Origin of the sequence: Paenibacillus hebaui, from assembly GCF_051934385.1 — a bacterium.
Lineage (GTDB): Bacteria > Bacillota > Bacilli > Paenibacillales > Paenibacillaceae > Paenibacillus.
In genome coordinates this window covers 5,304,515-5,362,185 of sequence record NZ_CP196836.1, presented here as the reverse complement: position 1 = coordinate 5,362,185, position 57,671 = coordinate 5,304,515, and the positions used below count along the sequence as shown (strand labels likewise).

52 protein-coding genes and 2 pseudogenes (2 of these 54 running past the window's edge) are annotated in these 57,671 nt (G+C 45.5%); 38 read left to right on the top strand and 16 right to left on the bottom strand.

Annotated elements, in window-relative coordinates:
• Together ACR32F_RS24295 and gdhA are read right to left on the bottom strand one after the other, a co-directional pair.
• Nucleotides 1–431: the 5' portion of a pentapeptide repeat-containing protein gene (locus ACR32F_RS24295; RefSeq protein ID WP_440111571.1), read on the bottom strand. It extends 421 nt beyond the left edge of the window; only the first 431 of its 852 coding nucleotides appear in the window; the start codon lies at nt 429–431; the stop codon falls past the left edge of the window.
• A gap of 280 nt (nt 432–711) precedes the next feature.
• On the bottom strand, nt 712–2,097 hold the full coding sequence (gdhA, locus tag ACR32F_RS24290; protein ID WP_440111569.1) for an NADP-specific glutamate dehydrogenase: 1,386 nt from the start codon (nt 2,095–2,097) through the stop codon (nt 712–714).
• Between the two features lie 337 nt (nt 2,098–2,434).
• Here gdhA and ACR32F_RS24285 point away from each other — a divergent pair, with 337 nt between their 5' ends.
• The 5 genes from ACR32F_RS24285 to ACR32F_RS24265 all read left to right on the top strand — a co-directional run bounded on the left by ACR32F_RS24285 (nt 2,435) and on the right by ACR32F_RS24265 (nt 6,946).
• Complete coding sequence (locus ACR32F_RS24285) at nt 2,435–2,908, top strand: GreA/GreB family elongation factor (RefSeq protein ID WP_440111567.1); 474 nt, start codon at nt 2,435–2,437, stop codon at nt 2,906–2,908.
• The gene (locus ACR32F_RS24280) at nt 2,898–3,404 is read left to right on the top strand and encodes a cation:proton antiporter regulatory subunit (protein ID WP_440111565.1); all 507 of its coding nucleotides are present in this window, start codon (nt 2,898–2,900) and stop codon (nt 3,402–3,404) included. Before ACR32F_RS24285 ends, ACR32F_RS24280 begins: the two co-directional genes overlap by 11 nt.
• A 3-nt stretch (nt 3,405–3,407) precedes the next feature.
• Nucleotides 3,408–4,613, top strand: coding sequence for a cation:proton antiporter (locus ACR32F_RS24275; protein ID WP_440111563.1), 1,206 nt, complete (start codon nt 3,408–3,410; stop codon nt 4,611–4,613).
• A 516-nt stretch (nt 4,614–5,129) separates the two neighbouring features.
• Nucleotides 5,130–5,846: an expansin EXLX1 family cellulose-binding protein gene (locus ACR32F_RS24270; RefSeq protein WP_440111561.1), complete on the top strand. Its 717-nt coding sequence runs from the start codon at nt 5,130–5,132 to the stop codon at nt 5,844–5,846.
• A 149-nt stretch (nt 5,847–5,995) separates the two neighbouring features.
• Nucleotides 5,996–6,946, top strand: coding sequence for an alpha/beta hydrolase (locus ACR32F_RS24265; RefSeq protein ID WP_440111559.1), 951 nt, complete (start codon nt 5,996–5,998; stop codon nt 6,944–6,946).
• 3 nt (nt 6,947–6,949) lie between these two features.
• Here ACR32F_RS24265 and ACR32F_RS24260 read toward each other — a convergent pair whose 3' ends face one another.
• A complete protein-coding gene (locus tag ACR32F_RS24260; protein WP_440111557.1) occupies nt 6,950–7,828 on the bottom strand; it encodes a PhzF family phenazine biosynthesis protein in 879 nt (292 codons plus the stop codon).
• A gap of 184 nt (nt 7,829–8,012) precedes the next feature.
• On the opposite strand from ACR32F_RS24260, the gene ACR32F_RS24255 reads away from it, so the two are divergent.
• The gene (locus ACR32F_RS24255) at nt 8,013–8,939 is read left to right on the top strand and encodes an NADP-dependent oxidoreductase (protein ID WP_440111555.1); all 927 of its coding nucleotides are present in this window, start codon (nt 8,013–8,015) and stop codon (nt 8,937–8,939) included.
• Here the strand turns inward: ACR32F_RS24255 and ACR32F_RS24250 are convergent.
• Nucleotides 8,923–9,180 (bottom strand): annotated as a pseudogene (locus ACR32F_RS24250) (glutamine amidotransferase); the annotation flags it as partial. The gene ACR32F_RS24255 and the pseudogene ACR32F_RS24250 overlap by 17 nt on opposite strands.
• 88 nt (nt 9,181–9,268) lie before the next feature.
• Here ACR32F_RS24250 and ACR32F_RS24245 point away from each other — a divergent pair.
• Nucleotides 9,269–10,006 carry a cyclase family protein gene (locus ACR32F_RS24245; RefSeq protein WP_440111553.1) on the top strand — a complete coding sequence of 246 codons (738 nt, stop codon included), beginning with the start codon at nt 9,269–9,271 and terminating at the stop codon, nt 10,004–10,006.
• Between the two features lie 108 nt (nt 10,007–10,114).
• On the opposite strand, the gene ACR32F_RS24240 is transcribed toward ACR32F_RS24245, so the two are convergent.
• The gene (locus tag ACR32F_RS24240; RefSeq protein WP_440111551.1) at nt 10,115–10,315 is read right to left on the bottom strand and encodes a hypothetical protein; all 201 of its coding nucleotides are present in this window, start codon (nt 10,313–10,315) and stop codon (nt 10,115–10,117) included.
• A 215-nt stretch (nt 10,316–10,530) separates the two neighbouring features.
• On the opposite strand from ACR32F_RS24240, the gene ACR32F_RS24235 reads away from it, so the two are divergent.
• The 4 genes and pseudogenes from ACR32F_RS24235 (at nt 10,531) to ACR32F_RS24220 (ending at nt 13,465) form a co-directional block, all read left to right on the top strand.
• Nucleotides 10,531–10,986, top strand: a complete 456-nt coding sequence (locus ACR32F_RS24235) for a hypothetical protein (protein ID WP_440111549.1) — start codon at nt 10,531–10,533, stop codon at nt 10,984–10,986.
• 518 nt (nt 10,987–11,504) lie between these two features.
• Nucleotides 11,505–12,512, top strand: coding sequence for an ROK family protein (locus ACR32F_RS24230; protein ID WP_440111547.1), 1,008 nt, complete (start codon nt 11,505–11,507; stop codon nt 12,510–12,512).
• Between the two features lie 184 nt (nt 12,513–12,696).
• Nucleotides 12,697–12,792: pseudogene (locus tag ACR32F_RS24225) on the top strand (hydrolase); the annotation flags it as partial.
• Between the two features lie 22 nt (nt 12,793–12,814).
• Nucleotides 12,815–13,465, top strand: coding sequence for a sugar O-acetyltransferase (locus tag ACR32F_RS24220; protein WP_440111545.1), 651 nt, complete (start codon nt 12,815–12,817; stop codon nt 13,463–13,465).
• A gap of 110 nt (nt 13,466–13,575) precedes the next feature.
• Here ACR32F_RS24220 and ACR32F_RS24215 read toward each other — a convergent pair whose 3' ends face one another.
• Entirely contained in the window at nt 13,576–14,364 is a 789-nt protein-coding gene (locus ACR32F_RS24215; RefSeq protein WP_440111543.1) for a hypothetical protein, read from the bottom strand.
• Nucleotides 14,365–14,818: 454 nt separating this feature from the next.
• Here ACR32F_RS24215 and ACR32F_RS24210 point away from each other — a divergent pair, with 454 nt between their 5' ends.
• The 5 genes from ACR32F_RS24210 to ACR32F_RS24190 all read left to right on the top strand — a co-directional run bounded on the left by ACR32F_RS24210 (nt 14,819) and on the right by ACR32F_RS24190 (nt 21,854).
• Nucleotides 14,819–16,276, top strand: coding sequence for a glycoside hydrolase family 1 protein (locus ACR32F_RS24210; RefSeq protein WP_440111541.1), 1,458 nt, complete (start codon nt 14,819–14,821; stop codon nt 16,274–16,276).
• A 197-nt stretch (nt 16,277–16,473) separates the two neighbouring features.
• The gene (locus ACR32F_RS24205) at nt 16,474–17,265 is read left to right on the top strand and encodes an S-layer homology domain-containing protein (RefSeq protein WP_440111539.1); all 792 of its coding nucleotides are present in this window, start codon (nt 16,474–16,476) and stop codon (nt 17,263–17,265) included.
• A 27-nt stretch (nt 17,266–17,292) separates the two neighbouring features.
• Nucleotides 17,293–18,717, top strand: coding sequence for a glycoside hydrolase family 1 protein (locus ACR32F_RS24200; RefSeq protein ID WP_440111537.1), 1,425 nt, complete (start codon nt 17,293–17,295; stop codon nt 18,715–18,717).
• Between the two features lie 231 nt (nt 18,718–18,948).
• On the top strand, nt 18,949–19,797 hold the full coding sequence (gene licT / locus ACR32F_RS24195; protein ID WP_440111535.1) for a BglG family transcription antiterminator LicT: 849 nt from the start codon (nt 18,949–18,951) through the stop codon (nt 19,795–19,797).
• A gap of 131 nt (nt 19,798–19,928) precedes the next feature.
• Nucleotides 19,929–21,854, top strand: a complete 1,926-nt coding sequence (locus tag ACR32F_RS24190) for a beta-glucoside-specific PTS transporter subunit IIABC (RefSeq protein WP_440111533.1) — start codon at nt 19,929–19,931, stop codon at nt 21,852–21,854.
• Nucleotides 21,855–22,010: 156 nt separating this feature from the next.
• Here the strand turns inward: ACR32F_RS24190 and ACR32F_RS24185 are convergent, their stop codons facing one another.
• Entirely contained in the window at nt 22,011–22,388 is a 378-nt protein-coding gene (locus ACR32F_RS24185) for a PilZ domain-containing protein (RefSeq protein ID WP_440111531.1), read from the bottom strand.
• Nucleotides 22,389–22,659: 271 nt separating this feature from the next.
• Here ACR32F_RS24185 and ACR32F_RS24180 point away from each other — a divergent pair, with 271 nt between their 5' ends.
• The 10 genes from ACR32F_RS24180 to ACR32F_RS24135 all read left to right on the top strand — a co-directional run bounded on the left by ACR32F_RS24180 (nt 22,660) and on the right by ACR32F_RS24135 (nt 31,262).
• Entirely contained in the window at nt 22,660–23,133 is a 474-nt protein-coding gene (locus ACR32F_RS24180) for a DUF6386 family protein (protein ID WP_440111529.1), read from the top strand.
• A 192-nt stretch (nt 23,134–23,325) separates the two neighbouring features.
• On the top strand, nt 23,326–23,973 hold the full coding sequence (locus ACR32F_RS24175) for an SMI1/KNR4 family protein (protein WP_440111527.1): 648 nt from the start codon (nt 23,326–23,328) through the stop codon (nt 23,971–23,973).
• A gap of 15 nt (nt 23,974–23,988) precedes the next feature.
• Nucleotides 23,989–24,315, top strand: a complete 327-nt coding sequence (locus tag ACR32F_RS24170) for a hypothetical protein (RefSeq protein ID WP_440111525.1) — start codon at nt 23,989–23,991, stop codon at nt 24,313–24,315.
• Between the two features lie 265 nt (nt 24,316–24,580).
• Nucleotides 24,581–24,754, top strand: coding sequence for a hypothetical protein (locus tag ACR32F_RS24165; protein ID WP_440111523.1), 174 nt, complete (start codon nt 24,581–24,583; stop codon nt 24,752–24,754).
• 269 nt (nt 24,755–25,023) lie between these two features.
• Nucleotides 25,024–25,572 (top strand): RNA polymerase sigma factor, encoded by a 549-nt coding sequence (locus tag ACR32F_RS24160; RefSeq protein WP_440111521.1) that lies wholly within the window; start codon nt 25,024–25,026, stop codon nt 25,570–25,572.
• Nucleotides 25,562–26,692 (top strand): DUF4179 domain-containing protein, encoded by a 1,131-nt coding sequence (locus ACR32F_RS24155; RefSeq protein ID WP_440111519.1) that lies wholly within the window; start codon nt 25,562–25,564, stop codon nt 26,690–26,692. Before ACR32F_RS24160 ends, ACR32F_RS24155 begins: the two co-directional genes overlap by 11 nt.
• A gap of 200 nt (nt 26,693–26,892) precedes the next feature.
• Nucleotides 26,893–27,936 (top strand): pectate lyase family protein, encoded by a 1,044-nt coding sequence (locus ACR32F_RS24150; protein WP_440111517.1) that lies wholly within the window; start codon nt 26,893–26,895, stop codon nt 27,934–27,936.
• Nucleotides 27,937–28,298: 362 nt separating this feature from the next.
• Nucleotides 28,299–29,132, top strand: a complete 834-nt coding sequence (locus ACR32F_RS24145) for a hypothetical protein (protein ID WP_440111515.1) — start codon at nt 28,299–28,301, stop codon at nt 29,130–29,132.
• Nucleotides 29,095–29,769: a methyl-accepting chemotaxis protein gene (locus tag ACR32F_RS24140; RefSeq protein WP_440111513.1), complete on the top strand. Its 675-nt coding sequence runs from the start codon at nt 29,095–29,097 to the stop codon at nt 29,767–29,769. The genes ACR32F_RS24145 and ACR32F_RS24140 overlap by 38 nt, the downstream gene beginning before the upstream one ends.
• Nucleotides 29,770–30,038: 269 nt before the next feature.
• Entirely contained in the window at nt 30,039–31,262 is a 1,224-nt protein-coding gene (locus ACR32F_RS24135) for a GNAT family N-acetyltransferase (RefSeq protein WP_440111511.1), read from the top strand.
• A 50-nt stretch (nt 31,263–31,312) separates the two neighbouring features.
• Here the strand turns inward: ACR32F_RS24135 and ACR32F_RS24130 are convergent, their stop codons facing one another.
• The gene (locus ACR32F_RS24130) at nt 31,313–31,678 is read right to left on the bottom strand and encodes a VOC family protein (protein WP_440111509.1); all 366 of its coding nucleotides are present in this window, start codon (nt 31,676–31,678) and stop codon (nt 31,313–31,315) included.
• Between the two features lie 253 nt (nt 31,679–31,931).
• On the opposite strand from ACR32F_RS24130, the gene ACR32F_RS24125 reads away from it, so the two are divergent.
• The 4 genes from ACR32F_RS24125 to ACR32F_RS24110 all read left to right on the top strand — a co-directional run bounded on the left by ACR32F_RS24125 (nt 31,932) and on the right by ACR32F_RS24110 (nt 38,511).
• Complete coding sequence (locus tag ACR32F_RS24125) at nt 31,932–34,694, top strand: endo-1,4-beta-xylanase (protein ID WP_440111507.1); 2,763 nt, start codon at nt 31,932–31,934, stop codon at nt 34,692–34,694.
• Between the two features lie 268 nt (nt 34,695–34,962).
• Nucleotides 34,963–35,820, top strand: coding sequence for an ABC transporter permease (locus ACR32F_RS24120; protein WP_440120002.1), 858 nt, complete (start codon nt 34,963–34,965; stop codon nt 35,818–35,820).
• Between the two features lie 18 nt (nt 35,821–35,838).
• Nucleotides 35,839–36,717: a carbohydrate ABC transporter permease gene (locus tag ACR32F_RS24115; protein ID WP_440111505.1), complete on the top strand. Its 879-nt coding sequence runs from the start codon at nt 35,839–35,841 to the stop codon at nt 36,715–36,717.
• A 105-nt stretch (nt 36,718–36,822) separates the two neighbouring features.
• A complete protein-coding gene (locus tag ACR32F_RS24110) occupies nt 36,823–38,511 on the top strand; it encodes an extracellular solute-binding protein (RefSeq protein ID WP_440111503.1) in 1,689 nt (562 codons plus the stop codon).
• 315 nt (nt 38,512–38,826) lie between these two features.
• Here the strand turns inward: ACR32F_RS24110 and ACR32F_RS24105 are convergent, their stop codons facing one another.
• From ACR32F_RS24105 to ACR32F_RS24095, 3 genes are all read right to left on the bottom strand, one after another.
• Complete coding sequence (locus tag ACR32F_RS24105) at nt 38,827–40,470, bottom strand: response regulator transcription factor (protein WP_440111501.1); 1,644 nt, start codon at nt 40,468–40,470, stop codon at nt 38,827–38,829.
• Complete coding sequence (locus ACR32F_RS24100; RefSeq protein ID WP_440111499.1) at nt 40,448–42,178, bottom strand: sensor histidine kinase; 1,731 nt, start codon at nt 42,176–42,178, stop codon at nt 40,448–40,450. The genes ACR32F_RS24105 and ACR32F_RS24100 overlap by 23 nt, the downstream gene beginning before the upstream one ends.
• 236 nt (nt 42,179–42,414) lie before the next feature.
• The gene (locus ACR32F_RS24095) at nt 42,415–44,034 is read right to left on the bottom strand and encodes an alkaline phosphatase (RefSeq protein ID WP_440120001.1); all 1,620 of its coding nucleotides are present in this window, start codon (nt 44,032–44,034) and stop codon (nt 42,415–42,417) included.
• Between the two features lie 755 nt (nt 44,035–44,789).
• Here ACR32F_RS24095 and ACR32F_RS24090 point away from each other — a divergent pair.
• From ACR32F_RS24090 to ACR32F_RS24080, 3 genes are all read left to right on the top strand, one after another.
• Complete coding sequence (locus tag ACR32F_RS24090; RefSeq protein WP_440111497.1) at nt 44,790–47,033, top strand: carboxylesterase/lipase family protein; 2,244 nt, start codon at nt 44,790–44,792, stop codon at nt 47,031–47,033.
• A gap of 167 nt (nt 47,034–47,200) precedes the next feature.
• A complete protein-coding gene (locus ACR32F_RS24085; RefSeq protein ID WP_440111495.1) occupies nt 47,201–48,019 on the top strand; it encodes a MerR family transcriptional regulator in 819 nt (272 codons plus the stop codon).
• A 24-nt stretch (nt 48,020–48,043) separates the two neighbouring features.
• Nucleotides 48,044–49,195: an MFS transporter gene (locus ACR32F_RS24080; protein WP_440111493.1), complete on the top strand. Its 1,152-nt coding sequence runs from the start codon at nt 48,044–48,046 to the stop codon at nt 49,193–49,195.
• Nucleotides 49,196–49,394: 199 nt separating this feature from the next.
• Here ACR32F_RS24080 and ACR32F_RS24075 read toward each other — a convergent pair whose 3' ends face one another.
• The gene (locus tag ACR32F_RS24075) at nt 49,395–50,981 is read right to left on the bottom strand and encodes a choice-of-anchor I domain-containing protein (protein WP_440111491.1); all 1,587 of its coding nucleotides are present in this window, start codon (nt 50,979–50,981) and stop codon (nt 49,395–49,397) included.
• Between the two features lie 249 nt (nt 50,982–51,230).
• Between ACR32F_RS24075 and ACR32F_RS24070 the strand changes: the two genes are divergently transcribed.
• The 5 genes from ACR32F_RS24070 to ACR32F_RS24050 all read left to right on the top strand — a co-directional run bounded on the left by ACR32F_RS24070 (nt 51,231) and on the right by ACR32F_RS24050 (nt 55,186).
• On the top strand, nt 51,231–51,428 hold the full coding sequence (locus ACR32F_RS24070; protein ID WP_440111490.1) for a helix-turn-helix transcriptional regulator: 198 nt from the start codon (nt 51,231–51,233) through the stop codon (nt 51,426–51,428).
• Between the two features lie 4 nt (nt 51,429–51,432).
• Complete coding sequence (locus tag ACR32F_RS24065; protein ID WP_440111488.1) at nt 51,433–51,873, top strand: hypothetical protein; 441 nt, start codon at nt 51,433–51,435, stop codon at nt 51,871–51,873.
• A gap of 205 nt (nt 51,874–52,078) precedes the next feature.
• On the top strand, nt 52,079–53,047 hold the full coding sequence (locus ACR32F_RS24060) for a helix-turn-helix transcriptional regulator (protein ID WP_440111486.1): 969 nt from the start codon (nt 52,079–52,081) through the stop codon (nt 53,045–53,047).
• 301 nt (nt 53,048–53,348) lie between these two features.
• Nucleotides 53,349–54,551, top strand: a complete 1,203-nt coding sequence (locus ACR32F_RS24055; protein WP_440111484.1) for an MFS transporter — start codon at nt 53,349–53,351, stop codon at nt 54,549–54,551.
• 191 nt (nt 54,552–54,742) lie between these two features.
• Nucleotides 54,743–55,186, top strand: a complete 444-nt coding sequence (locus tag ACR32F_RS24050) for an Hsp20/alpha crystallin family protein (RefSeq protein ID WP_440111482.1) — start codon at nt 54,743–54,745, stop codon at nt 55,184–55,186.
• A gap of 168 nt (nt 55,187–55,354) precedes the next feature.
• Here ACR32F_RS24050 and ACR32F_RS24045 read toward each other — a convergent pair whose 3' ends face one another.
• From ACR32F_RS24045 to ACR32F_RS24030, 4 genes are all read right to left on the bottom strand, one after another.
• Complete coding sequence (locus ACR32F_RS24045; RefSeq protein ID WP_440111480.1) at nt 55,355–55,912, bottom strand: DUF1697 domain-containing protein; 558 nt, start codon at nt 55,910–55,912, stop codon at nt 55,355–55,357.
• Between the two features lie 34 nt (nt 55,913–55,946).
• Nucleotides 55,947–56,597 (bottom strand): hypothetical protein, encoded by a 651-nt coding sequence (locus ACR32F_RS24040; RefSeq protein WP_440111478.1) that lies wholly within the window; start codon nt 56,595–56,597, stop codon nt 55,947–55,949.
• 93 nt (nt 56,598–56,690) lie between these two features.
• Nucleotides 56,691–57,254: a TetR/AcrR family transcriptional regulator gene (locus tag ACR32F_RS24035; protein ID WP_440111476.1), complete on the bottom strand. Its 564-nt coding sequence runs from the start codon at nt 57,252–57,254 to the stop codon at nt 56,691–56,693.
• A protein-coding gene (locus ACR32F_RS24030) for an MFS transporter (protein ID WP_440111474.1) crosses the window boundary here: on the bottom strand, nt 57,247–57,671 show its end. It continues 790 nt past the right edge of the window; 425 of the gene's 1,215 nt are visible here — the last part of the coding sequence; the start codon falls outside the window, past its right edge; it ends in the stop codon at nt 57,247–57,249. The genes ACR32F_RS24035 and ACR32F_RS24030 overlap by 8 nt, the downstream gene beginning before the upstream one ends.

Here is a 57,671-nt window from a genome sequence, read left to right as displayed (position 1 = left end):
TCTGTGTCCTGGTACGCTTTCAGCAAATCGGAATGAATGGATTGTGTTTCTTGCCGCTGCAACATCTCGTTTACATAACTCATCATCTCATGAAGCTGCTTCATAACAGGCAAACAATCGAACATCTCTGTTGCGGATTCCGGATGATCCCGCCAATCTTTGCCCGCATATGTAATTTGCGATAGTTTCTGTCCGGCTCCAAAACAGTCATATACCGTGCAACCCTTAAACCCTTTCTGACGCAGCTGCGTGTGGATACCACAGCGGTTATCAGTACGTAGATTGGGACATGGTGTGCCACTGGATTTATCAAAAGCAAAGTCCGATGATTTGCCATAAGGCAAGGCGACACAGCATAGACCGAAACATTGCTCGCAGTCCGCGCTTAAATGAAGCGTAGCCTGGTGGCTACTGAATGGTTGGTTAGACATTTTTGAACACTTCCTTTAATTAAAAAACTTGCTATTTTAAGGTCAATACCACTTTACCATTACACTGGAATTCGATCAATTGTCATAGAGATGAATCATTTTTCAGCAGAAGCGGGGACAGGCATGCAGGATCTTAACGAGATGGACGGGGTGTGGGTACTACATCATACGCATGCCAAAATAAAGGGCAGTCCTCCGAATGAACGGGGAACTGCCCTTTATTCATCGTAGAGGATTGCTGTTCCTTAGGCATATCCCTACGATGGTGAATTAATCTGGATTAAACCACGCCTTGAGCAATCATAGCGTCAGCAACCTTGAGGAAACCTGCAATATTTGCTCCGGCAACGAGGTTGCCTGCACAGCCATACTCATCTGCTGCCTGAACACAGCTTTTGTAGATGTTCGACATAATGTCATGCAGCTTGGCGTCCACTTCTTCAAATGACCAGGACAACCGCATGCTGTTCTGTGACATTTCAAGCGCAGACACGGCTACACCGCCAGCATTGGCAGCTTTCGCTGGTCCGAACAGGACTCCTTCTTTCAGGAAAAGATCGATCGCAGCGAGGGTTGAAGGCATATTAGCTCCTTCACCAATGGCTTTGACTCCGCCATGCACCAGCAGGGCAGCAGCATGTTCATCGATTTCATTTTGCGTTGCACAAGGCAGGGCGATATCACAGGCAATGGACCAGATACCTTCACAGCCCTCGGTATACACCGCATGAGGATGTTCTTTGACATATTCACTGATCCGCAGTCGGTCCACTTCTTTTAACCGTTTCACGGTCTCCAGATCGATCCCTTCAGAATCGTAAATGTATCCGCCCGAGTCACTACATGCAACGACTTTTGCGCCAAGCTCCTGAGCCTTCTGGATGGCATAGATGGATACATTACCAGAGCCGGATACAACGACCGTGCTGTCCTTGAAGCTTAATCCTTTGGATTTCAGCATCTCGTTCACAAAGTACACACAACCAAATCCGGTGGCTTCCTTGCGTGTAAGGCTTCCTCCGTACAGCAGACCTTTGCCGGTTAATACACCCGCTTGATGTGCGCCGCTAATCCGTTTGTACTGCCCGAACATGTAACCGATTTCCCTTGCGCCTACACCAATATCGCCTGCAGGAACGTCCGTATCGGAACCGATATATTTATACAGTTCAGTCATGAAACTTTGGGTGAAACGCATGACTTCCAGATCTGATTTTCCTTTGGGATCGAAGTCGGAACCGCCTTTACCGCCGCCGATCGGCAGGCCAGTCAGTGCATTTTTGAAAATCTGCTCAAAGCCCAGAAACTTGACGATTCCCGAATAGACAGATGGATGGAAACGTAGTCCGCCTTTGTACGGACCAATGGCACTGTTGAATTGTACTCGAAATCCGCGGTTCACTTGTACCTTGCCTTGATCATCTACCCAAGGAACACGGAAGGTGATCACACGTTCAGGTTCAACAAGCTGTTCAAGCAGACTATTGTTCATATATTTGGGGTGTGCTGCAATGACGGGAATAAGGGAGTCCAGGATTTCTTTGACAGCCTGATGAAACTCATTTTCTTGCGGATTTCTGGCGACAACTGATTCATAAATGGAATGAACATATTCTGCAGCGGTTACTTGAGTTGGCTCTGTAGTTGCTCTTGTTATCGTGGACACTTTTTCGATGCACTCCTTTATTGTGTTAAAGTCTTCAGACACTTATTTGTATAAATTGATTAAAAGTTTGTAGTTAAATATACAGGAAACCAAATAAAAATACGAGATAAAAATCTATAAAAAGTTTTTTATGCAGTTATTAAAATGTTCTATGGATCTGTCATGACGTGTAAACATTAGCCGAATACACTGGATTAATAAATTAGTTTTGGTAAGATGGTAGTAGGACCTCGGTAAAGGGGCCCTTTTATTTATATGAAGGAGGAGAACAAGATGATGAAGAGATGCATAGACATCCACATGGAGAACAGGGCTTGTATAGGAGGTGAAATTTATTATGAACCATAGGACTCCCCGTACCAATTGCAGAGAGAAGCTGGTGAGCCAGCTATTTACATTAGGTGAAGAGAAAAGAACATTTCTCGACGCCTATTTCGACGTGCGCGAACCGGAACGGATAGAGTTGGAACGGCTGCTGATTGCTTACACGCAGTGCGTGGAGAAGCTGCTCCTTGGGCCTGATGAAGATTTGGACTCGGTTGTACTCATTGGCAGTTTTATTCAATTTGAATACGTTGACTTCCACACGTCGGACTCGTTCTGGATTGTCATGCCTGATGACGCTAATCTGGATGCAGGACGCATTTCCTTCCTTTCCCCTGTAGGGCGTCAATTGCTGCTTGGCAGCGTAGGGGAAATACGCTCGGTTAATACACCATCGGGCTCCATGAAGGTACGCATCACCAAGGTTGAGTTAAACAACGAATCCTTGGACCGGATGTCCCTGGGGGGTGCAGACCATGCACTTTAAAGAAACGGATTTGCCGGGAATTGGACGCAAGTATTGGTTGCATACCCGTAGTGGTGAGCATTTGGTGATTGTCATTCATAATGACGAAAGGCGTGATCTGTTTCACATGGAAGCAGGTGATACGCCTGAAGAGCTGGGGGACATGGTATCCCTTGTCACTCTAGATGATGATGAGGCAAGAGCGGTAGCGGCTATCGTGGGTGGCATGACATACAGACCCCAATTCCAAGATGAACGCGAAGTGATGTTGGAAGGTCTGTTAATTGAATGGCTCCGCATCGAACCTCACTCGGCAAGTATAGGGAAAGCGATCGGGGAACTGAATATTCGCCAAGCTACAGGGGCAGTGATTCTGGCTGTTGTGGAGAAGAGTAAGGAGAAGCAGTTTAATCCGGGTCCTGATTATGTCTTTACCGCTGGAGCTACGGTTGTTGTAGCTGGTGAACGGGATCAGATCAAACAGTTAAAACGGTTATTGTCTGATGGGCGGCTGTAGCCTATGGATATGCTCATATTCGAAGTGGGAATTGCCGTTGCGCTGATTACACTTACAGGGCTAATCTCTTCACGATTACGATTTTCGGTCATACCTTTCTATATTCTGATTGGTATGGCTGTAGGGCCGCATGCTCCACAGATTGGCATTGTGGATTTGCGTTTTATCGAAAGTTCGTCCTTTATCGAATTTATGGGCAGGCTTGGGATACTGTTTCTGCTATTTTACCTGGGACTGGAGTTCTCGGTCTCCCGTTTGCTGAAGTCCGGCAAAGCCATTCTGACCGGAGGCATGTTCTATGTAGGGCTTAATTTTGTTTCCGGTCTGCTGCTGGGCTGGTTTATGGAATTGCCGTTAAAAGAGACACTCGTTGTTTGCGGTATCATGACCAGTTCTTCTACAGCCATTGTGGCCAAAGTGCTTGTTGATCTGAAACGTACGGCGAACCCGGAGACCGAAATCATTATGGGCATGATCATGTTTGATGACTTGTTCATCGCCATCCATATCTCCATTCTGACCGGGCTCGTGCTTAGTGGGGCAACCTCATTCCTCAGCGTATTGCTGGTATCCTTAACTGCGCTGCTGTTTATTGTGCTGTTCCTAATTATTGGCAGGAAGTGCATCAAGTATATTGATAAGGCTCTAAATATCAAGTCATCCGAATTATTTTTGCTTACCGTCATGACGCTGCTCTTCCTGGTCGCGGGTTTCTCGGAGACGCTGCATGTAGCCGAGGCGATCGGGGCTTTAATGATGGGACTTGTGCTGGGGGAATCGAGACACGTCAGCCGAATTGAGCATCAGATCATGCCTTTCAAAGATTTCTTTGGAGCCATATTCTTCTTCAGTTTTGGTCTGACTATTGAACCATCGTCGCTTGGCGGCGCTGTGGGAATGACAATTATTGCGGTTATTCTGACCATTGCCAGCAACTATGGGGCTGGTATGATCGCTGGCAGATTGGCCGGTATGACTCCAAAAGCCTCGTTGAATGTGGGCTTTACGCTCGTCTCCCGAGGAGAGTTCTCCATCATCATGGCAAACATCGGCAAGGCTGGTGGGTTGATGGCCTCCATTCAGTCTTTTGCCGTATTATATGTATTGATTTTGGCGGTGCTGGGACCTATCCTGACGAAGGAATCTCCTTGGATCTATGCTCAATATGCTCGTTTGAGGAAAAGAATGAAACGAAGGGAAAACGGATAATGCTGTTCCAGCTGTTTCCATATCCGTTAAGCGGGAAGGCAGGATAGCCATAGCTGTGAATACGTATTGAAGTCCTGATCCTATGATTCTTTAGCGTCACGCTGCTTGGAGAAGTACCTTTTTCTCTTAGGCGTGGCGCTTTTTCCTTTTTTATAATCACAATTCTGTATTATAGCGGGACTAAACACCTGGCCTTCTCATGCAGTCTCTAACCGGGAACAGGACTTTCGATGTGATTTGACTGATTAGGATTGATAATAAGCTTGTTTAATGTAAAATAATGTTAGGTAATTATCTAGCAATTTATATCAGTTGAACTAATCATTTACACGACAACGGAGAGGACAGAAAAAACCTGAAAAGCGAAGCGTTCGCCTTTATTCCTGGATTTTTCCCTTCGGAAAAGGGAATCAAAAAAATCTGGGGATAACAGCGATTGGAAGGTTGTTCTGTCATTGTAAATAATCTTTAGTTCAACTTATATTGCATTGAAATGACGACAAGGAGGAATCCAGTATGACGCAGAACAATCATGTTCAACGGTTAAAATGGACAGGTATTACGTTATTGTTAGGTTTGGTGTTGTTTGCTTTACCCGCATCTGCTGCATGGAATGATACATACAAAGGTTATGCAACCTACACTGGTTCAGGATATTCGGGAGGGGCATTGTTGCTGGACCCCATTCCATCAGACATGAAAATTACGGCACTCAACCCCTATCAGCTTAATTATAACGGCGTCAAGGCGGCTCTGGCTGGAGCCTATCTGGAAGTACAAGGGCCCAAAGGCAAAACGACCGTGTATGTAACGGATCTATATCCCGAGGGCGCAAGCGGTGCACTGGACCTTTCACCGAATGCCTTTAACCTGATTGGTGACCCCAAGGCAGGGAAAATCGATATTAGCTGGAAGGTTGTCAAAGCTCCTGTCAAAGGTAACGTCTCCTATCGGATTAAGGAAGGCAGCAGCCAGTGGTGGGCGGCCATTCAGGTCCGCAATCACAAATATCCGGTGCTGAAGCTTGAAGTGAAGCAAAAGGATGGTACATGGCTCAATCTGGAGAAACAGGATTATAATCATTTTCTCGGAACCGGACTGGGTAAAGATAAACTCCATATTCGTATTACCGATATTCGTGGTCAGGTACGGAATGATACCATTCCAGCTCTACCTGAAAGCGGATCAGGCGGTGCGTATATGGTCCCAGGAAATGTACAGTTCCCGGATTGACAGAGGGATGAAGGTTGTTATACAAAGAAGTATGCCTTATAAACGCATGCTGAATGAAAAGTCGTGCAATGCACGGCTTTTTTTGGCTATATAGCATCATACTCATGGAGACTGAATGGGATGGATTCTGACAAGAGGAGATGCACCGCATGAAAAAGAATATGCCTTCATATCAGACAACACATCCGTATTGGAAACAGTATCAGGAATTTTTCCCAGAAGAAATCAGGCTGGGGGACGATACATTTCCCGAGGAAGAATGGTGGGAAACGAACGGGGTTCAACTGCATATCGATCGACTGCCCGTGCCAGAGTCGCCGATCAAAATCCTGTTCATTCACGGTGCGGGAGGCAATGGAAGGCTGCTTGCTCCCTATGCCCGTATGTTGCAGCTCCAAGGATATGAGGTAGTGTCACCTGACCTTCCCCCTTATGGACTAAGTTATGCACTGTCAGGGACATCAATCCATTATGAATTATGGATTGAACTGCTTGTTTCACTCGCTGATCGGGAATACAGTCAAGACGGCAAGCCAATCGTGGCTTTGGGAAGTAGCATTGGCGGCATGTTGGCCTATCACACCAGTGCACGCAGTGAACATGTCAAAGGTTTAATTGCAACTACATTTGTAGACACGAGTAATGCTGATATGCGTGACCAGCTTGCACCGAATCGTCTGGTGAGCCGTGGGGGGAAACGGATGATGGATCAGTTCCCCGGCCTGTTGGACCGTATACGTATCTCCGTCAAGCGTGTTTCACGGATGCAGCTTATCACCAATAACCCAGCATTAACCCATCTGATTATGAATGATCCACAGGCGGCAGCCACACGTATTCCGTTGGCCTTGTTAAGGACATTCCTTAGTAAGGAGCCGGAGGTAAGTCCAGAAGAGTTTGACCGATGTCCAGTCCTGTTGGTTCATCCGGAACTAGATCCCATGACACCCATGAAGTTCAGTAAATCTTTTTTTGATCGGCTGAAGGTAGACAAGGAATGCGTCGTGTTGAAAGGGGCAGGCCACTTCCCTATAGAGCAGCCGGGTTTGAACCAGTTGCAGGAAGCGGTATTGCGATTTTTACATAAGCATTTTGCATAAATCTTAAGGGAGATGGATGTGGATGTTCTCCAAATGAACCGCGCCACCGCCCACCTGAATCTGTGTAATTTCATTGGAACTGCCCAGCGTTAATCTGGCTAGGATCTCTGAGGGCCGGTTCATGGTATACCCTTGTCTGATCGTATAAGTCTGAAGATGAGGATCTGAAAGTTGGTTGTATTGATATAAATAACAGAGCATTGCACCATTAGATGTGCCCGTTGCGCTCTCTTCGTCAATATCGTAAAGTGGAGCGAAATTTCGACATTCTGCCAGAACGTCCTCCGCACCTGGTTCGAGTGTATACACGTGATAACCTATGACATGATGAGCCTTGCATATTTCGGTGATAAGCTGAAAGTCAGGAACGATTTTGGCCAGCACATCAACATGCTTCACGGCTATCATGATATCGCGTAGCCCGGTAGATACGATCTGTACAGGTAATTCGGCGTGTAAATCATGTAAAGGAATACGTAACGAATCGGCAATCTGCTGTCGGTCCACGATCTTCCCAAACTCCGGCAACGTCTGAGACAGATAGATTGTACCATTCGCTTCAATATCTACTTCAAGAATTCCGGCCAGTGTCTCCAGCGTATATGTACCGACATCAACGAGATGCTGTGTTTTCATTAGATAAAATAAAGCAATCGTGGCATGTCCGCATAGATCAACTTCATCACTTGGGGTGAAGTAACGTACTTTGAAATCAGCTTGATCTGACGGCATAACAAACGCAGTTTCTGAAAAATTAACTTGTCTGGCAATCTCCTGCATCTGGGATTCAGACAAATGCTCTGCTTGTAAAACAACTCCTGCGGGGTTTCCGCCAAGAGCCTTGTCCGAGAATGCATGTAATGTACTTACTTCAATATCCATATATTCATTACCTCGCTTGTTCGGTTATTCGGATTCAACATCATCGACATTATATCATGGTTCCTGGTCTGGATTGTGCACCCTACCTGCTGAAAATTCATAAATATAGGTCATGTGAACGTCGGGACAGGGTAATAATGAAGGAGAGCGCAACGATAATTCAATGGAAAGGCTGGGATTTCTAATGAAAGCCATTGTAATTGAACAGTTTGGTGGAGCGGAACAATTGAAGGAAATGGAAGTGACCATGCCATCATGTGGCGTAAATCAGGTGCTGATCCAAATTCATGCCACTTCTGTAAATCCGGTTGATTTCAAAATCAGACAAGGGCATCTGAAAGAGGCAGCAGGAGACTTTCCTCTGATCTTGGGTGGAGATGTAGCCGGTACGGTGGTTGAAGCAGGTTCGAATGTAACACGGTTCAGAGAGGGCGACCGGGTATTTGCCCGTCCTCGTCAATTCGGAACCTACGCAGAATATGTGGCTGTAGATGCGGACATTATAGCCCGTATTCCGGAAAGTTTGAGCTTCGAGGAAGCAGCAGCCATACCGCTGGCGGCCATGACGTCCTGGCAAGCACTGGTGGATCATGGGCGGCTTGGCAAAGGGCAGAAAGTATTAATTCATGCCGGAGCAGGCGGCGTAGGAACCTATGCTATTCAGATTGCCAAGTCCCTTGGTGCCGAAGTGGCCTCCACTGCAAGTGAAGCGAACGAAGAACTGCTTCGTTCGCTGGGTGTGGATCATTTTATCAACTATAAAAAAGAAGATTTCGCGGAGATTCTCTCCGATTATGATGTCGTGCTGGACACGATGGGCGGTGATATCCAGCGTAACAGCTTCAAGGTATTGAAATCAGGCGGGCATCTGGTGTCGCTTGTGGAACAACCGGATGAGAACCTTGCCAAGGAGGCTGGTGTAACGGCTAACGTGTTCATGATGGAGCCCAAAGGAGATCAACTTGATCAGCTGGCTGAGCTCGCTGCTGAGGGCCAATTGAAGTCTATCATTGATGAGACGTTTCCACTCACTGAACAAGGCGTGCGTGAAGCACACGAAAAAAGCGAAAGCCATCATACACGAGGTAAACTGGTTATTCGTGTACGATAGAATTCAGTAACTCGAAGAAGTATTTGGACTCATGAGTCTGATACAGATTGAACCAAGCCTGTAATGTGTCGGGTCCAATACATCCAGCTTCTTCAAAACATGCATCGCAAATTCCAGCGGAGCCAGCAGTAACTACATTCCCATCCGTTACTGCTGGCTCTGCTTCATCATATTTTTCTCCAGTATAGTGAGGACAAAGCATCTTCATATTCTCCAGCTTGTTACTCGTATTAGAGTTAGTAGATGCAAGACAGGATATGCTCCTCAAATGTGGTGGAATAAGATATAATAGGAGAAATTTATTCCACTTATACGTATGAGGTGATTCGATGTCCAATGAACTCATTCAAGCTATTCAATTGTTGAAAGAAAAGAAGTGGGTGGATCTGACCCATACATTCGGGCCTGAATCGCCGCATTTCTCTGCTTTTGATGCTGCGCAATTCGATACACTATTTAATCACGATCAAGGTTTCTTTGCCCAGAGCTTCAAGTTTCCCGGTCAATATGGGACACACCTGGATGCACCGATTCATTTCGTACGGGATACCCGGTACCTGGATGAATTGGGGTTGAAGGAACTGGTACTGCCGCTGGTAGTCATAGACCAGTCTGCCGCTGTGGAGAACGATTCGGATTTTACGTTGACTGTTGAGCATATTCTTGAGTTTGAAAAAGAGCATGGCATGATTGAAGCAGGCAGCTTTGTAGCACTGCGTACCGATTGGAGCAAACGCTGGCCCAGTCATGAAGCATTTGACAACAAGGACGTGGAAGGTAACAGCCATGCGCCGGGATGGTCAATCAGTTCACTAATGTTTTTGTTTGAGGAGAGAAAAATAAAAGCGATTGGCCATGAGACTTTCGATACCGATTCAGCTGTGGATTATCAGAAGAATGGTGCACTGCTGGCAGAGTATTATGTACTTGCCCAGGATACATATCAGGTAGAACTGTTAACGAACTTGGATCAGGTGCCAGCGAAAGGAGCGGTGATCTTCAACATCGTTCCTAAGGCGGAAAAGGCATCCGGATTCCCGGTCCGATCATTTGCCATCTTACCTTAATTTTGGTAAACCAAGAGCATATCTCAATTGACTCAACTGCCGTTCGTTCTAAATCGTTGACATAAAGAATTAAAAAAGGAGGCGGATTCCGCCTCCTTTTTTATGTGCTTACTTTTGATCCGAAGAGGGGTCTTGATTGAATCGTTGTGAAATTTTCTTCGCTGCCTTCTTACGCCGAATCCAACGCTTGAGCATACTTTCTTCTTTTCGTCCCTGCAATGTTTCCTTCATGCCTTGAATCATAAATTCGGATCTTCGTCTGTCGTCCCGACTAATCTCGCGTAGTTCCTTAATAAATTTGTCGTCCATATCTGCCTCTCGCTCATTAAGTATAATTTCATTATAGCGAACGTACGTTCTTTTATCAAGTTTTTCCATGATGAATGATTTTTAAGACCTATGTAGTGAAAAGAAGCACAGAAACAGCGCTTTGCATGTGAGAAAATTTTACTACAGCGTTCGGTAGTCATGCTCGGAGCTGTAGGGGATTGGAAGTGATTGTGAGTGAATGAGGGGAGCGGTTCATGATGACGCAAAGGGTAGAGAGATCGGTTTTGCTCGCGGTGATGAATGGAATGCTGGGGATTGGAGCAATCCTTGGGGGAATTATGCTAATTATCGATCCATCTGGAAATATGCTGAAAATGCCAGATTCTTTATTGGAGCATTCTCCGTTCGCCAATTTTCTAATCCCGGGAATCATCCTGTTGCTGGTTCTTGGTGTCCTGCCTGTACTGATTGGGGTGGCTCTGTTGCGTCGTTGGCAGTGCGCGTTAACTGAGAAACTGAACCTTTATCCTGACCGCTACTGGGCTTGGACATTCTCCTTATATACCGGATATGCTCTCCTGATCTGGATTATGGTGCAGGTGTACTGGATTCAGGACGTTTCAATCATTCACTTGCTCTATTTTGCTTGGGGAATGGGAATTCAAGTTGTGACCTTATTGCCGGAAGTACAGCGAAGATATACGAAATGAATTAAAGCATCTCATCTGATTTAAAAATTATAAAGCATATCATCTTGACAAAGGAGTATCACCCTCGCATACTTACGTTATATACTTTATAAAGTGTATTTATTAATAGGGAATAATGTAATGGCCGTCTCTTATAGTGTAACCACATTGCTTCCCCCGCTCTTAGGACTGATGGCAGTCAGAACCGGTACAAGCTTCTTTTTCGATGGTTGTTCTGGTTCTGCTTGTCCTTATGGTGATTTGTGCAGAAGTGGTCAATCGCTTCATGATGATACCGCAAGAACAGGGAGGTGAGCATGGATGGTATATCTTATTATGGCTGTCGTGATTTGGGCAGGTACCTATGCCAATATGGCTTTGACGAAACAGCCGATGGAAGTAAAGCCCGTGAAGTCAATGGATGATCTGTTTGAGTAAACGTTATGTGTTGAAGGGATGTATTATGGTATGATATCGAATAGAATTACTTCAATACCATGGCTTTGGTTCAATTGAACCAGAGTAGAAACGAGAGGATTATGAAAAAAGCCAACGCTACAATGATGAAACACATCAATATGAATAATGTGCGCGAAGTCATGCAGCAGATCGAGACGGCGACCAAACCGCAACTAGCTTCATTAACCAATCTTAGCGTTGTAACGATTAACGCGCTGATCCAGGAATTATGTGATGGCGGAGAACTGTTCCAGGATAAAATTGTTCCATCGAACGGTGGTCGTCCTGCCCAGGCATATCGGTATAATGTTAACTTCAAGCTTGCATTGGTTCTTTACATCAAAGAAATGAAAGGTGAGGAGTTGATCTCGGCAACGGTCATGAATCTCAAGAACGAGGTGGTGCTGAAGGAAGAGAGCATCTTGCCTGCCTTCGATAAACAGCATGTGTTGCAACTTATCGCGCGTTTCATTGCGGCGTATCCTTCCATTCATATGATCGGAATTGGTATTCCGGGACAGGCTGTAGATGGGGACATCACGGTAAGCAGTCATGAGGAACTTATTCACTCCCATTTGATTCGGGAGATCGAGAGCGAGTTCCAACTCAAAGTTCTCGTGGAGAATGATGTTAATGCAGCGATTAGCGGATACTGCTCACAGCATGCGGACATGAAGGAACAGAGTGTGGCAGGAATTTATTTTCCGAATCGTTATCCGCCCGGCATGGGCATGATGTTGAACGGACAGATCATCCGTGGGAAAAACGGGATGTTTGGTGAGATCAAGTATCTTCCTTACTCACCTGATTGGAGAGGGGAAATGAGCAAGGATGATTTTGTAGGGCAGGTATGTCAGATTCTGCAAACCGTTAATGCCGTCGTTGCTCCGCACCAGATTGTCATCTATCAGGAACGGGTGGAGAGAGAAGAGCTGGATTCGGTGTGGAAACAATACGGGAAGGACCATCCTATGCCGACTTTGCCCAAGATTGTACACCAGGATTCGTTTCTTCATGATTTTGATGCAGGATTAAGAGAAATGGTTCTTCAGGCGTTGAAGTCCTCCATCCTATCGGACGCCTTATGATTCACAGGACATGTTCTGTGGATTTTATTTATGTTTACAGATACCGGGTTTCCCGCCAACAATTCAGGATTGACATGGAACCAGTTACATGAAGTACGATGAAGTCATGGCAAAAGGGTTGTTGATAGACACTTATTAAATACACTTTATAAATAATGTTTATAAATTATTGGAGGGTCACATCATGTTAAAACTGATCGTAACTGATTTGGACGGAACCTTTCTGAACAATCAAGGGTCATTTGATGTTCAACTGTTCAACGAAGTTCATGAGGAGATGAACATAGAAGAGGGGAGTTGCGATGCGTGAAGAAGAGAGGATCATGAAGGGCATATTGTTTAGCCCAAGTGAGCCGGAGTTAAAGGAAGTCAAAAGGCAGGCCCATCGTCTCAGTCAGCTTTACAGTCAGACCTTTGAAGAACAGACGGAGGAAAGGGAGCAATTATTGCAGCAGTTACTGGGGGAGATTGGAGAAGGCGGATTTATACAAGGCCCCATTTTCTTTCATTATGGTGTGCATACCCGGATAGGCCATCATTTCTTCGGCAATTACAATCTGACGATACAGGACGACGCACAAGTGACGATTGGAGACTATACCAGTTTTGGACCCAACGTCACCATTGTTACTCCGGTTCATCCTCTAATCCCGAGTGAGCGGAGACAGATGGTGGACCAGAATGGTGAAGTGAAGTCGCTCTGTTATGCCAAACCTGTCACGATCGGAAACGATGTATGGATCTCGGCAAACGTTACAGTGTGCGGAGGCGTTACGATTGGAGACGGATGTGTCATCGGAGCGGGCAGTGTGGTCACTCGTGACATTCCACCGCATTCTTTGGCAGCAGGCGTGCCGTGCAGAGTGATCCGCAACATTACGGAAGCAGACAGCATGCGGAATCATCCCTATGTTCTGGCAGACTGCCGTGTGCTGGACGATGTATCCAGTTAATCCATTGGGTGAAAATAAACAAAGAGCCCCGGCTTGATCCCTATGGATCGTAGCCGGGGTTGTGTCATGTTTGTTGGCATAATATACGGCTTATACGCCTGTCAGACCGGTTATTTGAATTGCACCGATTTCTTGATGTTTTCGATCTCGGACTTGCTGGTGTCGTCCACATACGTGAAGATGAAGTTGAATGCATAACCTTCAATTATTGTACTGTAGTAGTCTTGTGTGATCGTTGAACCGTCGCCTGGATCCATCGTGATTTGCATCAGATCCATCTCTTTACCACCAATGGTTTCGGTTGTGAATTCCTTATATTTATACGGGAACTTGCTATCCACCATGAATTTTTTCGTTGCTTCCAGATAATCTTTACCCGTGCGAATGCCTTGCAGCAAGCTGACTTTCTCCGCAATCGCCATGGCGGAAGGTCCAACTTTTCCCCCGTCTAATGGATACTTTGAAGCCATTAACAGATTCAGTGTTTTGGTTTGAGACAGTTCGATCTGTTTTTTCTTTTTTTCATCATCGCCAGCAATAGCTTCGGAAGAAGCGCTAGTCAGTTCATTCATGCCTGCGGCATCCTGGAACTCCCAAGCTTCCGGGAATTTCAACGATACGCCGAAATAATCATTGGTATACGAACCTTTTTCCGTCATTCCCAGTTCAACTTCTTTGGAATTATCTGTTTCCTTGGTCTCAGAGGTGGATGAATCTGAGCTTTCCTTTTTCTCAGTATCTTCTGTTTTAGCTGTGTCCGTATCTGTACCCGCAGCAGTTTCTGTCTTGGTGGATTCATCCGTTTTGGCGGTGTTATCCGTTTTGTCGCCGCAAGCAGCCGCAACCAGCAAAATCATAATTAACATGGCAAATAACGAAGCTTTTTTTGGAATAGACATAATACCCTCCTGAAATGTGTTTGTGTGTTCTCTCCTTCTCTCTCTAAATCATGCGTACCTGAAAAGTTTTGCACAGATGTTCGCACTGACTACCTAAAGGAATCTATAGGGGCATCTTTATAGATAAAACAGACGGCTGGCAATTGAAACAGGTTCCGTGCTGGATTGCACACCTGATTTGTTAAAAATCACTTTTTTATGTCGTATCGTGAAGTTGATTTTGCAAAATAGATATGTTACGCTTACATTACAAGAACAAACAACAGAATATTCAATAACATCTTTTGATGGATTGTAACTGTGAAGACAGGCAAAACCTAAACTGATGGTGAAATGAAAGCCCCTTTTTTGGTGCTATTTTACCTTGAGTTTAGGTTTTTCTTGTTTTCTGACTGAAATACAGTTGACGTTCTTGGGAAAACCAAACTAAATTTTTGAAAAGAGGTTGTTATTCATGACCACGGCAAAAAAAGGATTCCCGGAAAACTTCCTATGGGGAGGCGCTACGGCAGCGAACCAACTGGAGGGTGCATTCGATAAGGACGGCAAAGGTCTCTCCACTGCGGATATGATCGCCCATGTTCCCAAAGAGAAGCGTACAGGTGGACATGCCATGGAAATTTCCTCTTCCCGAATTGAAGAGATCCTCTCAGGCAAAATTGAAGAACGTTTCCCTAAACGTTTCGGTATCGATTTCTATCATCACTTTAAGGAAGACATCGCATTGTTTGCCGAAATGGGCTTCAAGGTATTCCGTCTGTCCATTCACTGGGCACGAATTTTCCCGAACGGTTATGATGAGCAGCCAAACGAAGCGGGTCTGAAATTCTACGACGAAGTATTCGACGAACTGTTGAAATACGGTATTGAGCCGCTCGTTACATTGTCTCACTATGAGACTCCGCTTGGCTTGACACAGAAATACAATGGCTGGGCTGGCCGCGAAGTGATCGGGCACTATGTGAAATATGCTGAGACGGTGTTTAACCGTTATAAAAATAAAGTAAAATACTGGTTGACTTTCAATGAAATCAACGTAATGCTGTTCAGCCCATACACAGGTGGCGGCATTCTGATTGATAAAGTGGACAACAAGCTGCAAACGACATATCAAGCGCTGCATCACCAATTTGTAGCCAGTGCAATGGTAACCAAGCTTGCACACGAAATTATCCCTGGTTCGCAAGTGGGCTGTATGCTCGCTCGTATGGAGACTTATGCAGCGACATGTAATCCGGTAGATGTTCGACTCGCTCAATTTGAGAATCAGATTAACCTCTTCTTCACAGACATGCATGCTCGTGGTAAGTACCCGAACTACATGGCTCGTTATTTTGAAGAGAATAACATCGTGATCCACAAAGAAGCAGGCGACGATGAAATCATGCTCAACAATACAGTTGATTTCATCTCTTTCAGCTACTACATGTCTGTAACCAAATCGGCATCTGCTAGCAAGGAAGAAACAACAGGCAACCTGACTGGTGGCGTGAAAAACCCTTATCTGGAAGCGTCCGACTGGGGTTGGGAGATCGATCCAATCGGTCTGCGCGTAACGCTGAACAACTTCTGGGATCGTTACCAAAAACCATTGTTCATCGTTGAAAATGGCCTGGGAGCGTATGACCGTGTTGAAGAAGATGGTTCGATCCATGACTCTTATCGTGTGGATTACCTGAAAAAACACATTGAGCAAATGAAAGAAGCGATTAAGGATGGCGTGGACCTGATGGGATTCACAGCATGGGGTCCAATTGACCTGGTGAGCATGTCTACGTCCGAAATGTCCAAACGTTATGGTTTCATTTACGTCGATTTGGATGATGATGGTAACGGAACGCTCAAACGTTCGAAGAAAGATTCGTTTGACTGGTACAAAAACGTCATCTCCAGCAATGGTGAGCAACTGTAATTGGCTTGAACCTTGTATCATGAACCGGATTGTTTAATGTAATTTTTAGATCATTCGGGATTGTTACCGCATGTAGCGGGCAAGACCTAACGAAAAGCAGGCAAGTCGATGGAACTGGTTGTTCCTAGATCCCTTTTAGTTGGTGCTTGTCCGTTTTTTATACGCCACAGGATAATCTGCAAGGGAGGTTATCCCTTTTGATTAAATTGAACAAAGTATCAAAAAATATGGGATGGATGCTCGCCATGACTTTATGTCTAACCTGGGTTTGGCCTGTAGTTGCGAATGCAGAAACGTCAGGAATTGAGCGAATTCAGGCTAATACATACGTTGGTGACCCGGGTGAGATGGTGGAATCCTTTGATATAACGGTTGCTAATATGGAACAGTATAAAGAGCTGAAGGCTTCCGACTTTGATATAACAGGCAATTATGATGGTTATCCATTAAATGAAGCAAAAGAAATTGTGCAATCTAACTATGCAGAGCTGAGCAATGGTGACTCAGAAGCACAGGGTGAAGAAAATTCTGAGCATATGCCACAACCATCAGAGACGGTAACCAGAGCACAAGTGGCCCTTGTGTTGGCAGACATGTTGAATCTGCCTGAGACAACCGGAACATATCCATATACCGATTCTGTACCGGCTTGGGCAAGCAAGGCGATAACCCAGGTTACAGAGGCAGGACTGATGAATGGAGTAGGTAGTCAGGTGTTCGCACCGGATTCCGAAGTAACCAGAGCACAAATGGCCGTGATTGTGGATCAAGTCATTGAATATCAGAAATTTCAGCCATCACCGGTGCAATCCTCGAGATTCCAAGATGTAGACACTGGACATTGGGCTTACGAATCTATTCAGAATAGCGTAAAGCATGGTGTATTGAACGGTGTTGGAAACGGACAGTTTGCTCCTAAGCAAACTGTCACCGGTTCTCAATTGAACCTGATACTGCAACGACTACAGCAGCTTCAAACGAATAAATAAATATGTAAAATGAGAGGAATGATTGATATGACAAAACCATTTCCGAAGGATTTTCTATGGGGCGGCGCGGTAGCGGCCAATCAACTCGAAGGAGCCTATAATACAGATGGCAAAGGACTGTCTGTGCAGGACGTCATGCCACACGGGATTACAACACCAAGAACGGAAGCACCTACAGAGGATAACCTGAAACTGATCGGTATCGATTTCTACAACCGTTACAAAGAGGATGTTAAATTGTTTGCTGAAATGGGCTTCAAAGTGTTCCGTACATCCATCGCCTGGTCCCGAATCTTCCCTAAAGGAGATGAATTGGAACCAAACGAGAAAGGTTTGCAATTCTATGATGACCTGTTCGATGAGTGCCACAAATACGGCATTGAACCACTCGTAACGATCTCTCACTATGAGACACCGCTGCATCTGTCCAAAACATATGATGGCTGGGTTAACCGTAAAATGATCGACTTTTACGAGCGTTATGTAACGGTGCTGTTTAACCGTTTCAAAGGTAAAGTAAAATACTGGCTGACGTTCAATGAAATTAACTCCATTCTGGAGGAGCCATTCATGAGCGGCGGGATCTACACGCCAAAAGCAGAACTGTCCAAGCAGGATCTGTACCAAGCGATCCATCATGAACTGGTAGCAAGTGCGCTCGCGGTCAAACTGGGTCATGAAATTATGCCCGAAGCTAAAATTGGCTGTATGGTACTGAGCATGCCTACTTACCCGTTGACACCTAACCCTGATGATGTCGTTGCAGCGATGCATGCTGAACAACGTAATGATATTTTTGCTGATATTCATGCACGTGGTTACTATCCGAAATACATTAATCGTTACTTCAAAGCCAATAATATCAATATTCATTTTGAAGACGGCGATGCTGAAATTCTGAAGCATACGGTAGACTTTATCTCGTTCAGTTACTATGTAAGTCTCTGTGAGACAGGTGATCCTGAGAAACGTATCGAAGGAAAAGGAAACCTGTTCGCAGGTGTGCAAAATCCTTATCTCAAAGCAAGTGAGTGGGGCTGGCAGATCGATCCAAAAGGACTGCGAGTAACGTTGAATAAATACTGGGACCGTTATCAAAAACCATTGTTTATTGTCGAAAATGGTCTGGGGGCAGTCGATGAGCTGATTACAGACGAAAATGGACATAAAACGGTGAATGATGATTACCGTATTCAATACTTGAATGATCATCTGGTACAGGTTGGTGAAGCAATTGAAGATGGAGTAGAAGTAATGGGCTACACTTCATGGGGCTGTATCGACCTGGTAAGTGCTTCAACGGCAGAAATGAAGAAACGCTACGGCTTCATTTACGTAGACCGTAATAATGATGGTTCAGGAACACTTGAGCGCTACAAGAAAAAGTCTTTCCATTGGTACAAAGAAGTTATTAGTACAAATGGCACAAGTCTCAAAAATGACAACGAATAAATAATAGTTCGATATGCATGGTTGGACAAGCATTTCTGGTGTTTATTAAAGCACATTAAACGCTTTCACAAAAACATTGTCATATGGATAATTATATGGTAAAATAGGCCTAGTGCTAATGAATACTGGATTGTTACTGTTCAATCAGGCAAAACCAGAAGCAGGTTATTTTTGGTGACCTGCTTTGGTTTTGCCTTTTACTACTTTGACGGTGCAAGGTGATGTGAAGAAATGAAAATTGAGAAGGTGCTGAACAACAACGTAGTTACCGTGCTTGATCCGGGAGGAAACGAACTGGTCGTCATGGGACGTGGAATTGCCTTCAAAAAGCATACTGGTGAATCGATAGACGAAAGTCTCGTCGAAAAAATATTCTCGTTGGAAAGCAAGGAAGTATCGCAGAAACTGAAAACGCTTCTGTCTGATATTCCAGTTGAATATGTCGAATGCTCGGATGAAATTATTCGTTATGCGGAGACTGTGTTAGGTGAAAAGTTGCATGAGAGCATCTACATTTCACTGACGGATCATATTCATTTTGCCATTGATCGGCATCGTCAAGGGTTGCAGATTCGCAACGCATTGTTCTGGGAGATTAAGCGCATGTACCGCAAGGAATATGCCATCGGCCTTAAGGCGTTGCAGATTATTGAAGAAACGCTTGGCGTACTACTGCCCGAAGACGAATGCGCATTCATCGCCATGCATTTGGTGAATGCCCAGATGAACGGTGAGATGCGGGAAACCATCAGTATTACCAATATTGTTAAAGACATACTCAATATCGTACGACGCAGCTTTGTTATTGAACTGGATGAGGACTCGCTGAGTTATTATCGATTCCTGACCCATTTGAAGTTTTTTGCTCAGCGCGTATTACAGGGGACTGCGATTGAAGACAAGGAAGCAGATAATCCGCTGCATGACCTCGTCAGCAAACAATATCCTGAGGCTCACGCCTGTGCCGTTAAGATTAGCGACTATACTCGTAAGATTTATAGCCGGGTCTTATCCAAGGAAGAAATTCTATATCTGACCATTCACATTGAACGTATTGTCAGAAACGAAACAAACAACTGAATAATATGGGATTGTTACTACTAAAAAGGCAAAACCTAAACGTTGTATAATGATAAGCTTTACTGCTTTGTCATTACTCAGTGTTTAGGTTTTTTTTTAACCTTCATTACACATAAAAGGAGCAAAACACAATGGATAAACAACAATTGTCCAAAGATATTTTGAAGCTGGTTGGTGGCGAAGAGAACATTGATCAAGTCACGCACTGCATGACTAGACTCAGATTCAACCTAAATGACAACAAAAAAGCGGACAAAGCGACGCTGAAAAATACACCGGGCGTTATGGGCGTTATGGAGAATGGTGGTCAGTTCCAGGTTATCATTGGTAATGATGTACCTGTTGTGTATAACGCACTTGTAGGCAACATGTCCAAATCTCCAAACGCAGATAATGCATCATCAGGGGCTTCAACTGGAGAAAAGAAAAAGAGAAATCCGGTAAGTGCACTGTTCGACTTCATCTCTGGAATTTTCACACCGATTCTGCCAGCGATTACGGGTGCCGGTATGATCAAAGGGATCGTGGCGATCCTTGTCGCACTTGGATGGTTGTCGGATACTAGCTCAACCTACACCATTTTGTCTGCAATCGGTGACGGTGCATTCTACTTCCTGCCAATCATTCTGGCGATTAGTGCTGCACGTAAGCTGGGCAGTAATATGTATATTGCTGCGGCGCTTGCTGCGGGCATTATGCACCCGACCATTACAGCATTGCTGGCCGATGGTCACAACTCATCTTTTATGGGGATTACAGTCATAGCGGCAACGTATTCTTCTACAGTTATTCCGATTGTTCTGGCAGTTTGGATTGCTTCATATGTAGAAAAAGCCGTTGATCGTGTTGTACATGCTTCACTTAAGTTACTCATTGTGCCAACGGTTACCCTGTTAATTATGGTTCCTCTGACCTTGATGACGGTTGGGCCGTTGGGTACGGTTCTGGGTAATGGTTTGTCGGGTGGTATCTCATGGTTGTTCGACAACATGTCCATCTTCGCGAGTATCCTGATCGGTGGTACGATGTCACTGCTGATCATCACAGGTATGCACTATGCACTGTTGCCGATCATTGTTGGTTCGGTGACAACACTGGGTTACGATTTTATTATTCCACTGATGTTTGCCGCTAACCTGGCACAAGGTGGTGCAGCATTTGGTGTCGGTCTGAGATCGAAAAATAGCAAAACCAAATCGCTTGGGTATTCTACAGGTCTTACGGCTGTTATGGGGATCACGGAACCTGCCATGTACGGTATTAACATGAAATTCAAAAAACCGTTTATTGCTGCCCTTATTGGTGGAGCTGTCGCAGGTGGATTTATGGGGATCTTCAAAGTTAAAGCGTATGTACTTACAGGTCTTGTGGGTCTGCCAAGTGTCGCAGCATTTATCAGTCCGGCAATTAGTACACTGCTCTATGCTCTGGCTGGTGGTTTGATTGCTATCGTAGCTGCGGCAGTACTGACGTATATCCTTGGTTTCCAAGAAGAGGATGCACCACAACCGGCTGCAGCAACACCAACTGCTGAGCCTGCAACACCAGTAGCAACTGACGTGAACAGCTCCGCTTCCGCTGTAACTGAAGAAGCTAAAGTACAGAATCAAGAAGTGTTCAGTCCGATTACTGGTGAAGTTAAGCCGCTAAGCGAAGTGCCGGACCCTGCATTCTCCGAAGAGATCATGGGTAAAGGATTCGCGATTCAACCATCTGAAGGTCGCGTTGTTTCTCCAATCAACGGAACCGTGTTCTCGTTATCGAAGAGTGGACATGCCATTGGTCTGGTAAGTGATAACGGAGCCGAGATGCTTATTCATATCGGGATCGACACGGTGAAGCTGAAAGGTCAATTCTTCTCTCCTAAAGTTCAAGCAGGAGCGAAGATTGCTGTAGGTGATGTGTTGATGGAATTCGACCGGGAAGAAATTGAAAAAGCCGGTTACACGACGATTACACCAGTTATCATTACGAATATGCATCAATATAATTCGATTGAGTCGGCTGGACGTACAACGATTAAAGAGCAAGAATTGTTGTTCACAGCAAAAGCCTAACAAACATCATAAAAGCAGCAACCTTTCCGGATTCAATTCCGGCAGGGCTGCTGCTTTTATGTATATATGGGTGATACTCTGCATGGTTGTTATCCACTGTGGGCTAGACGGAGTGAGAAGGGAGAAGCCCCTGAATTTTGTTTAGCTCTTTCTTGGTTATTTCACCACAATCTTGCCCTGCCCCGCAAGCATCCTGATCTCTCTGGATAATCGATCGTGATTGCCTTCGGGGATCTCCAGTTGCACACCGTAGTACCATTGGCTATTTTCTTCTTTTCCCCAACGTAGTGTTCCTTCCATGTATAAGGGATCTTCAAATAACAGCAAATTCATTCCGATTCGGATGTCATTGGACTCTACATGCAGGCTTAGCGGAAACGAAAGCTGGCAGCCGGAACGGCTAATATCGCATAATTCTGCCTGAATGGGTTTGGGTGGTGCGTTTACACCGTTAATGCTGAGAATATAGATTTCGAAGGTGATCGGTTCTTTTAATGTATAACGAAAAGGTTCTTTCCTATGGTTAATCGACATGGCTTCCTCCATACGGTTCAATAAAATTCAGTTATCGTTATATCGTCAATTTCGAACCAGAAATGAAGAGATACAGCTTCGTCTGAGTCGGTATTGTGCCCGTTTACCATCCATGCATGAGCGTACTCCTTCCCGCTTTCCATTTTTCCTAAGTATAATTATGAACAGAGATAGCTCTTGGGTTCCTTTAACCTGTGAATTGAGCTTGCTATAATGGTTGGATATGGTTCTGGTTTCCCGATTGAATTCAGTTGGAAAGGGGTGAGTGAAGTTGAGTCAAATACGTATGCAAGGAACATTCGAAATGTTTACGGATACGGCAACCTTGTGCCTGTATGATCTGGCGGCGCTGAAGCATCGTGCTGAGGATGCACCGGACTGGTGGTCGATTCCAGAGGATGAGCTGGCTGAGGTAAATGCAGGCCATTGTCTGTTTCTAAATCTGGGTGCGGATGGAATCTATGAGGTGCAATGGAGCCTGGCGGAAGCAAATTCAGATGAGGAAGAGAAGGGGCTAGAAGCGATATATTATTTGCAGATTCCGTCTGGCAATGTTTATCTGGGTGCAGCAGATGATGTCAGTGGTGGCGAACTGGAGCCGGATGAATCGTCTGAAGGTGTTTTTTTACAGTTGCAGCCCGGGAATTATGCTTGCATCGTATCCAGAGAAACGAATCGGATCTTGATCATTTTGAAGCCAGGTGACCAGGGGAAAAACAGGCTGGATGAATTAATTCGGATATAACGTACATACACGAACCGTAATCGTAATATGTAAACCGGGATAGCCAGATGAGCGATGTGAATACAGCAGGGATGGATATTTGCAAGATTAGAATGGTAGATCGATGGTGAGCGCAGGTACTCTGTACGATGGATACGGGTACGTTGATGAAGTGGAACGAGGTTAACATAGCAGTGAAGGGGAGTAGAAGCCATGTACACTTTACAGTTAGAACGCATGCGTGAAAAGCTGATGCACCTTCGAAGTCTGGACCCGGATCTGGATCTGTTCGGCGCAGCAAATCATGAATATGAGATGAATCCTGTATGGACACAGACAGATATCGCGCAATTTGAACAGAAATGGCGGTTAGAGCTGCCCGGGGAGTATAAGGCATGGCTTCTTCATATGGGTGCTGGAGGTGCGGGACCTTATTATGGGCTGGAGGCTCCAGAAGACGGCGTATACGCGGTGCTTGGTTATGATGATGAGCTGAATGCCGTCTCAGACCCTTTTCAATTCACGGAACCATGGAACTGGAACCATGATTGGTTCGATGATAGCAGGGAAGAAGAGGAATGGGAAACACTTGAGCATGAATATCTTGATCCAAAATGGTCAGCAGGTATGCTGCGCATTAGTGATTTTGGCTGTGGGATTTCGCTGAACCTGATCGTAAAGGGTGCTTCTTACGGAGAGATCTGGGTGGATGATCGGGCGAACAAAAACGGAATTTATCCCGATCATTATTGGGGCAATACGAATCGAATGCATTTTCTCGATTGGTACGAATTGTGGCTGGATCGTTCCATTCATGAACTGCCTAAACCAAAGCAATCAGCTGGAGCGACTGATGTCTGAAGGAGGTTGTACAGAATGGGATGGGAGTACGGGATCAGAACAACGGAGCCCGCGATTTTACCTGAAGTCGTAAAGCGCCTCGCCGGTTCATTAACTATGCCGGAGATGTATAGGTTGGAGCACCATGCCGACGGTTTTGTACTCATACGTGAAGATGCATCCTGGCCGAGAGCTCTTGAGGTACGGTTAGAGGTGTCTTCAGGATTTGGGGAGTTTATGGACGGAGAGGCGTATATCTACTGCCTGTTTCATATCTGGGGCGAGGAGGGGCGGAACTGGAGGGAACAGCTGGAGAAAGAAACCGTGCAGAATGAAGGGATATTGACATGGTTTGAGCTCTGATCAGCAAAATTGGGATGTAGGGGAGGGATCGAATGGCTAAAAAATCAAAGAGAGCAATTCCTGTACTCCTTTACCGGTATCAGGGTCCTCAGAGGAATGTGGGTTTTACTTTATCGCCCTTATACATGCAAGAATCAGTTGCAGTAGAGCTGGAAGATATGTTGTTCATCTATAATGAAGACTTTGACTATATTCGTCCTGCTTTGGATAGGGTATTCCCGTTAGGTGACCCTCGAACTGGAAAAGAGATGAAGGCACTTGATCCATGCTGGGAGAATCCGATTATGAAAGAAGTGTGGCGGGAGTCTTGGCAGAGCTGGATCAGCAGGTGGCAGAGGAGTCCGAATTGGAGCTACAGGTATTTCTGGGATACTTTATTCGTTGGATCAGGAAACAGCTTGAGTCCGCTGACGGCATCGAAATTATCGGTAATCTGTAAACGGGCTGTTCACCCCAAAAATACCTATACTGTTTGAAGAAGGTGATCTCTGTACGCTAAAGGGTCATCCTTTTTCATTTTCAAATTCCATTAGTGCCTGTGAGAGTTGTAGTAGGTTATATTGTCCCTAATTCATGAAATTAGCTCCGAAACAGGATAAGCCCAAATTTCATTGGTGTGGGGCTTTTTTTGCTGTGAAAATAAATAAAACCGTTTGGTTTGCTCGCCCGTCTTATACCACAGAAAGAGAGAGAAGGAGGGATTGCGGGGTGGAAACCAAAGCCGAGATGAAAAAGATGCTGTTCCTACAGAGCGACGATGAGACGGTATTTGTTCAGTCCATCATGGAGTATCAGGACACGTTGATTTCTATTGCCTACAGTTACCTTCGGAATCGTCATGATGCACTTGAAGCTGTGCAGGAGATGACATGTCGGGCCTGGATCAAGCGTCGCACACTGAAGAACGAGAAGGCGCTCAAATCGTGGATTATTCGTATTCTGATCTATGTGTGCATTGATGAACAAAGACGTCGTAAACGGGCCATGCCACTGCCCAATGAAGGATTGGAGGAGGCGATTACCGAGTCTGCCATTGCAGGATTTAACGATAATCAGCTTGCGATGTGGTACATGCTTGAGAAAATCAAACCTAAATACCGCCATGTGTTACTGCTGAAATACTATAACGACATGACGTTGATCGAGATCGCCTCCATTCTCGGCAAACCGGAAGGCACCATCAAGACCTGGCAACATAAAGGGTTGGAACTGTTACGGAAGCAGATGAAGAACAGGGGGGATTGGCATGAAAATTAGTCCGGAGGAACAGGCACTTTATGCAGATGCTTCTCAAGCTAAGCTGGAGAGACAACAATTAAATCCGGCGGAAACGGCATTTGCAATTCAGCGGGGGTTGACGGAGGCTAGAACCCGGAGAAACACAGGTCATGTCCAATTAAAATGGATGGCGGCAGTGTTGGTAACGGCTCTGGCTGCCGGGTGGCTGTTGTTGGGACCGCTTGACAGTTCTTCACCACAACAGGCAACGTACAGTCAACCGACACAGCATTGGGGAGTGCTTGAGCCTTTCCGCAAGCTAGTAGAGACTGATATGGAAGAAATTACGATAACATCAGCTCTGAACAATGGGTATGTGCAACTCGTGGATCGCACGGTTACATCGGGAATATATGAGTTTACCGTCAATGCCGTAATGGCGGATGAGAACAGAATAATCGTATTGTATACGGCCAAGACGAATGCTTCTGCTTCGCAGGAGATATATTCGATCGTTAATGCAAAGATGACGGATGCGCTGACAGGTGATGTAATTGACAATGGCAGAAGAGGAGGCATACACATCTCAAATGACAAACATACCATTTATGGTCGAGATACCATTGAACGAAATCGAAACAAACCATTACCTGAGCAAGTAAAGCTCCAATTTCAGATTTCCTCGGTAGTTCCGCAAACAGTAGCTGATTCGGAGTCGGAGCAGAAGGAACGAAAATATAAATATTCCAAGAAGATGGACATTTCCTTCGATCTTGATCCCAAATTTTCAGTTCCTAAAACTGAAATGATTAATGTAAATCGTTCCTTTACCATTGGAGGTTACAAGGTCCTGTTATCCCAGGTTGAGTTATCTCCACTGGTGACTCGGGTCAAACTTGTCTATGAACCCGATAAACAACTTGATTATAAAACCCTATCGTCCATCAGTGGTATGGTTAGCCTTACCGAGATCATAACTACTGCAAAGGATGGGAGAAGAACCGAATTATCTTCGGAAGGAGGGGGAGGTACGGATAATGGGATGATGTATTTCTTAAGCAGTAATCTGCTGGACGATCCCCAATCGCAATCGATGGTATTAAAATTGCAATATTGGCAAGAAGCGGAGAAAAAATTGCTGGAATTCAAAATTAAATAGAGTTCATATAGCAAGGTGGAATAAAGTCGGATTGTATTCCGTAACTTTATTCTACCTTTTTTCATTTTTCTCATACGGGAACTGGTGTTGCAAAAAAATAAAAATAATAGCGAAATTGCAATTTTTGTATTGTCACATCCGATGTTACACGATATAATCTACTTGTCTGTCAGGATAAAATTATAAAGGATGGTGAAATTTTGAAGAAACTATCGATTCTTTTACTCGCTGTAACCCTGTTATTGTTGACGATTTCCACAGCCCCAGCTACCTATGGTGCCGCCAGTTATCCCAATACGGGTAACAACGGATTAACCGGTTTTGCAGGAAATGCCAAGAATGAAAATGGCGTATCCAAGTCAGCTACGACAGGTGGCAAGAACGGTCAGGTTGTCTACGTCAGTAATCTGAATGATTTGCGAACACATATGGCAGGCTCTGCTGCCAAGATTGTAGTTGTTGAGCAGAACATCTCTTCCTCCACGTTGCAAAAGGTCGAATTTGGATCAAACAAAACACTGGTAGGCTCCTTTAACAAACATACACTAACGAATATTCACTTCAGATCCACGAGCAGTTCCAGCAATGTGATCTTTCAGAATCTCACTTTTGAACACGCTTCCACTATTAACGCTAACGACGACATTCAGATGTATATCACTTCAGGCTCAAACTACTGGATTGATCATGTGACATTCTCGGGCCATGGCTACAACTCCAGCGGAGGTGATCTGGACAAGCTCTTGTACATTGGGGATCGTGCAGACTATATTACCATCAGTAATTCCAAATTTGCCAATCACAAATACGGTATCATACTGGGACATCCGAATGACGGGAATAGCAGTTATAACGGTGTACCTCATGTAACCATGGCCAATAACTATTTCGAGAATCTGTATGTGCGTGGTCCTGGTCTCATGAGATACGGTTTTTTCCATATCAAAAACAATTACGCCAACAACTTTAACCAAGCTATTACGATTGGTGAAAAAGCACGCATTTATTCCGAAAACAACTATTTTGGCGCAGGCGCGGAAAAAGGTGGCATTCTGGATGACAAAGGAAAAGGAGAGTTTACAGACACAGGCAGTACTCCTGCGTTGAATAGCCCAGTTTCTCCTAAAACGAATTGGAGACCAAGCTCCAATTACAGCTACGAGGTGCAGAGCGCCAGTTACGCACGAGAATTTGTTACCAAATATGCCGGTTCATCCAACACAACACTGGTGTTTGGTAAATAAAAAATATCTGCCCATATCTGGATAAAAGATTTGGAAGAAATATTTTCCAATGCTGATATGGAATGAACAGGTGGTAGTCAAAGCCCGTATCTCTGATACGGGTTTTTTATCATGCAGAAAAGCAAAGCAAAGCAAAATACCAAAAATAGAATTAGTGTATATTATATTTCTACATATATAAAAACTTGATATTGAAATTCCGATATACTTTAAGTATGTTTTTCATGTTTATGAAGACCTATTGTACTACCATAAGGCTTAGGAATTTGCGTTTTAACCATAAGCAAGGGCCATAGACTAATGAAGTATAGTGAGGAAATGTTTTACAAGCATATTTATTTGACGAAAAGGGCGGAAAATTCATGAATCGTTATGACGAAATTATTTGGAAAAGGAACAAGCTGATCTGTATCATCATGTGGGTTATTATTGCCGCCGGATTTGGCATGGCTTTTTTGATGCCAAAGTTGCTCGTCTCGAATGGAGCAGCTGTTTTATTTGCGGCTTGGGTAACCTATGCAAATTCCAAAAAGAAGCATATTCATTTAATTCCATGGCTTAGCACCATTCTAATTACATTATGTGGGGTCTTTACCGGCTGGGGAAGTGTTAGCATCACTCTAAGTCTGGTCATTACTTCAGTGTTGTTACTCTACCCTGACAAAAGACTGTTCTCAACCGGATTTCTCGTGTTGCTTGCCCTTAGTATTTTTCAGGTCTTTATGGTTGAGACACAGAGCTCAGAGGAGTTGTTTAGCCATATTACAGATGTAGTATTATTTGCGCTTACCGGGGTCATTCTGATGCTGGTCTCCCAGCTGAATCAAAGACTTTTCCAGGATAGTGAAGTACGCTGGCAAGAGGTGGAGCATTCCAGAATAAGAGTGGAAACGATGCTTGAACGTGTCAGAGAAGCCGTTGAGGGACTCTCTCGTTATACGGAACAATTGAAGCAAAAAGTAGATGCGACTGGCTCAATTACCAATGAGGTAACACTTGGATTCAGTGAAGTTGCCAAAGGTGTTGAGTTCCAGGCGACCAGTGTAGCTGAAATTTCGGAGTCATTGTCCCTGTCAGACCAGCAAATCAAGGTACTCTCAGCAGATGAAAGAACTGTCTGCGGGTATGGCAATGAGCACACAAACTGGGAGCGCACAGATGGATCAATTAAACGTACGGATGCTGGAACTGTATGAGACAATAGATACAACAGCCAGTGATATGAGAAAGTTTAACGAGGAAAGTGAATCCATGACGCTTATGCTGAACAGCATATCGGATATCGCATCCCAGACGAATCTGCTTGCGCTCAATGCGGCAATTGAGGCAGCTCGTGCAGGTGAACATGGACGCGGGTTTGCCGTTGTATCGGAGGAAGTTCGCAAACTGGCGGAGAGCTCGGGTCAGTCTGCCCATGATATTGCAACCATCCTGTCTCGGTTAAAAGGACAGACGCAGACATTGACGGATCGATTTGAACGCATTCGCCTGTCTTTACAACAAGGTAAAGATAGTGTGGAAACGGCTGAGGAAGTATTCCGTGCAATCCATAGTAATTCCCAGCATGTGCTGAATCAGGCGACAGATATCGAGAGCAGTTCGGCTACGATGAAGGATTCTTCCACCCGAGTGGTTAACGAAGTGTCCGAGATTTCGAGCGTGACGGAGCAATCCAGTGCAGCTACAGAAGAAATTCTGGCGAGCATGGAAGAGCAACGTAATCTGACACAGAAGATGGTGGAAAGCTTCGGAGAACTGGAGCAACTAATTGCGGACCTGAATGAGTTAGTGTCGGACGATAACAATATACGTTCTACTACCTATGCCCTGTAAATAAAACAGGACTGAAGCTGGTTTGCTCGATCGGAGTCATCTGATTACACCAATTAGTACATTCGAAGTTCAGTCTACTCAGCCTGTCTCCAACCATTATGCGGAGGCAGGCTTGTTTTTTTGGGGATAGACAATCTGTGGCCGTTTAGAACGGAACAATTGTGCATGTTCATCCAGGCCCACTATAATGTGAGGAGTTGAATGCGATGAACGATAAGTCCAACAACAATTAGCCATATAATCAGTGTGTGGATATGGGGGAGCAGAACGTGAAGAATGGAGTAACGGAAAAAGGGCCGGCGAGTCACGACCGGACCGATGAAGCGACAAATGGAAATCGCGGTAGCCGCGTTCGTTTCTATGATCGGAATTCGCTCGAAGAGATAGACTGGCCCGACACGGAGGATGGCAGATATGCGAGAGCCTATTTGGAACCTATGGTGCTGCATGGGACACAGAGTTATATGTCGAACGTGGAAACCACATTGCTGCTCGCTCGGATTGACAATCTTGTTCTTCCGGTGACGGTCAATGAGGCAGAGTACAAGAATGCTTACGTTTGTTCACCTTATACGCATTACGTACGGTATGCCAAGCAGGAGTTGACGCTGCTTCGGAAGCCGTGGCTGGAAAAAGGGCTTTCCGCGCTGCTCAGTGTATTGGGCTGGGGAATGAGGCGATCCAAGATAAATAAGGTTGTACATGTCAACAATTGGCTGTTATCAACGAACCTGTATCCGGCCATGTCCGGTGAGCATGCAATTTGTCTGCTTGCAGCGGTAAAGGAGCGTTATCCAGAACACGCCGTCATATTTCGCTCCTTGTGTCCAGGGCTTCATCCCAATCTGACGGACAAGCTGAAGCAAGCAGGTTGTCAACTGATCCCTAGCCGGCAAATCTACCTGTACCAGGCGAATGATCCGAATTTCGGCAATGCGAAGTCGCGCTGGCTGCTAAAGCGGGATTACGACTTGTTGGCCAAGCACGGATATGAATTCGTTTCCGAAGCGAATCTGACGGATGCGGACATTCCACGAATCGCGGAGCTGTACAAGCTGCTGTATCTTGAAAAATACTCGTATGACAATCCGCAATTCAGTGAACATTTCATTGCCACAGCAAAAGCTTCTGGAGCGTTGACTCTGTATGGGCTGCGGAAGGAAGGGCGTATACATGCGGTTATGGGTTATTTCTGCCGAAACGGAGTGATGACAACACCGCTGTTCGGTTACGATACGGCATTGCCCCTGTCCATCGGCCTGTACCGTATGCTGTCGGCCTGCCTGATTGGACAGGCCCGCGAGAACGGCCATCTGTTGCATGAGAGTTCCGGCGCTGCGCAGTTCAAGCGAAACCGAGGCGCTGTGGCGGATTTCGAGTATTCCGCCGTGTATGAGCGCCATCTGCCATTGGGCAGACGCTGGTGCTGGCTGCTGCTTGATCGGCTTCTAAACCGCGTGGGTGTGCCGCTGATGCGTCGGATGAAGCTGTAACCAGCACAGTCAGCGCGCTGATATCCGTCCCCGTGCACGATCGCGCCTGCTCATGTATGCTCGGCTAGCTGCACTTCAAACCCATCCGGGTCGGCAATGTAAATGAACCGCAGATGCGGATTGGGCTGGACGGGGCCCCGTACAATCGGGATGCCTAATGCGGCGAGCTGCTTCATGGCTTCGTCCAGCGAATTTACTTCATAACCGATGGAAATGCCGGCCTCTTCTTTAATGGTGATTTCGCTGCCCTCGATCAGCTCCAGCTTCGTTTCACTTTCCGCGCCCAGCATGGCAATCTGCCGTCCACGGCTTTCGAAACTGCGCTGAATCGGCAAGCCAAGCTTGCCGTGGTAGAACTCGAGCGAGGTTTCCAAATCGTTTACCCGAAGCGTGATCCAATTTAATCTGATCAACATAGGTGAATCTCTCCTTTTTGCGTCATATCCATCAACGTTATGCTTATTATACGATAAGCTTTTGCTTGAGCCTACCGTAGCAACGAAAGGTTTGAGCAGCGACAAGTGCAGCATGCGGAAGTGATGAACGTAGCTGTTTGAGTGTGGTGGATTTTCTTCCAAAAGTTAACAAATTGTTATCTGTCACATCATTTTGTTATATGTAAGCGCTATCTCAACGAATATAATTCAATTAAACGAAAGGAGGAATGAAATGAAGACATTAAAAAAATGGGGTCCAACCCTGCTGGCAACGATGCTGCTTATGACCGTGATCCCGTTCCAGCAGCCCGCTTATGCGCAAGAAAAGGGGGCCGAGCAGACGATTGCCTCAGAAGCAACTACCGTTTCAAAACAGGAGGTACGTGATTTGAATGCCAACTTTGAGGACGGCACGCTTCAGGGCTGGATTCCTCGGATTGGGAACGAAAAGTTGACCGTATCGCAACAGGAAGCACACGAAGGAAAATACAGTATGCTGGTAGCCAACCGTGAGCGCTCATACCAAGGAGCTATGCTGCCAATGAAGGATGTGCTAAAGCCCAATCATACGTATGAAATTTCGGTGTATGTAAAACTTGCAGAAAAACCTGCCGCGGATCAAACAATCCAGCTCACGGCATATAAGAAGAATGGGGCAGAGAGCTGGAACATGCTGGACAAGGTCACGATAGCGAAAGGCGACTGGCAGAAATGGCACAAAATCTCGGGCGATTTCCAGTATAGCGATAATCCCACGGATTTGAATTTGTTTATTGAGACGCCTTATATTTCCGAGGATACGGTAGATACATTGTCGTTCTACGTGGATGATGTGACCGTTGCCGAAGCGGGAGAACTGATGATTGAGGAAGATATTCCGTCCCTGGAAGAGCTGTATGAGGGTGACTTTCCCATTGGAGCAGCCGCATATCGCTGGCAGTTGGAAGGTGCTTATGGACAACTGTTATCCAAACATTTCAATAGCCTAACGGCAACGTATGAGATGAAACCGAAATTCATGTCTCCTTCCAAGGGAGTGTATGAGTTTGAAGCAGCGGACCAATACGTTCAATTTGCAGAAAAACATGGTATGGGAGTACGGGGACATGCCTTGTTGTGGCATATTGATGCAGCAGAGTGGATGTTCAAGGATGATCAGGGCAATCCTGCGAGCAGGGAACTGCTGCTGAGCCGGATTCAGAACTACGTCGAAACGGTCATGACCCGGTATAAAGGCAAAATCTATGCCTGGGACGTAGTCAATGAGGCGATTGCGGATAGCAACGGGGATGCCAACGGATTGCGCAAAAGCCCGTTTTATGAGCTGATTGGCCCGGATTACATTGAGAAAACCTATGAATTTGCACGGGCTGCCGACCCGGATGCCAAATTGTATTACAACGAATACTTTACAGAAATTCCTGAAAAAAGAGAGCATATGTATCAGTTGGTCAAACGGTTGAAGGAAAAAGGTCTGATCGACGGTGTGGGCCTGCAATCCCACTATAACCTAGAATCTCCGCCAATCGAAGAGATTGAAAAAACAATTAATCTGTTCGCCGATCTCGGCCTGGATATCCAGATTACCGAGCTGGATGTAGATAGTGGCATTCCTTTTGGCGATGATATGTCTGAAGAAGTTGCGGTAAAGCAGGCTTATCGCTTTAAGGAATTGTTGGATCTGTACCAGAAACATAGCGATGTGATCTCTTCGGTGACCTTGTGGGGATTACAGGATGAGAAGTCATATAACAATCAGGCAATGTTATTTGATTCCGCTCTGAAAGCCAAACCGGCCTATTGGGGACTTGTTGACGAATCAAACTTGCCTATATTGACCCAAAGGGCAGTGACATTGTCTGGAACACCAGTTACAAAAGCATCCAAACAAGATTCCGTTTGGAGCAAGGCCGTGTCCACATCACTAAAAGGCAGTGCTTCAGGTTCGGCTGCGTTCCGTACGCTGTGGGACAAGAAACATCTCTACATTTTGGTCGATGTTCAGGATACGACCAACAGTTCGAACGACAAGGTGGATCTGTTTGTTGATCTGAACAATGGCAAGACACCTGTCTATGAAGCAGATGATCGACATATCACGATAAGTCGTTCGGGTAAAACAACAGAGGCTAAGCGTCATTCATATCGCATACGTGAGGCAAATGGTGGATACCAGGTTGAAGTTTCCATTCCATGGGCCGGTGTTCCTGGTGCTCTTGCGCGGGAAGTGGGCTTGGATATCCGGGTAACAGATGGAGCCGCAAGTGGTACAGATCAGAATCATATTCTGTATTGGAATGATCGCACGCAATCCCAGGAACAGGATACCAGCAAATATGGCGTAGTTCAGCTTGCCAATATGCCCAAATCCGCCACAGCAATAAAAGGTACAGTAACAATTGATGGGAAGAAGGATGTCCCGTGGAACAAGGCTGCACCATTCAAGGTTAACCTGTTGGATCAGACTAAGGGAGCAACAGCGGAGGCTCGTGCGATGTGGTCTGGTGAAGATCTGTATCTTCTGGTCGATGTGACTGATCCGAACATTATAACGGATAGCATCGATCCCTGGGATCAGGATTCAATCGAGATTTTCCTGGACGAAAATCATCAGCGCACCCCTTATTTTCAGTATGATGATGCCCAATTCCGTATCAGTGCGGACAATGTGACTACTTTTGCAGGCAGTGCTTCTCCGGGACGTCTCAAAAGTGCTGTGAAGAAAACAGCTAAAGGGTATCAGGTGGAGGCTAAGATCAAGTTACAATCCCTCAAGCCAAATTCAGGGAGTGTGATCGGATTCGATCTTCAAATTAATGATAACCAGGGTGAGGGCAATAAAAGCGCAGCGAAGTGGAATGACACCACCAATGAAAGCTGGCGGAATACTTCACAATATGGAATATTAACATTCTCCGGGGCAAAATGCTCTGGTAGCAAGCCGGGTTGCAATAGTAGCGGAGGTAAAGCTGGCAAGGATCAAAACCATGGATAGCTTGTAATTGATTGGCTTGTATCAGTAGGTTCAACCGATATTAACTAACAATTAACATGCGTGTGCTCCCCTTAATCAACTGTAAACATGTATACTGAATATACGAGGATACACCTATTTGATTCGTATCTTTGAGACAGAAGAGAAGGGGAGCGCACGAATGAATGATGCAAGCACAACAACACGCAGTGGGGCCACAGTGAAGCGTCCGGGTCTCCGGCGTTCCAACCGCAAGAAGAATTTTAAGCGTACGCTGGTACTTGACTTAATGTTGCTGCCGGCAGTGATCCTGACGCTGATATTTGCTTACATACCGATGGGCGGGCTGGTCATAGCTTTCCAAGATTACAAGCCTTGGCTCGGATTTGCCAAATCTTCCTGGGTTGGCCTTGAGCATTTTGAATACCTGTTCAGTATGCCAGAGAATGTACAAGTGATCTGGAACACGTTGATCATTGCAGGCATGAAGCTAATCGGTGGTCTGATTGCACCACTGATGTTCGCCCTGCTGCTGAACGAGGTAAGAAAAGAAACATTCAAAAAAACAATACAGACTTTTGTGTATTTGCCACATTTCCTCTCCTGGGTTATCCTTGGCGGAATATTGCTGGACATGCTGGCAACAAAGGGGATGATCAACCAGTTTCTCGGCGCAGTATTCGGCCTTGAGCCGATCTTTTTCCTCGGAGAGGGCACCTGGTTCAGAACCGTCGTTGTGGTAAGTGATATCTGGAAAGAGTTTGGTTTCGGCGCTATCATCTTTCTCGCTTCCTTGGCAGGCATTAATCCAGCGCTTTATGAAGCTGCTGAAGTGGATGGAGCCAATCGCTGGCAACAAACGTGGTCGATTACGATTCCTTCCCTTATTCCCATCATGATTGTTGTGGGAACGCTATCACTGGGCAATATTTTGAACGGAGGATTTGACCAAATCTTCAACCTGTATAATCCGCTGGTATATGACAAGGGTGATATTATTGATACATTTGTCTATCGGGTCGGTCTGGTGGATGGCAAGTTTGGCTTCTCAGCCGCAATAGGCCTGTTCAAGTCGGTTGTCGGATTCGTGATGATCGTAGCCGCTTACAGGGCAGCTTACAAGTTTGCCAATTATCGGATTTTCTAGAAAGGAAGATATGACAATATGTATCATAAAACAAAACCCTACAAAGTATTTACAGTGTTTAATTATACATTTCTGATTGTGTTGTCCCTGCTCTGTCTCATCCCGTTAATTCACATTCTTGCAGTATCCTTTAGTGGGAAGGCAGCAGCGAATGCTAACCTGGTTGGATTGTTTCCGGTCGAGTTTACTATGGATGCCTATGCCAAGACATTGGTAAACGAAAACTTTATTCGCTCCCTGTGGGTCGCGGTACAGCGAACGGTGCTGGGAACACTGGTGAGCATGATCGTTGTGATTCTGGCGGCGTATCCGTTATCCCGGGAAAACCGGAATTTCAAACGCCGTAATGTCTATACATGGTTCTTCGTATTCACAATGCTATTCAATGGTGGATTGATCCCGTTCTACATTCTCATTCAGAAGCTGCATCTCATGAACACGATGTGGGTGCTGATTCTGCCAGGAGCTGTGTCCGTCTGGAACATGATTCTCCTGCTGAATTTCTTCCGTAATGTGCCAAGAGAACTGGAAGAGGCTGCTTTTATTGATGGTGCCGGATATTTCCGAACGTTGATCAGTGTGTATTTGCCTGTGTCGATGCCAGCCATTGCCACATTATCTCTATTCTCGATGGTAGGGCACTGGAACGCCTGGTTCGATGGATTAATATTCATGACGGATCATGAGAAATATCCACTGGCTACTTTCTTGCAGACGATCATTGTGCAGCAGGATTTCAGTAAAGTATCCGTACGTCCCGAGGATTTAGAAAATATTTCGCAACGGACGGTGAAAGCTGCCCAAATCTTCATCGGAATGGCACCCATTCTAATCGTTTATCCATTGCTTCAACGCTTCTTCGTTAAAGGTATTGTGCTTGGGGCTGTTAAGGAATAACATATGATTTTGTACCCTGAGGGGAGGGATGTCTGAACAGGCTAGGGACTTGGAATCAGGCATGACATCAAGGGATACATTAATACGTTTATGGGGGAGACAAATATGTTCAAAACATGGAAAAAACCGCTTAGCGTTTTGCTGGCTGCAACGATGTTGTCAGGTGTATTGGCAGCATGTAGCAGCGAATCCGCATCAGAGAAAGAAGGCGGAAGTGGGGATGGCTTTTACTCAGCCAAGTTCGAGAATGGGAAGTACACTGAACCCGTCACGATCTCAACCGTTTTCCCGGTCAGTAGCAACCTAAAATTCAAGAATGGCGAAAATATCGAAGACAACGTGCATACGAAATGGGCCAAGGAAACCCTTGGTATTGACATTAAATATCTGTGGACAGTCAGCGAGCAAAATAATGCATACCAGACCAAGCTTCGGCTGATGTTAACGTCCGGTCAGGAAATGCCGGATGTTATCTCTTTCCGTGGTGATCCCACACTGATCAGTGATCTGATTGAATCCGGTCAATTCGTGGATGCGGGCGAACTGTTCGACAAGTACGCTTCGGACACATACAAACAAGCGATGGCGGAAGATCCGAACGTATGGAATCCGTACATCCGTGACGGTAAACGAATGGCGATTCCGATTCTGGAAAACGCAAACAATAATGATCCCGTGATGTACATTCGGGAGGACTGGCTCAAAAAGCTCAACTTAAAAGCGCCAACAACTCTGGCTGAATTAGAAACGGTGATGGATGCATTTGTGAACCAAGACCCTGATGGAAATGGTGCCAAAGACACGATCGGATTGTCGGTAGGGTTCAAGAACAATCTGAATACGTGGATGTCTGATTCCGGCTGGATCTTCGGTATGTTTGGCGCAATGCCGAACCAGTGGAACAAATCAGCAGATGGCCAGTTGGCCTACGGTTCCATTCAACCGGAAATGAAGCAAGGACTGGCTAAAATGCAGGAGTGGATGAGCAAGGGGTACATCGATAAAGAGTCTGGGCTTTATGATGAGTCCAAGGCAGCGGAAGCGTTCACCGCAGGTAAATCAGGAATTATTGTGGGACCATACTGGATGACAGGTTGGCCGCTGAACGATCTGAAAGCCAATGTGAAAGACTCAGAATACAAGGCCTATCCTTTGCCAGCAGGTCCGGATGGGAAAATGGGCCGTCACGGGACGGCAATCAGTACAGGCGCGGTGTTAATCAACAAAGACATGAAGAACAAGGATGCCTTCTTCGTGTACCAGAACTATCTGTTTGATAATTGGGCCAACCCTAAGGAAGGCGGGCCGTTTGAAAAAGGTTTTGCAGAAGGATATGACTATGCGATCGGACCGAAGGGTGAAATCTACAGAGGAACGGAAGAAGATAAAATTCCTGGAGGATGGGTTGATGCCATCCGTTACACGCTTACATTTGATGGAGCGATCATTCCGTCGCTGCGTTTGAACACACTTGCCCGGTTGGCGAATGGAGAAAAGCCGGCGACCTTGTACGAAGAGGTTTTGGCTGATTCCATTCCTGAACAGATTCATGCGGCGAAAATTGTTATTGATCAAAAAGACATCACAATGCCTCAAATGTTCACAGGTGTTCCAACGAAAACTCAGATTTCGAGAGGCGACATGCTGACCAAGTTGGAAAAAGAAGTATTGAACAAAATCATTTATGGTAAATCACCAGTCGATGATTTTGACAAATTCGTGGAGCAGTACATGGCTTCCGGTGGCAAGGAAGTCACGGAAGAAGTGAATGCGTGGTACTCTTCATTAAAGTAAAGCTGAGCCAGCGATAAACTGGAATCTGGTTTACGAGTCAATATGCAATGTGCAACATGCCAAAATCATAAAAACCGCACTTGATGTACTATGGCCAGATCAGCCAGGGTACAACAAGTGCGGTTTTATATTTCCCTTTTACACAAGAACGGAGAGGACAGAAAAAACCTGAAAAAGCGAAGCTAAAAGCTTTCTTTCAGAAAGCTGCATCGGAAGCATATGCTTCGCCCTTATCCCCGGATTTCTCCTTAGGAAAAGGAAATCAATAAAATCTGGGGATAACAGCGATTGGAAGGTTGTTCTGTCATCGTAGTGTCATTTCTTCTCCCGATAGTCTTGGGGGGTCATGCCGAATTTTTCACGGAACACTTTGATGAAATACTGGGAATTGGAGTATCCCAGCTTGTCGGAAATTTCATAGATTTTATCCTGTGAATGGTTGAGCAGGTACAGGGCAAGGTCCATTTTGACGCTAAGAATATACTCGCTCAGACTCATTCCCTGCACCTGCTTGAACAATTTCGAGACATAGACCGGGTGCAATGACACATGATCAGCAATGGATTGCAGACTGAGCGAATTCAGATTGCCCGAGATAAACATCTGAATTTTATGGATGACACCATGTTGCTCATCGAAGGATTGTCCTTCTATTTTGGACCGAAGCCGATCCAGGGTATTCGCTGCCCATTCCATCATTTGGGAAACCGAACGAAACGGGATACGGGGAAGCCATTCATTTCCGACCAGGTCGGACAGAAGGCTATTGTTCTTATGGGCGATGTAATGAAAGGCGGATAATAGTACACTTCGAATCTCATCCAGATGTTCTTCTGTTTGCTCGGGCAACGTAATGTATGCGGCCTCAATATGGTGCAGACGCTCTTTGAACGCATCCCATTGACCTGTCTCCAGCAAATGATTGAATGCCGGTGGTTCGTACAGGATATGCAAAGAGTGAACAGATCCCGTACGAGGCTGATCTGTGAGTGACAGGAAATATCCCGTTCCATTGCCAACCTGTTTTTTCAATGCTGATATGGCCTGCTCGTACATATCACGAATATCCTGATGAAGCTTGCCCGTCTGCCCGAGAATGACCGAAATGCCGCCCTTGAGGTATTCATTGACATTGTGATGCAGTTGCAGAGAGAGACGGGTGAGCTCCTGATCCAGCATCCTTGAAGGATCTCCAGTAACTGTCACGATGGGATCACTTTGACTTGCCGTGTCGTTTCGATCAGGTTTCAACAGAAAGACCAGGTAGTCATAATGATCGCGACAGTGCCAGGTATGAAAAGAGGTATTGAATAACTCGCATGCAATATTGGTCACAGCATATTCGAACAATTGCAGACTATTTGTGGTATGCCTTGTGAAGTGCTCTTCCAGCCGGACCAAAACGAGATAAACATCATCTCCATTGCTGAAAGGAAGATGATAATCTTCAAGCTTGTTGTTCAGCACTTCTTCGGAATAACGGTTGCCCTCAATTAACTGGTTCAGCAGCTTGTCCTTAAGTGAGGGCAAATGCTGCCGAAACGTGTGCATGGCATGTTCATAGGATGAGGTTTTCCGGATTTGTTCCTCGATGTGTTGAACGGTTTTATCGAGACATGTTCCCAATTTTTCAACATCAAGCGGTTTCAACAAATATTCAACGACACCATGTTTGGTCGCTTCTTTGGCATATTCGAACTCTGCATAACCGGTAAGTAAAATGCAAGGCATATTTGGTTTGGCCGCCTTAATCTGTCGAATCAGCTCCAGTCCGTTCATAACAGGCATAGAAATATCGGTAATGACAATGTCTATCGCCTGTTCATCCAGAATGGATAATGCCTGCATACCGGAGTATGCCTTGTGAATGTGCTCAATTCGATACTGACTCCATGGAAATGCGATCTCCAGATCGTCGATAACATAGGATTCATCATCAACCAGTAGTACTTGATGCATCTGTGATAGCCTCCTTCTGAATGATAATGATGTACATCGTACCCTGGGATGCACTGGAATGAATGGATAGACCAGAACACTTGCCATACGTGAGTTGCAGTCTCTGATGTACATTTCGAACCCCGGTTCCAATCTGTTCCTCAGGCTGGGTGAATTCATCCATATGTCTGCGAATTAGCTCCAGGCGCTCTGCGGACATGCCTACACCGTTGTCAGCAACGGAGATCCGTATGGCTGCATCATCCTCTTCTGCACGAATCGTAATCTGGCCCGAATTCATGGAAGGTTCAATGCCATGTTTGACCCCGTTTTCAACCAGTGGCTGCAAAATCATACGCGGGACACGGATGGAGCGCAGATTGTCGGGTACGTTGATATTAAAGGTAATGAATTTTTTTCGCATATGTATGATTGATAAATAGTGGTTCACAAAATTGAGCTCTTCATCCAGTGTAGAATTCATATCTTCAATTCGATGAATGTAACGGCAGTAGGATGCCAGTTCCAACGTCATGGCTGTAACCGATTCATAATCCCGGATACTTGATTTGCTCTGAATATAATTCAGACAGTTATATAGAAAATGTGGATTGATCTGGGCCTGGTACTGCTTCAATCTGGCTTCCTTCACGGAAATTTCACCGAGCAGAACCTGCTCAATTAACGTCTGAGTATTCTCGGCCATTCGGTTGAACGAATGAGCCAGCAGTCGGAATTCGAGCGTCTGTATGTCTCCAACACGACTGGAGAAGTCCCCGCGGTCAAACCGTTGGATTGCTTTACGCAGTCGAATAATGGGTTGTTGCACCTGATTGCGCAGTGCCAGACTGTATACCAGCGAGATTACAAACAGGGCAATGAGCGCGAGTACAAACAAAGTATTGTTGCGTGAGATCGAATGGGTAAGCTGGCTGGTTGGATGATAGTCGATAAAATATAAATCCAGAATACTTACTTTCATATAACTGATGAAATAATCTCTTCCCTGAAAAGAGATATCAAAGTAACCGCTTGCATCCTGAATCTGTGGAGTGACCAATGAATCGGCTGCTGCTAGGTGAAGAGAGCGTGCTCCACGAATCGCCTTGTGATAGTAGGAATCATACAACATGGGTGTACCAGAGGTATATTCTGTCATCATTTTCTGCAGGACAGTTAGTGAAATCCGAATTTCAATATACAAGGGACCACGCTGTTCTTTGGTTAGGTGTGAATAATACCCCGTACCATCCGGATTCATATGTAATGTCCATTGATTTAAGGGATCTTCAGGCATGGCGAAGGGACTGAATGAGAAGCCCGGATCGGAAGATACGGTATCCTTTTGTTCGGGATAATAGAGAATAATCGTATTGTTCCAGGATGTTGAGGCACTGTTGAGCGCCAATTTGTCGATGAGCTCCAGTTTGGCTTTGTATTTGGCAAAATCATCTCCGTATTCAAGCACATACGTGTATCCCCTAACCGATTGGTCCTCCGATAATGTGAGCGAGTTCATTAATACTTGCTCAAACTGATTGGACAGCTGAGATGACATGAATCGGACTTCCCCCAGTTTGTTCTTCTGCAATTCGCGCTGAATATCCTTTACATTTAACTGATAGATCCACCAGAAGATAAGCACAATCAAAATAAACATGAGAATCAGACTTAATGCCAACTTTTGAAAAATAGACAGACGATTCGGTATGTACTTCCTGCCATTCATGTTGCATCCCCCGATAAGTAGAATCAATCTATAGATCATTGAATTACTCACTCCATTTTACAATACTTTGGGATATAGGAGTGAGTAGTTTATATAGATTTGGGATGTTTTCCAAACGAGATGTGCTGTGGGAACGTGGATTATCCATATTCGTTGTAACACCAAAAAAGCTGCCGAGATTATTCTCGGGCAGCTTAACTGAAGGTAACGTTCAATGAGAGAACTTTTTTACGTTTTTACGGAATCAGATCAATCGCATCCTGTGGCACAAATGCTTCTACGCCATTGTAGACAATGACACCATTCAAGGCTGTCTTTTTACCATTAACAAGCGCGATATTTTTGTAGATTTGCAGTTCGAGCTTGGTGTTCCCTTTTGTGACGAGGATCTTCGGATTTTTGGCATCGGTCAGATTCAGCTTATACGTAGCTCCTTTGGCTGTAAATGCCTTTTTGGCAGGTACAAACAATTGTTTGTTCACGCTGTCGAGATCCAGGTTTAATACGCGTGCCATATATTTGGCAACGTCCGTATTATCGATAACGCCGAACGGTCTATCGTTATTCGGAGCATACGTATACAGCACAACATCTCCACCCGTGTGACCGCCAGTCGTCCAGCCGATGCCTGCACGTTTGCTGATCATCGGACCGATTGCGTAGTTAAGGCTGCCTGGTTCGGCCGCTTTAATTGTAGCAATCTCCTCGGAAGTCAGGTCAGAAATGCCATAGTATTGTTTCATGACTGCTTTGATGTTAGTGCGTTTGGCGTTCAGTTTGGCTTCCACACCTTCACCTGTCAGCTTGGCTTTTTTTAGAGGTCCGATAAATGTGGACAACGGCTCTTTATCATACGTGCCTGTTGTCGAGGTGTTACCGATGGTGAGTCCACCGTTCTGGTGGTCTGTTACCGCTACGACAGCAGTCTGTCCATCTGCTTTGGCAAAATCCATGGCTGCTTTTACAGCATCATCAAAGGCCAGCACATCGCTGATAATGCCGATTGGATCGTTGGCATGTGCTGCCCAGTCAACCTTACTGCCTTCAACCATGAGGAAGAAACCGTCTTTGTCCTTGGAGAGTACATCAATGGCTTTGGAGGTCATTTCGGCAAGGCTTGGTTGCTTTGCAGGATCACGGTCCATATTGTAAGCCATGCCTGTCGGGGCAAACATACCCCACAGCTTGTCAGATGTGGAAGCTTTCATCGCTGCCGGGGTTTTTACGTAATCATAACCCAATCCTTTGATGGAGGAGACCAGATTCTCTCCGTCTTTGCGTCCCGCTGGCTCAAGGTATTTGCTGCCACCACCAAGCACAACATCCATACCATTGTAGACTTGCTGTTTGCTGAGTGCATCGTAGTTTTTGCGGTCAGGATAGTGGGCAGAGAAGTCAGCTGGCGTGGCGTGCATAATCTCGGATGTAGCTACAATGCCGGTTGCTTTGCCAGCAAGTTTGGAAGCTTCCAGCACGGAAGCGATCGGTTTTTTGGCGTCCCCGGGAGCGATCGCCTTTTGTCCAGGCATGGTTGCCTTGTCTGGCAGTACACCCACATAACCTGTATGTGATTTGTGACCTGTAGCAAAGGCTGTTCCGGCAGGCGCCGAGTCCGCAATCGGCGCATCCGCGGAGTGAGTACGAACCATGCCACTTGCCATGGAGTCCAGCGTTAGGGATGATCCTTTGTACCAACGGGCCAGAGCGGTAGCATCGTTAGCCATGCCGTCCGGAATCAGGATAATGACATTTTTAATCGGTGAAGCAGATGTAGTCGAGGCGTTATCTTCCACAGCCCAAGCTGCACCGCCACCTCCGAGCGTAGCTGTAACAATCGTTGTCACCGCCAGCATCATTTTCGCTGTACGGGTATTAAATCGGTTTAACATGAACATCCTCCTAATTAATATGTATAGTCTGGTATTCAAGGCTAAGTGTAAACAACGAATGATAAGCGAGCGTATACACTGCATTAACTAAATGTAAATTTTACGATTAGTCGTGGTTTATTTATGAAGGAATGGTCAAGAGCCATCCGACTGTGGAATAAGATTCCGGTGAAGGGTATGGATGTACGCCATGTAGTGATGCTGCCGGGACAAATGCTTCAATTGTATTGCATTTCGGTAGGGCTTGGGATGGTCATACTGAAAGATGATTTTAGAAAAAAATTGCGAACGCTTTCATTATGTGCTAACATCTTCATAACAACAGGATTGTAACCGAATTTAGGGCAATACCTGTTTTAGTCCATTCGTTTAATCATTGATCATCAAACTATTGATTGCGTTTACATTTTAATAGGGAATGAGCCTCATCTATTCTCAGGGTTGTTACTGATTGCAGGCAAAACCTGAATTGAGGGCAGTAGACCACGCTAAAGCGATGTCTGTTTGCCTTCGGTTCAGGTTTTTTTTATATAAAGAAATGCCTGATGGCATAACCGCACGACTCGCCGTAGCAGATATTTCAAGCAGAAAGGAGAGAAGCAGATCACTTTTCCAATATAGAGAAATAGATTTATCCAGACATTGGAATACTGATTCAAAGGTACTCATCTCCAATGAAATTATCCCGTTACACACTATTTGACAGCGAGGAGATTTATGACATGAAAACCATTAAACGTTCGATTGCCGTAGCAACTATTCTGGGGTTATGTGTATCCGGTCTACCAGCATATGCAGCAGGTAACACAGTATCCTCATCTTCAGCAGCGTTGGACAAGTTGATCCAATCCGAGCTTATTCGCGGCAGCGGTCAAGGCGTTATTGCGGCTTATCTGAACCAAAAAGCGACACGTATCCAGGCAGCAGTACTTTACTTGCGTTTGTCCGGGCTGGAGAAAGAAGCACTCGGCTATGAAGGAACAGAAACGTACGATGATGCGGCTCAGGCAGGCAAAGTGCTGCAACCAGTCGTTGGGTACTTGAAGCAGCATCCGTATGTGGCTGAGATTGTAGCAGGAAGTGAGCGCTTTGAACCTAACGCAGCACTTACAGCGGAAGGGTATGCCGCAATGCTGCTGAAGGTGCTCGGATATGAAGCGGGTACAGATTACCAGCAAGGAGAAGCTTTGACCTATGCGGCCGGTAAAGGTATCAAGGCGCTTCAAGGCAAGGGAGCGAGTGAGCTTACCAACCGCCTGATGGCAGAGGCAACTGCACAGGCATTACAGATCCAGCTTAAAAATGGCAGCGGAACCCTGGAACAGAGCTGGTCGAAACATAAAGAAGCTGGTGCGTTCAAACCTCAAACGCTGCAGCAGACCAAATATGGCGCGATTGATGGCAAAACCTATGAACAATATGGCACACTCGGCTGGCTGGGTGTTCCTTATGCAGCACCTCCGGTAGGCGAACTGCGCTGGAAAGCCCCACAGGAACCGGAGGCATGGACAGGAACCAGATCAGCCAAGGAATTTGCAGCAAGCAGTTTGCAGATCTCCGGTAAGAATACAGCAGGCAGCGAGGATTCGCTGTACCTCAATATCTGGCGTCCAGACACAACCAGTTCGAAGCTTCCGGTTATGGTGTTCCTGCACGGCGGCGGGAATATGACCGGATCAGGCAAGGATTTTCAAGGTGAGCAGCTTGCGCGCAGTACCAACAGCATCATCATTTCAGTGAATTACCGATTGGGAGCACTCGGATTCTTCGAGAACGCTGCATTGAAAACAGGCAATAGTCTGGATGATTCGGGTAACTACGGTCTGCTTGACGCGTTCCGTGCTTTAGAATGGGTTCAGGATAACATCGAAGGTTTTGGTGGAGATACAGGTAACGTTACGCTCGCCGGACAATCTGCTGGTGCACGTGATGTGCTGGCAACCCTGATCTCTCCACTGAGCAAAGGGCTGTATCAAAAAGCAGTCGCTTTCAGCGGAGGATTGACGACAGCATCACCGGAAGAAGGCGAGCAAAAATCCGAGGATGTACTCGTGAAGCTGCTCGTGCAAGAGGGGAAAGCAGCTAATGAGGAAGAAGCCAAAGCTTGGATTGGCAAGCAATCTCCGGCACAGCTGGAAAGCTATCTGCGTGCACTGCCTGCGGACAAGCTGGTCACAGCGTTTGGCGCAACGGCAATCCGGATGGAACCATTCCCGCATCTGTTCCGGGATGGCACAGTAATTCCAAAAGAAGGCTTTGACGCCATCGACAGCGGGAATTATACGAAGGTTCCTGTATTGCTGGGTAGCCTGGAAACTGAATTCTCCGGCTTTGCCTTCGGCGACCCGAACTTCGCTCCTTCCATTGATGATGGAACGCTGTTTACCGATCAGACCAAGGCTGATCAATATGCTGCAGCTCTGAAATACGGTAGTGAGGCTTATGCAGGCTTTAATGCAGAGCGTGTAGCTGAACGGTTGACAAGTGAAGCAGGACAACCTCCTGTATATGCCTATCGTTTCGCATGGGGCACACAGCCAGGTGTCATCTCTGAACGTTTGCTAACGTTGCTGGGCGCACCACATGGAGCGGATATGGACTTCTATACAGGGCACGAGGACGGAATTGCAGCCTACTTCCCTGAGGGCTACTTTAGCGATACGAACAAACCAGGGCGTGAGCAGTTGTCTGCCGCGATGTCAGCATACCTGAAGCAGTTCCTGTATACAGGAAATCCGGGTACTGGCGGATCGTCTGAGCTGGCAGCATGGACACCTTGGACGAAAGATGCACAAGCCCCAATCATGCGTCTGGATGCAAGCAATACAACGGCAGAGATTGGCATGTCCACGCAATATAATCAAGGCAAAGAAGCCGTTATGGCGAAGATGAAAAAAGAATTGCCTGAAGAAACGTACAAACTGTTGACGGAAAAAGTGTTCGCAGGTCGTTTCTTCTGGGAATAATGAAATTCAGAGTGATTTAACATAAAATGATGATGAAGAGGACAGGAGATTGCATTCTCATGTCCTCTTTTGCTGTGGTTTATTGTTATTGTGTTAGATAGACTCTTGACTTTCCCCTGCACGGGAAGCTGTATACTCGGATTATGTTATGGATTGGAGATGATGTTTTGTTCAAAATCAGTGCGTTTTCCAGATTAAGTAAGGTTTCCTTAAAAACACTGCGTTATTATGACCAGATCGGCATACTCAAGCCGAGAAAGGTAGATCACGATACAGGTTATCGGTACTATGCCGCAGATCAGCTTCTTGAGCTTAACCGAATTTTAATGTATAAGGAATTGGGTTTTACATTGCCCCAAATCACACAGCTGCTCCAAGAAGATATTACGCTCGAGAATATTCAAGGCATGTTTAAGCTGAAAAGAAGTGAAATCCAGCAGATTATTGATACGGAACGAGCCAAACTCGTCAGGATTGAGGAACGTATGCATCTTATCGAAAAAGAGGGACAATTCGAAACGGGCCAAGAGATTCGAGTCAAAGCAGAAGCTGCTCAAACATTTCTGTTTCAAAAAGCCATCGGAAGAGAAGACGACATTCCAGCGTTATTCCGTCAATTGGATCTGTTATTAACAACGGAAATTCGCCAGCTTATCCAAGGACCTCAGGTTGTTTTGTGGAAAGATATTGAAGGAAAAGAGGATGAGTTTGAGTTCGAAGTCGGGTACTTTTTAACCTGTGAGCTGCAAGCATCTCCAGAGTCATTTCAGCTGCGGACTCTTCCTCCTGAACCGATGATGGCCACCATGGCTTTTCATTCGAGTTCCAAGTTTGATGGTGCCGCCTGTGTTCATTTAGCGAAATGGATTGAGAAAAATAACTATCAGATCAAGGAAAACGAATTGGGCAGGGAACTCTATTTACCGTTATCTCCAGAACAAGATGCACAATTCATCGAAATACAAATTCCAATACAAAATAGATAATTGAAAAAGGTGGAGTAGAGTAAAATGAAAAATAAAGGAATCATCTACGTCCTGGCACTGGCCGTTTTTCTGATCGGGACCATTGAATATATTATTACAGGAGTCATTGAAATAATCGCTGTGGACCTCGGAGTATCGACTTCCGAAGCTGGATTACTGGTGACGGTGTTTGCTCTTGCAGCGGCCATTGTTGCGCCTATTTTGATTACACTCACGATCAATACGGATCGTAAGAAGCTGCTGATGACCACTCTTAGTGTGTTTATTGCCAGCAACGGACTTATGTTTGCAGATCTTACTTATGAAACGGTAATGTGGATAAGAATTATTCAAGGGGCCAGCGGAGGAATCGCTACCGTTGTAGCCATGGCCGTAGCAACAAGACTTGTTGAGAAAGAAAAAAGAGGCAATGCCATCGGTATCATTTTAATGGGGCTTAGTAGTTCGCTAGTGCTTGGTGTTCCTCTGGGTACATTTTTTAGTGAGATGTTTGGATGGAGAGTTCTGTTTGTTTTAGTCGGTGCATTAAGTGTGCTTCCATTACTTATTATCTATAAAAAGATTCCGGCAATCAAAGAAGAAGAACAGATTACACTCAGAATGCAGTTTTCTATTCTCAAAAATCCAACTATTCTGATGGCTTTAGTTATTACGTTATTTTATGTTGGAGGCTACGCTACACTGTTCACTTATATTACGCCGTTTTTGCAGGCGACATCCTCTCTTTCCATGACGGAAATAAGCGGAGTTCTATTTCTGGCGGGGGTTTGCAGCTTTGTTGGTTCAAAATTGGGCGGACAATTGGCAGATGCAAAGGGATCGAAATTTACCATTTTTCTAGGGCTCTTGTTACAAGGGGCGACCCTGCTGTTATTCGCTCTAGCGGGAGTCAATCTCGTGGTATTGATTTTGATATTGATGATTTTTATGTTAGCAACGTGGAGTATTTCCCCGGCCCAGCAACTATATCTGGTTACTCTGGCGCCTCGAAATCCGGACATTGCCCTTAGCGTAAATACGTCGTTTATCCAATTTGGTTTTGCACTGGGATCTGGATTGGGTGGGTTTGTTATCAGCCAGACCTCTGTCCTGTATTTGAATTGGGTGGGTTTTGCCGCTGTAAGCGTAGCTTTCCTTGTTGCCATTGTCCTATTTAAAAAGGTGAGCAGCAGGTAAGGAATTGCTTGGCAAGCAGCAGGAAGGAACAAGGAGAGAAACATAAATTATGAGTGGGCCTGTAAGTATTGCGGGGATTACAGGTGTATCTTGTGGACCGTCAAAGAATATTTGAGAGGACAGGGGCTCGGCACCCCTTCCTACTCAAATTCAGTGTGAAACCGTTCATTTCAGTCTTTGCATGCCGAGGACACTTGATTTATTTTTTAGCAAAAAAACTAAGCGTTCCGGTGCTTTCATCTGCACTCACAAACAGGCTGCGTCCGTTGACCCGATGAATTCCCTCCGGTGACTCCCCTGCAGTAGGGAGCAGACCCAGGTAGTTAGGATTGACCGGATCAGCAAGATCAAAGAACAAAATGGCATCTGCCCGTTCCGAAGCTACCGCCGCATACGTTGTGCCTTCGACCGTAGCAACGGTCAGATTCTCCACTTCACTGCCTTTGTTGGGACTGCGATCATCCGGGTACAAGCCAACCATGGCAGTTGCTTTGTCAATGAGATTCTGGCTATCATACATTCGCTCGCCTTGCAGATCCCAGACAGCGATATTGCGTCCGCCTGCTTTTACACCATCCTTAAATTCATTTTTGCCTAAATCACCTTCATTAGCTGTCAGCAGGTATTTGCCATCTGCGGAGAAAGCAATACCATCCGGTTCATAACGAGCAGTCAATGTTTCGTTAAACTGCACGACACCGTCCTCTTTCAGATCCGCTGGATGAGATGTGGTACCCAGAGCGAAAATCGAGCTGATCTTTTTTGTCTCCAGATCAACGATGGCCACGACGTTGTTTTCTTGTAACGTGATGGCTGCTGTCTTGCTATCAGGACTAATGGCGACATACTCCGGCTGTGGATCATGCGGATAGATGGCCCCCTCTACATTGTCCAGTGATACCGGCAAGTTGGTGATCTCGCCCTCCAGTACGTTCCCGCCAGCAAAAGATACAATCATGATACTGCCTGGTCGTTTGGCATTGGCGTAATCAATTTCATCGGCAGCTTGATTGAGTTCTTCATCCTCTATCGCGATAACCGCGTGCATACCGTCAGGTGACAACGCAATGGAATCAGGTCCAATACCAAGCTCATACGTTTTGACGGTTTTGTAGGTAGTCAGATCCACAATGGCAAGTAATCCTTTGTTCGCATCTTTATCCGCATCGCCTGTACGAATAACAGCAAGTCCATATTTGCCATCTTTGGACACGGTTACGCTCGTAACCTCAGCATGGGCGGAGAGATCACGGAAGCTGACGGTCTTCAACACGTTAATCTTACTCAGGTCAGCAATATCCAACACGGAAATACTGCCATTGTCCGCTTCAGTTACGAGCAGGCGTTGTCCATCCGGGGTGGAGGCTGATATTTCTGCTTTGCCGCCGGGCATTTGAAAGGAAGCCGTCCGTTCAAAGCCGATTTTATTTTGTTCGAGGATCACCTGATCTTGGATGAGTTGAAGCGTTTGGGAAGATACATACGTTGCCCCTTTAGTGATGTAGCTTTTGCTGTCCAGAGAAGTTTTTACACCGTTTATGGTGGCTGAGGACGTCCCTATGGGAAGCTGAACCTTCGTGCCGCCAACCTCAATATCGACAATGCGATTGCTACCGTCCCATGTGATAGTACCTTGCATATTTTGGATGGCTGTACGCAGTACGACATGATCATTGACAGGTTCAGTTGCGCCAGCGGCATTAATCATTGATGTGTAGCTGGTTGCTCCTGCAGTTAGCACGGCAGTCATCGACAGAACGGCAAGCCATGGATTTCTCTTTTTCAATGTTCCAGATCCCCTTTATCGTTTCGTGTGTGATGGTATGTACAATTGTTTTAGTATAAGAAAGAAACGTTAAGAAACGGTAAAAAAGCAAGACGAGTTATGTAAAAGTACAGTGCTTTTATCCATTGTGTGAATAACAGTTTTCAATGATGGGTTTAATTTTGTGCGAATGGAAAGTTAGCTTGACATGCGAGGGGCATCTTGATACATTTGTGGAAAGTTAACTTTCCATCATGGAGGAAACCGCTATTGAAAAACAGACTGGAAGAATTACGGAAGAAAAAAGGAATCAGGCAGGAAGAACTTGCGGACAGTTTAGAGGTGTCCAGACAGACCATTGGATCATTGGAAAACGGCCGTTACAATCCCTCTATTATTCTTGCTTTCAAAATTGCTCGTTATTTTGGAATGAGTATCGAAGAAATTTTCATTTACGAGGAGGAGTAAGACGATGAGATCAAGCAACAAGTGGGTATATTTACTACTGGCATTGACGGGTCTGGTAACGATGTGTATTGGTGGATTTGTTCTGAAAGGTGAAGCCTTCAATGGAGTCTCAGGTTTGTTGATTGGTGCAGGTTCAGTTCTTCTGGTTCTGGGGTTGGGATATACGGTGCAGGCGCTCTGGTTGAACAAGTCTTCCCATCAGGCAATGTATGCGGAGAGACTGAGACAAAAGAAGATTGATGTTCATGATGAACGCAGCATTCGATTGAAGGAAAAAGCAGGCTGGAAGACAAACATAATTATTTTTTATATTCTGATGGCTATGACAGTTGTATTTAGTCTGATCGGTGTAGAACCGATTGTTGTGACTGTACTGGCAAGTGTTTTCATTTTCCAAATTGGACTGGGCATCTTTTTGGTTAAATACTACGCGAAAAGAATGTAAAGTTGCCCCCTGGGACGATCACGCTAACCTGACGTTAGGCGTGGACATTCCTAGAGGATCAATGAATAGAGGGAAACGAGCCTGTCACGGGACTAGCCGAAAAGAAGAAATTGCTGTAGAATTAATTGAGAATCATTATCAATTAAAGGAATTTAGGCTTTCTTTACTGATGAGTCTGATCAAGTGATAGACGAGGTGAACACCCATGCGCACGGATGATGCATTAGGCGTAGTATATCAGCATTACCTGACCCAGGAACCGTACAGTCAGCAAGATGAACACACGTATCTGCTCTCTCCCAAGGCGGGCAGCGGCAATATCAAAAGAGTGACAACTTACAGTGGCATTGAGATTTTATATTCCCAGGTTGAATATCATCAGCCTTATCCTACGTATTTTGCGTCCGAGACGCCCATTGTGGAATTGCAATTTGCCTTGTCAGGAGAGCGACATGTGGATATATCCGGTCAGGATTACTCTTTATCGATTGGACAGGGTGCCCTCATTTTCATGCATGATTTCGAAGCGTGGTTTCATCCTCCGGCGAGGGAGCCGTATACTTCTTTTTCACTGGGGATTCCGGTTTCCCTGTTCAATTATGCGGCTGCACAACTGGGCGGTTGCAAGTCCATTGCGTTTAATCAGGTATTGGGACAAAAGGTGTTTAAGCCCATTGTATTTCAACTGGATCACCGAATACGAACGATGATTGACAGTCTAATTGTGGAATTAAACAACAGTTATCGATCATCCTTAATGATGGAAGCGACAGCCTTGGAGATATTGAATCGATTCATGATCCAACTGTTTGAACTGGCGCCAACCCCCGCGGGATTCTCCAGAGAAGACATCCGGAAGTTACATGCGGCACGGGAGATCATGGAGGCTTGCATGGTAGATCCTCCATCCTTGCTGGCATTGTCCAGACAGGTGGGGCTTAACGATTTCAAATTGAAAAAGGGATTTAAGGCGCTTTTCGGAAGCACGGTCTTCGAATATTTACGTCAGGTTCGTCTCGACAACGCCATGAAGTTGCTGCGTAATCAGGATAACAATGTCACCGAGGCAGCGATCGCGGTCGGTTACAGCAATGTCAGTGCCTTTTCGCAGCAATTTTATCGCAAATTCGGCGTGAAGCCCTCTGAAATAAAAAATAGTTATTATATAAAATGAATTGAAACATTTACACGAGAACGAAGAGTGCAGAACCAGTCTGGAGAAGCGGAGCGTTCGCCTTTATCATCGGATTTCACCCTTAGAGAGGGGAATCACAGAAATCCGGTGATAACAGCGATCGGAAGATGGTACTGCAATCGTAGTGGTTTAGTGTAAAGTTTATGGGTTCATCTTAGATAATAAAATGAATAATCCGCCTTGCCGTGAATTGTTCCGTATGGAGGCGGTCAGGATTCTTTCAGCCTTGTATACTCCAGGTACAGTGGTACTGTACTGAAATATAGAGGAGTGTACGAGCATGAACAGAATCAGAGGAAGTATTTTTTTTAGCGTATTTGCAGCCATGTTGGGTCTGATGCTTATTGCACCCATTATGCCGCCGCTTATTCGCGAGTTGGGAATGAAAGAAAGTCATTCCGGTCTTATTATTTCGCTCGGGTCCGTTATGATGGCTGTCATGGCTCCGGTATGGGGCAGATGGAGTGATCTGAAGGGCAGAAAACCAATCATATTGATTGGTTTTATAGGTATGTCTGTTAGCTGTGCATTATTTGCACTGGCATTGTATGGGGGATTGAATGCTTGGATCGGAGGGGGCGTGTTGCTTACCCTTCTGATTGTGACGCGCAGTCTGATCGGCATGTTCATTCCGGCGGTGCTGTCTTCTGCCCAAGCCTATATGGGCGATGTGACAGAAGGGGAAGAACGGGGAAGCGGGATGGCGATTATCAGTGCTGCCAATGGACTTGGTCTTGTATTTGGTCCAGCCATTGCAGGAGCTTTTACCATCATCGGTCTGCTGTGGCCGCTTTATTTTGGCATTTTTATTGCCATAACTGCTTTTATTATCGCCTTGTTGCTAATTCCTGCAGCGAAACCGGTCATTCATGCAAGGCCACCGAAAGTAAACCCGTTCCAACGCGGTTTACGAATGTACCTTGCTGCCGGCTTGGTCACGATGATGGGGATCATGACCTTACAGGTTGTCGGGGGATTTTATTTTCAGGATCAACTGGCTCTATCCCCAGCGGCGACTGCCAGAATGGTTTCATTTGGACTCATGTTCTCTGGAGCGGCCATGCTGATCATGCAAGTCATTCAGATGAAGTGGCTGAAATGGCAGCCGCATCCGATGATTTTGCTCGGGTCCCTTTTTCTGATAGCAAGCATGATCTTGTTTCTGGTGTCCAATCAGTTGTCCATGTATTACTTCTCGTTCTTCCTGTTCGGCATCGGTTCGGGTCTCATGATGCCAGGGTTCATGGCAGGTGCTTCGCTGTCGGTCAGCAAAGAGCAGCAGGGAGGTGCGGCAGGGCTGGTAGCCGCAATTCAGGGGATATCCGCCGTTATTACCCCTATACTTACAACGACACTTTACCAGGTGGACAAACATATACCGTTCATGCTCGTAGCTGTTCTGGTGGTCTTGCTGGCAATCATGATGCTGGGGATGAAGAAAAATCAATCCAATGCTGTAGTAGATTCCATTCATTCGTTATAGTCAGACAAAGTCAGAAAGTCAAAAAAGGTCAAAATAAAAGAAAAAAGGATCTATTTTAAAATATTGAACCATGATGGGAGAAAATCGTTTTTTTTCGCCCTTTACGGGCTTTGAGCCTTCTCGGCACCGGTATTATAATAATCAATGTAAGCAACAACAATAAACCAACCACACAAAAGGAGATGATTTTCATGTTTGATCTGATTCCGTTTCGTAAACGAAATGAAGACCCGTTCGGACACATGTTGAAATCCTTCAATGACATGGTTGAGACTTCATTCCTCTCACCTTTTGGAAGTGGCTCCCAGCCATTTCGAACCGACATCCGTGAGGAAAAAGACAAATATTGGGTAGAAGCCGAACTTCCGGGCATCGCCAAAGAGGATATAGACATTCAGGTCGAGGGTAGTGAATTGATCATTCATGCCAAACGCAATGAAGATTATGAGGAGAAGGATGACTCCAATAGAGTCATTCGGCGTGAACGCCGTTCAGGCGAATTTATCCGAAGTTTTTATGTGGATCATATTGATGAAGAGAATATTAAGGCCAGATTGGAAGATGGTGTATTGAAGCTCGAGATTCCAAAACGTCCTGGAGATGATCATAGTCGCAGACGCATTCTGATTGACTAATAAATGACTAATATATGCAGAAAAGAAATAGCTTCTCTACATGGCAAAAAGCATGCAGGAGACATCGGTTAAGATGTTTTCTGCATGTTTTTTTGTGAGGGATTTTTACTTTAAGTTGTTATCTGTCTGATTGCACAAGCTGTACGGCATAATCCATTTTGGTCCGGTTTATTTCTCTGCTGCTGCCTGCATTAGTGTATAGATCTTACGTGTGGTATTCACGTTTCTAACCGTCATATTGGCATAGACCTTGGACCCTACGAGTTTGTTCATGCCACTTTTGCTCGCTTCTTCTCTGCTGACCGAATATAAAATGGCTCCGGGAACATATAGCAGTGTGCCGATTTCCGGTTTGATTGGTAGCTTGTCCAGAACGGAGGGGTCATTGATCTCATCCCAGAGGAACATGACATCACTTTTGGTCGTGTCATCATTGGTCCATTCCACTGGCAGCGCCTGAATAACGGCTTGAATTTCATCCATATTACGCACCATCACCCTGATTTGTAAGCCGAAATCGGTAGCTATGGCCTGTTCAAGCACATGGGATATCTCCGCATTGGCATGAGCACGTTCCTGATGATCAGCAAAAATGATATTGCCAGAGTTGATATAGGTCACGACATCGATCATGCCTGCTTGTTCGAACGTTTCTTTCAGTTGCTTCATATTGATTTTATTGTTCCCGCCTACATTAATGCCCCGCAGCAATGCTACATAAATCATGATGATGCCCCTCCTTTTCCTTTAATTCAGTGATTTAACAAAATGACAGATACTCAAAGAGATGTGCAGTATACTCTTCTCCCAACAGCTCATTCAATAGCGGCTCCACATGCTCCAGATATTCGGACTTGGTCTCATAGGTTTCCTCATCTTTCACTTCCCCGGCATAAGCTCGTGCCGCTTCAATCAGGATGGACAGAGCAGTGAAGAAGTCTGACAAAGAATCAGCGACACAATTAGGGTCTCCGCCTTCAAAGGCCGCAAATACAGGAGAGTTCGGTGCTTCTGTATCTACAATTAACGGATCATCGTTAAAATTGGCGATGACAACGTGACTTTTTTGCCAAGAGGAAGATTCCTCATAGGGTTCCTTCATGCCGATCCAGCGGTAACCTAGTTGCTGACGGTGCAGATGTTCAGGTGCAACAAAGAAGATCAGAGCTGCATCACCAATCTCAACGACGGCACTTTTCATTTTGAGCGTACCTTCAGCTTTGGCATCCATCATCTCATAGTGGCTATACAGATATTGAAGTTCGGGAGAAAGAGGTATTCGCGAGTCTACTTCTGGCTGGCATTGTTGTTCGCGAGTCCGCAGATCATGATGTTTGAAAAGTCCATAAGCTTCATTATATAAATCCTGCTGTTCCACAAAACGCCTTAAGGCCGCATCCAGTTGCTGCATGGTGTCTGATTCCTCCTAGTATTCAATAATGATGAACATGGGCTTGCCGGATGCCCCTCCGATTTGGTTAATTTCACAGTAACCGACGATTCATTAGCGCTGAATACCTGACCAGAACACATTCCAGGTAATTGCCAAAGCTTGTTCATAGGATTGCCGTGTCTCATATACGAGCTGTACATCCAGTCCATCCATCAGGGTGACAAAGGCTACGGTTGCTTCTTCCGGACTCAGACGGATGTCAGAATGTCTGGCAAACACAGCTGCCAGTTCTTCCTTGAGTGTTCCCAGATACGTTCGATATTGGGCCAGCACAAAATCATGTACTTCCAAAGGTGTAATGAAAGAAAGAATATACATAAAAGCTACATTTGGGTTAGTTAGGAATCGATTTTTGTGTTCATGTAAAAAGGCATGTAGTTGCTGATCCAGAGATGGAGCAGCAGACTCGCTGAAAAATTGGCGTACAAACTGCTGTTCCTCCTGCACAACCTCCTCATATAACTCCAGCAATAACGCTTTTTTGGTTGAGTAATGGTAAGCAAGGGATTGCTTGCGAATGCCGGCCTCTTCGGCGATCTGGGCCATTTTGGTTCCTTCGTAACCCAGACGATTAAAATGTTGGATGGCAATTTCTTTAATTCGTTTTTTACTCAATGTTTACCTCCAGTTGGCGATCTGTATACCTCTGCTGTTTTTGGGAGTATACCAAATATAACAAGATATATACCACAAAAATACCTATAGAGATAGCATACACCACCGTATAGGAAAATGCAGAAGCCACCACGCCCAGGATCAACGAGCCACCTCCAATCCCGAGGTCAAAGAAGTTAAAGAAGGAAGCCATCGCATTTTCATGCTCATGCTCCTCCACGAGGTTTACACACCAGGTCTGAATAGCCGGGAATATGGCACCAAAGCCAAAGCCATATAAAGCGCCAGCGATCAGGAATTGCACATCATTCTGGGCGATAATCAGAACCAACAGTCCCGCGATTGCAAACCCGGCAGAGGGAAGCAGAACGGACCCTGGACCGTGTTGATCAAACATTTTCCCGGAGAACAGTCGGA

Coding starts and splice junctions, on each gene's coding strand:
- ACR32F_RS24055 (WP_440111484.1), top strand. CDS start 53,349: ATGAACAGAATCAGAGGAAGTATTTTTTTTAGCGTATTTGCAGCCATG.
- ACR32F_RS24190 (WP_440111533.1), top strand. CDS start 19,929: ATGGATAAACAACAATTGTCCAAAGATATTTTGAAGCTGGTTGGTGGC.
- ACR32F_RS24210 (WP_440111541.1), top strand. CDS start 14,819: ATGACCACGGCAAAAAAAGGATTCCCGGAAAACTTCCTATGGGGAGGC.
- ACR32F_RS24045 (WP_440111480.1), bottom strand. CDS start 55,912: ATGATTTATGTAGCATTGCTGCGGGGCATTAATGTAGGCGGGAACAAT.
- ACR32F_RS24285 (WP_440111567.1), top strand. CDS start 2,435: ATGAACCATAGGACTCCCCGTACCAATTGCAGAGAGAAGCTGGTGAGC.
- ACR32F_RS24235 (WP_440111549.1), top strand. CDS start 10,531: ATGATGACGCAAAGGGTAGAGAGATCGGTTTTGCTCGCGGTGATGAAT.
- ACR32F_RS24120 (WP_440120002.1), top strand. CDS start 34,963: ATGTTGCTGCCGGCAGTGATCCTGACGCTGATATTTGCTTACATACCG.
- ACR32F_RS24170 (WP_440111525.1), top strand. CDS start 23,989: ATGGGATGGGAGTACGGGATCAGAACAACGGAGCCCGCGATTTTACCT.
- ACR32F_RS24275 (WP_440111563.1), top strand. CDS start 3,408: ATGGATATGCTCATATTCGAAGTGGGAATTGCCGTTGCGCTGATTACA.
- ACR32F_RS24175 (WP_440111527.1), top strand. CDS start 23,326: ATGTACACTTTACAGTTAGAACGCATGCGTGAAAAGCTGATGCACCTT.
- licT (WP_440111535.1), top strand. CDS start 18,949: ATGAAAATTGAGAAGGTGCTGAACAACAACGTAGTTACCGTGCTTGAT.
- ACR32F_RS24050 (WP_440111482.1), top strand. CDS start 54,743: ATGTTTGATCTGATTCCGTTTCGTAAACGAAATGAAGACCCGTTCGGA.
- ACR32F_RS24115 (WP_440111505.1), top strand. CDS start 35,839: ATGTATCATAAAACAAAACCCTACAAAGTATTTACAGTGTTTAATTAT.
- ACR32F_RS24065 (WP_440111488.1), top strand. CDS start 51,433: ATGAGATCAAGCAACAAGTGGGTATATTTACTACTGGCATTGACGGGT.
- ACR32F_RS24095 (WP_440120001.1), bottom strand. CDS start 44,034: ATGATGCTGGCGGTGACAACGATTGTTACAGCTACGCTCGGAGGTGGC.
- ACR32F_RS24185 (WP_440111531.1), bottom strand. CDS start 22,388: ATGTCGATTAACCATAGGAAAGAACCTTTTCGTTATACATTAAAAGAA.
- ACR32F_RS24270 (WP_440111561.1), top strand. CDS start 5,130: ATGACGCAGAACAATCATGTTCAACGGTTAAAATGGACAGGTATTACG.
- ACR32F_RS24260 (WP_440111557.1), bottom strand. CDS start 7,828: ATGGATATTGAAGTAAGTACATTACATGCATTCTCGGACAAGGCTCTT.
- ACR32F_RS24165 (WP_440111523.1), top strand. CDS start 24,581: ATGCTGGGAGAATCCGATTATGAAAGAAGTGTGGCGGGAGTCTTGGCA.
- ACR32F_RS24145 (WP_440111515.1), top strand. CDS start 28,299: ATGAATCGTTATGACGAAATTATTTGGAAAAGGAACAAGCTGATCTGT.
- ACR32F_RS24215 (WP_440111543.1), bottom strand. CDS start 14,364: ATGTCTATTCCAAAAAAAGCTTCGTTATTTGCCATGTTAATTATGATT.
- ACR32F_RS24040 (WP_440111478.1), bottom strand. CDS start 56,597: ATGCAGCAACTGGATGCGGCCTTAAGGCGTTTTGTGGAACAGCAGGAT.
- ACR32F_RS24280 (WP_440111565.1), top strand. CDS start 2,898: ATGCACTTTAAAGAAACGGATTTGCCGGGAATTGGACGCAAGTATTGG.
- ACR32F_RS24110 (WP_440111503.1), top strand. CDS start 36,823: ATGTTCAAAACATGGAAAAAACCGCTTAGCGTTTTGCTGGCTGCAACG.
- ACR32F_RS24125 (WP_440111507.1), top strand. CDS start 31,932: ATGAAGACATTAAAAAAATGGGGTCCAACCCTGCTGGCAACGATGCTG.
- ACR32F_RS24155 (WP_440111519.1), top strand. CDS start 25,562: ATGAAAATTAGTCCGGAGGAACAGGCACTTTATGCAGATGCTTCTCAA.
- ACR32F_RS24100 (WP_440111499.1), bottom strand. CDS start 42,178: ATGAATGGCAGGAAGTACATACCGAATCGTCTGTCTATTTTTCAAAAG.
- ACR32F_RS24105 (WP_440111501.1), bottom strand. CDS start 40,470: ATGCATCAAGTACTACTGGTTGATGATGAATCCTATGTTATCGACGAT.
- ACR32F_RS24140 (WP_440111513.1), top strand. CDS start 29,095: ATGGATCAATTAAACGTACGGATGCTGGAACTGTATGAGACAATAGAT.
- ACR32F_RS24240 (WP_440111551.1), bottom strand. CDS start 10,315: ATGGACGACAAATTTATTAAGGAACTACGCGAGATTAGTCGGGACGAC.
- ACR32F_RS24265 (WP_440111559.1), top strand. CDS start 5,996: ATGAAAAAGAATATGCCTTCATATCAGACAACACATCCGTATTGGAAA.
- ACR32F_RS24245 (WP_440111553.1), top strand. CDS start 9,269: ATGTCCAATGAACTCATTCAAGCTATTCAATTGTTGAAAGAAAAGAAG.
- ACR32F_RS24060 (WP_440111486.1), top strand. CDS start 52,079: ATGCGCACGGATGATGCATTAGGCGTAGTATATCAGCATTACCTGACC.
- ACR32F_RS24130 (WP_440111509.1), bottom strand. CDS start 31,678: ATGTTGATCAGATTAAATTGGATCACGCTTCGGGTAAACGATTTGGAA.
- ACR32F_RS24220 (WP_440111545.1), top strand. CDS start 12,815: ATGCGTGAAGAAGAGAGGATCATGAAGGGCATATTGTTTAGCCCAAGT.
- ACR32F_RS24230 (WP_440111547.1), top strand. CDS start 11,505: ATGAAAAAAGCCAACGCTACAATGATGAAACACATCAATATGAATAAT.
- ACR32F_RS24200 (WP_440111537.1), top strand. CDS start 17,293: ATGACAAAACCATTTCCGAAGGATTTTCTATGGGGCGGCGCGGTAGCG.
- ACR32F_RS24090 (WP_440111497.1), top strand. CDS start 44,790: ATGAAAACCATTAAACGTTCGATTGCCGTAGCAACTATTCTGGGGTTA.
- ACR32F_RS24080 (WP_440111493.1), top strand. CDS start 48,044: ATGAAAAATAAAGGAATCATCTACGTCCTGGCACTGGCCGTTTTTCTG.
- ACR32F_RS24255 (WP_440111555.1), top strand. CDS start 8,013: ATGAAAGCCATTGTAATTGAACAGTTTGGTGGAGCGGAACAATTGAAG.